The 57,213-nt window shown below is 70.0% G+C and carries 52 protein-coding genes (2 of these 52 running past the window's edge); 6 read left to right on the plus strand and 46 right to left on the minus strand.

Annotated features, from left to right (window positions below):
• From fmt to ACFC1J_RS02900, 31 genes are all read right to left on the minus strand, one after another.
• A protein-coding gene (gene fmt, locus ACFC1J_RS02750; RefSeq protein WP_375902240.1) for a methionyl-tRNA formyltransferase crosses the window boundary here: on the minus strand, positions 1-830 show its 5' portion. Its footprint begins 130 nt before the window's first position; the window shows 830 of its 960 coding nt (coding positions 1-830); its start codon is at positions 828-830; its stop codon lies beyond the left edge, outside the window.
• A 78-nt stretch (positions 831-908) separates the two neighbouring features.
• Complete coding sequence (locus tag ACFC1J_RS02755) at positions 909-2,963, minus strand: primosomal protein N' (RefSeq protein WP_375902242.1); 2,055 nt, start codon at positions 2,961-2,963, stop codon at positions 909-911.
• Positions 2,964-2,992: 29 nt separating this feature from the next.
• Positions 2,993-4,186 carry a methionine adenosyltransferase gene (gene metK / locus ACFC1J_RS02760; RefSeq protein ID WP_375902244.1) on the minus strand — a complete coding sequence of 398 codons (1,194 nt, stop codon included), beginning with the start codon at positions 4,184-4,186 and terminating at the stop codon, positions 2,993-2,995.
• A 134-nt stretch (positions 4,187-4,320) separates the two neighbouring features.
• Positions 4,321-4,575, minus strand: a complete 255-nt coding sequence (gene rpoZ / locus ACFC1J_RS02765) for a DNA-directed RNA polymerase subunit omega (protein ID WP_045273081.1) — start codon at positions 4,573-4,575, stop codon at positions 4,321-4,323.
• 97 nt (positions 4,576-4,672) lie between these two features.
• Complete coding sequence (gene gmk / locus ACFC1J_RS02770) at positions 4,673-5,587, minus strand: guanylate kinase (RefSeq protein ID WP_375902246.1); 915 nt, start codon at positions 5,585-5,587, stop codon at positions 4,673-4,675.
• Positions 5,580-6,434, minus strand: a complete 855-nt coding sequence (gene pyrF / locus ACFC1J_RS02775; protein ID WP_375902734.1) for an orotidine-5'-phosphate decarboxylase — start codon at positions 6,432-6,434, stop codon at positions 5,580-5,582. Before pyrF ends, gmk begins: the two co-directional genes overlap by 8 nt.
• Positions 6,435-6,436: 2 nt before the next feature.
• Positions 6,437-9,724: a carbamoyl-phosphate synthase large subunit gene (gene carB, locus ACFC1J_RS02780; RefSeq protein ID WP_375902248.1), complete on the minus strand. Its 3,288-nt coding sequence runs from the start codon at positions 9,722-9,724 to the stop codon at positions 6,437-6,439.
• Positions 9,724-10,932: a glutamine-hydrolyzing carbamoyl-phosphate synthase small subunit gene (gene carA, locus ACFC1J_RS02785; protein WP_375902249.1), complete on the minus strand. Its 1,209-nt coding sequence runs from the start codon at positions 10,930-10,932 to the stop codon at positions 9,724-9,726. Before carA ends, carB begins: the two co-directional genes overlap by 1 nt.
• On the minus strand, positions 10,929-11,468 hold the full coding sequence (locus ACFC1J_RS02790; protein WP_375902251.1) for a hypothetical protein: 540 nt from the start codon (positions 11,466-11,468) through the stop codon (positions 10,929-10,931). Before ACFC1J_RS02790 ends, carA begins: the two co-directional genes overlap by 4 nt.
• Positions 11,465-12,793 (minus strand): dihydroorotase, encoded by a 1,329-nt coding sequence (locus tag ACFC1J_RS02795; RefSeq protein ID WP_375902253.1) that lies wholly within the window; start codon positions 12,791-12,793, stop codon positions 11,465-11,467. The genes ACFC1J_RS02790 and ACFC1J_RS02795 overlap by 4 nt, the downstream gene beginning before the upstream one ends.
• A complete protein-coding gene (locus ACFC1J_RS02800) occupies positions 12,790-13,797 on the minus strand; it encodes an aspartate carbamoyltransferase catalytic subunit (RefSeq protein ID WP_375902255.1) in 1,008 nt (335 codons plus the stop codon). The genes ACFC1J_RS02795 and ACFC1J_RS02800 overlap by 4 nt, the downstream gene beginning before the upstream one ends.
• Positions 13,794-14,333, minus strand: a complete 540-nt coding sequence (gene pyrR / locus ACFC1J_RS02805; protein ID WP_375902257.1) for a bifunctional pyr operon transcriptional regulator/uracil phosphoribosyltransferase PyrR — start codon at positions 14,331-14,333, stop codon at positions 13,794-13,796. The genes ACFC1J_RS02800 and pyrR overlap by 4 nt, the downstream gene beginning before the upstream one ends.
• Before the next feature lie 158 nt (positions 14,334-14,491).
• Positions 14,492-16,072, minus strand: a complete 1,581-nt coding sequence (locus ACFC1J_RS02810) for a Rieske 2Fe-2S domain-containing protein (protein WP_375902259.1) — start codon at positions 16,070-16,072, stop codon at positions 14,492-14,494.
• A gap of 123 nt (positions 16,073-16,195) precedes the next feature.
• On the minus strand, positions 16,196-19,156 hold the full coding sequence (locus ACFC1J_RS02815; protein ID WP_375902261.1) for a DEAD/DEAH box helicase: 2,961 nt from the start codon (positions 19,154-19,156) through the stop codon (positions 16,196-16,198).
• A gap of 159 nt (positions 19,157-19,315) precedes the next feature.
• The gene (nusB, locus tag ACFC1J_RS02820) at positions 19,316-19,726 is read right to left on the minus strand and encodes a transcription antitermination factor NusB (protein WP_292716787.1); all 411 of its coding nucleotides are present in this window, start codon (positions 19,724-19,726) and stop codon (positions 19,316-19,318) included.
• Positions 19,727-19,729: 3 nt separating this feature from the next.
• Positions 19,730-20,293 (minus strand): elongation factor P, encoded by a 564-nt coding sequence (gene efp / locus ACFC1J_RS02825; protein WP_045273064.1) that lies wholly within the window; start codon positions 20,291-20,293, stop codon positions 19,730-19,732.
• 88 nt (positions 20,294-20,381) lie between these two features.
• Entirely contained in the window at positions 20,382-21,236 is an 855-nt protein-coding gene (locus tag ACFC1J_RS02830) for a 3-hydroxyacyl-CoA dehydrogenase (protein ID WP_375902264.1), read from the minus strand.
• On the minus strand, positions 21,233-21,868 hold the full coding sequence (locus ACFC1J_RS02835) for a TetR/AcrR family transcriptional regulator (RefSeq protein WP_375902266.1): 636 nt from the start codon (positions 21,866-21,868) through the stop codon (positions 21,233-21,235). The genes ACFC1J_RS02830 and ACFC1J_RS02835 overlap by 4 nt, the downstream gene beginning before the upstream one ends.
• A gap of 65 nt (positions 21,869-21,933) precedes the next feature.
• The gene (gene aroQ / locus ACFC1J_RS02840) at positions 21,934-22,392 is read right to left on the minus strand and encodes a type II 3-dehydroquinate dehydratase (RefSeq protein WP_375902268.1); all 459 of its coding nucleotides are present in this window, start codon (positions 22,390-22,392) and stop codon (positions 21,934-21,936) included.
• Between the two features lie 12 nt (positions 22,393-22,404).
• Positions 22,405-22,926 (minus strand): GNAT family N-acetyltransferase, encoded by a 522-nt coding sequence (locus ACFC1J_RS02845; RefSeq protein WP_375902270.1) that lies wholly within the window; start codon positions 22,924-22,926, stop codon positions 22,405-22,407.
• The gene (gene aroB, locus ACFC1J_RS02850) at positions 22,923-24,029 is read right to left on the minus strand and encodes a 3-dehydroquinate synthase (protein WP_375902272.1); all 1,107 of its coding nucleotides are present in this window, start codon (positions 24,027-24,029) and stop codon (positions 22,923-22,925) included. The genes ACFC1J_RS02845 and aroB overlap by 4 nt, the downstream gene beginning before the upstream one ends.
• Complete coding sequence (locus tag ACFC1J_RS02855; protein WP_375902274.1) at positions 24,026-24,553, minus strand: shikimate kinase; 528 nt, start codon at positions 24,551-24,553, stop codon at positions 24,026-24,028. The genes aroB and ACFC1J_RS02855 overlap by 4 nt, the downstream gene beginning before the upstream one ends.
• Positions 24,540-25,769, minus strand: a complete 1,230-nt coding sequence (gene aroC / locus ACFC1J_RS02860; RefSeq protein WP_375902276.1) for a chorismate synthase — start codon at positions 25,767-25,769, stop codon at positions 24,540-24,542. The genes ACFC1J_RS02855 and aroC overlap by 14 nt, the downstream gene beginning before the upstream one ends.
• A 64-nt stretch (positions 25,770-25,833) precedes the next feature.
• Entirely contained in the window at positions 25,834-26,670 is an 837-nt protein-coding gene (locus ACFC1J_RS02865) for a shikimate dehydrogenase family protein (protein ID WP_375902278.1), read from the minus strand.
• A gap of 1 nt (position 26,671) precedes the next feature.
• Entirely contained in the window at positions 26,672-28,027 is a 1,356-nt protein-coding gene (gene mltG / locus ACFC1J_RS02870) for an endolytic transglycosylase MltG (RefSeq protein WP_375902280.1), read from the minus strand.
• A gap of 1 nt (position 28,028) precedes the next feature.
• Positions 28,029-28,502: a Holliday junction resolvase RuvX gene (gene ruvX, locus ACFC1J_RS02875; protein WP_375902282.1), complete on the minus strand. Its 474-nt coding sequence runs from the start codon at positions 28,500-28,502 to the stop codon at positions 28,029-28,031.
• Positions 28,499-31,159 (minus strand): alanine--tRNA ligase, encoded by a 2,661-nt coding sequence (alaS, locus tag ACFC1J_RS02880; RefSeq protein WP_375902284.1) that lies wholly within the window; start codon positions 31,157-31,159, stop codon positions 28,499-28,501. Before alaS ends, ruvX begins: the two co-directional genes overlap by 4 nt.
• A 66-nt stretch (positions 31,160-31,225) precedes the next feature.
• Complete coding sequence (locus tag ACFC1J_RS02885) at positions 31,226-31,417, minus strand: hypothetical protein (RefSeq protein ID WP_045273054.1); 192 nt, start codon at positions 31,415-31,417, stop codon at positions 31,226-31,228.
• Between the two features lie 140 nt (positions 31,418-31,557).
• Positions 31,558-32,187, minus strand: coding sequence for a 30S ribosomal protein S4 (gene rpsD, locus ACFC1J_RS02890; RefSeq protein ID WP_052680324.1), 630 nt, complete (start codon positions 32,185-32,187; stop codon positions 31,558-31,560).
• 158 nt (positions 32,188-32,345) lie between these two features.
• On the minus strand, positions 32,346-33,647 hold the full coding sequence (locus ACFC1J_RS02895; protein WP_375902286.1) for an acyltransferase: 1,302 nt from the start codon (positions 33,645-33,647) through the stop codon (positions 32,346-32,348).
• 5 nt (positions 33,648-33,652) lie between these two features.
• Entirely contained in the window at positions 33,653-34,990 is a 1,338-nt protein-coding gene (locus ACFC1J_RS02900) for a replication-associated recombination protein A (RefSeq protein ID WP_375902287.1), read from the minus strand.
• A 121-nt stretch (positions 34,991-35,111) separates the two neighbouring features.
• On the opposite strand from ACFC1J_RS02900, the gene ACFC1J_RS02905 reads away from it, so the two are divergent.
• From ACFC1J_RS02905 to ACFC1J_RS02915, 3 genes are all read left to right on the plus strand, one after another.
• Positions 35,112-35,411, plus strand: coding sequence for a hypothetical protein (locus ACFC1J_RS02905; protein ID WP_375902289.1), 300 nt, complete (start codon positions 35,112-35,114; stop codon positions 35,409-35,411).
• Positions 35,412-35,498: 87 nt separating this feature from the next.
• Positions 35,499-37,103: a DUF349 domain-containing protein gene (locus tag ACFC1J_RS02910; RefSeq protein WP_375902290.1), complete on the plus strand. Its 1,605-nt coding sequence runs from the start codon at positions 35,499-35,501 to the stop codon at positions 37,101-37,103.
• Positions 37,104-37,193: 90 nt separating this feature from the next.
• The gene (locus tag ACFC1J_RS02915; RefSeq protein WP_375902292.1) at positions 37,194-37,757 is read left to right on the plus strand and encodes a type IV toxin-antitoxin system AbiEi family antitoxin; all 564 of its coding nucleotides are present in this window, start codon (positions 37,194-37,196) and stop codon (positions 37,755-37,757) included.
• A gap of 14 nt (positions 37,758-37,771) precedes the next feature.
• Here the strand turns inward: ACFC1J_RS02915 and ACFC1J_RS02920 are convergent, their stop codons facing one another.
• From ACFC1J_RS02920 to pdxS, 12 genes are all read right to left on the minus strand, one after another.
• Entirely contained in the window at positions 37,772-40,033 is a 2,262-nt protein-coding gene (locus ACFC1J_RS02920; RefSeq protein ID WP_375902294.1) for a RelA/SpoT family protein, read from the minus strand.
• 57 nt (positions 40,034-40,090) lie between these two features.
• Positions 40,091-41,092: a protein translocase subunit SecF gene (secF, locus tag ACFC1J_RS02925; RefSeq protein ID WP_375902295.1), complete on the minus strand. Its 1,002-nt coding sequence runs from the start codon at positions 41,090-41,092 to the stop codon at positions 40,091-40,093.
• Positions 41,092-42,819 (minus strand): protein translocase subunit SecD, encoded by a 1,728-nt coding sequence (gene secD / locus ACFC1J_RS02930; RefSeq protein WP_375902297.1) that lies wholly within the window; start codon positions 42,817-42,819, stop codon positions 41,092-41,094. Before secD ends, secF begins: the two co-directional genes overlap by 1 nt.
• Before the next feature lie 69 nt (positions 42,820-42,888).
• Entirely contained in the window at positions 42,889-43,338 is a 450-nt protein-coding gene (gene yajC / locus ACFC1J_RS02935; RefSeq protein ID WP_375902299.1) for a preprotein translocase subunit YajC, read from the minus strand.
• A 75-nt stretch (positions 43,339-43,413) separates the two neighbouring features.
• Complete coding sequence (ruvB, locus tag ACFC1J_RS02940; RefSeq protein ID WP_375902301.1) at positions 43,414-44,442, minus strand: Holliday junction branch migration DNA helicase RuvB; 1,029 nt, start codon at positions 44,440-44,442, stop codon at positions 43,414-43,416.
• Positions 44,435-45,052, minus strand: a complete 618-nt coding sequence (gene ruvA, locus ACFC1J_RS02945; RefSeq protein WP_375902303.1) for a Holliday junction branch migration protein RuvA — start codon at positions 45,050-45,052, stop codon at positions 44,435-44,437. Before ruvA ends, ruvB begins: the two co-directional genes overlap by 8 nt.
• A gap of 9 nt (positions 45,053-45,061) precedes the next feature.
• Complete coding sequence (ruvC, locus tag ACFC1J_RS02950; RefSeq protein ID WP_375902305.1) at positions 45,062-45,649, minus strand: crossover junction endodeoxyribonuclease RuvC; 588 nt, start codon at positions 45,647-45,649, stop codon at positions 45,062-45,064.
• The gene (locus tag ACFC1J_RS02955; protein WP_375902307.1) at positions 45,646-46,275 is read right to left on the minus strand and encodes a GrpB family protein; all 630 of its coding nucleotides are present in this window, start codon (positions 46,273-46,275) and stop codon (positions 45,646-45,648) included. The genes ruvC and ACFC1J_RS02955 overlap by 4 nt, the downstream gene beginning before the upstream one ends.
• 18 nt (positions 46,276-46,293) lie before the next feature.
• Positions 46,294-47,052: a YebC/PmpR family DNA-binding transcriptional regulator gene (locus ACFC1J_RS02960; RefSeq protein WP_045273045.1), complete on the minus strand. Its 759-nt coding sequence runs from the start codon at positions 47,050-47,052 to the stop codon at positions 46,294-46,296.
• A 54-nt stretch (positions 47,053-47,106) separates the two neighbouring features.
• Positions 47,107-47,868 carry a DUF402 domain-containing protein gene (locus ACFC1J_RS02965; protein ID WP_375902310.1) on the minus strand — a complete coding sequence of 254 codons (762 nt, stop codon included), beginning with the start codon at positions 47,866-47,868 and terminating at the stop codon, positions 47,107-47,109.
• A 196-nt stretch (positions 47,869-48,064) separates the two neighbouring features.
• Complete coding sequence (pdxT, locus tag ACFC1J_RS02970; protein ID WP_375902312.1) at positions 48,065-48,673, minus strand: pyridoxal 5'-phosphate synthase glutaminase subunit PdxT; 609 nt, start codon at positions 48,671-48,673, stop codon at positions 48,065-48,067.
• A complete protein-coding gene (gene pdxS / locus ACFC1J_RS02975; RefSeq protein WP_375902314.1) occupies positions 48,670-49,572 on the minus strand; it encodes a pyridoxal 5'-phosphate synthase lyase subunit PdxS in 903 nt (300 codons plus the stop codon). The genes pdxT and pdxS overlap by 4 nt, the downstream gene beginning before the upstream one ends.
• 90 nt (positions 49,573-49,662) lie before the next feature.
• On the opposite strand from pdxS, the gene pdxY reads away from it, so the two are divergent.
• Complete coding sequence (pdxY, locus tag ACFC1J_RS02980) at positions 49,663-50,514, plus strand: pyridoxal kinase PdxY (RefSeq protein WP_375902737.1); 852 nt, start codon at positions 49,663-49,665, stop codon at positions 50,512-50,514.
• Positions 50,515-50,604: 90 nt separating this feature from the next.
• Here pdxY and ACFC1J_RS02985 read toward each other — a convergent pair whose 3' ends face one another.
• Both ACFC1J_RS02985 and thrS read right to left on the minus strand, forming a co-directional pair.
• Positions 50,605-51,165: an HIT domain-containing protein gene (locus tag ACFC1J_RS02985; RefSeq protein ID WP_375902316.1), complete on the minus strand. Its 561-nt coding sequence runs from the start codon at positions 51,163-51,165 to the stop codon at positions 50,605-50,607.
• Positions 51,162-53,090: a threonine--tRNA ligase gene (thrS, locus tag ACFC1J_RS02990; protein ID WP_375902317.1), complete on the minus strand. Its 1,929-nt coding sequence runs from the start codon at positions 53,088-53,090 to the stop codon at positions 51,162-51,164. The genes ACFC1J_RS02985 and thrS overlap by 4 nt, the downstream gene beginning before the upstream one ends.
• A 113-nt stretch (positions 53,091-53,203) precedes the next feature.
• Here thrS and ACFC1J_RS02995 point away from each other — a divergent pair, with 113 nt between their 5' ends.
• Positions 53,204-54,478: a low temperature requirement protein A gene (locus ACFC1J_RS02995; RefSeq protein WP_375902319.1), complete on the plus strand. Its 1,275-nt coding sequence runs from the start codon at positions 53,204-53,206 to the stop codon at positions 54,476-54,478.
• Between the two features lie 187 nt (positions 54,479-54,665).
• Here the strand turns inward: ACFC1J_RS02995 and ACFC1J_RS03000 are convergent, their stop codons facing one another.
• Positions 54,666-56,024: an FAD-dependent oxidoreductase gene (locus ACFC1J_RS03000; RefSeq protein WP_375902321.1), complete on the minus strand. Its 1,359-nt coding sequence runs from the start codon at positions 56,022-56,024 to the stop codon at positions 54,666-54,668.
• Between the two features lie 50 nt (positions 56,025-56,074).
• Here ACFC1J_RS03000 and ACFC1J_RS03005 point away from each other — a divergent pair, with 50 nt between their 5' ends.
• Positions 56,075-57,213: the 5' portion of a PucR family transcriptional regulator gene (locus tag ACFC1J_RS03005; protein ID WP_375902322.1), read on the plus strand. 427 nt of this gene lie beyond the right edge of the window; only the first 1,139 of its 1,566 coding nucleotides appear in the window; it begins with the start codon at positions 56,075-56,077; its stop codon lies off the right edge, out of view.

Raw genomic sequence — 57,213 nt, forward strand, 5'->3', positions numbered from 1 at the left:
ACGAGGAGCAGCGGCACGGTGCCGGTGCCCACGAGCACGCCGCCCTTGATACCGCGCAGCACGCCCGGCGGAAGCGGATCCGCGTCCTCGGCGCGCGCGAGCTCGCGCACCTTGAGCGCCGCGCCGTCGATCGCGGTGTGCGCGCCCGGCTCGCTCGTGACTCCGCGATAGCGGGCGAACACGGCATCCGCGGACGCGGTCCAATCCAACCGCCCGTCGTCGAGGCCGAGCTTCGCCGCGTGCGTCGCGTCGCCCTGCTGGGGTACCGGCCTGGCCGTGCCATCCGCGATCGCGGCGACAGCCTCCGCCGTGAGCTGAGCACCGTCGACGGCGAGCGAGGCGAGCGCGTCGTCGGCAGTCGCGTCTTCCGCGACCGGATACACCCGCATCCCGTGCACGTCCCCCGCGTCGAGCGCGGGCACGAGCTGGAACACGGTGGCGCCCAGCTCCGCATCGCCCGCGATGAGCGCCCGCTGCACCGGGGCCGCGCCCCGCCAGGCGGGCAGCAGCGAGAAGTGCAGGTTGATCCAGCCGTGCTCCGGCGCGCTCAGCAGCGGTTCGCGCACGAGACCGCCGTAGGCGACGATCACGCCGAGCTCGGGGCGCAGCGCCGTGATCCGCCCCGTGGCCTCCTCGTCCAGTCGCGCGGCCTTGATCACCGGGATCCCGAGCGCCTCGGCCTCCTGGGCGACCGGTGACGGCGTGAGGATCCGCTTGCGCCCGAGCGGCGCGTCGGGGCGCGTCACGACGGCGACGATCTCGTGCTCGCCGGCGAGGCGACGGAGGGTGGGCACGGCGGCCGCCGGGGTTCCGGCGAAGACGAGACGCATGAAGGTCCTTCGAAGGTGCTGCGGAATGTTCGTGACGAACAGGGTGATTCAAGGTGGTTCGAGATGGCTCTGGGGGGTTCAGAGGTCGGGTTCTGTGACGTCGAGCCTCACCGAGAGCGTAGTCCGTGGGGTTTTGCCGCGCACCCGACGGCGTCCCATGGCCTCGGCCACCACGGCGGCGCGGAGCGTCGCGGCCACGCGCGCGCCGTCCGCGTACAGGAACCGCACGAGTGCGCGTTCCCGGCCGTCGTCGTCGCCCTCGATCGGCACGGGTCCGAGCACGGCGTCCGGCGGAAGCTGGAGTGCGGCGATGTCGTCGAGGGCGCGGCGGACTCCTGTCCCCGTGCCCTCGAGCTGCGCGACCCGCACGGACGGCGGCATGCGCAGCGGCGCGCGTTCGGCGAGCTCCGCACGGGCGTACGACGCCTGGGACCAGGTGGCCAGGGCGCGGGCGACGGCACCGTCGACGCCGACGAGATGCACCGGCGCTCCGGGGGCGGCCAGGGCCGCGGCGTTCGACCACCAGCGCAGGCAGGACTCGCCGATCCGCAGCTCGGGCGCCTGCAGCATGCGGGAGCCGTCGAGCAGCACGACCGCGCGATAGCCGCCCTCGGCCAGCGGTTCGGCCCCTCGCGTCGCGACGACCAGCGCCGGCTTCGCGTCGATGCGCTCGATCGGATGGTTGCCGTCGGCGACGATCACCCTGATGCCGGGGAACGCTCGCCCCAGCTCCTCCGCCGTCCGCTCGCTGCCCGAGGCGGCCAGGCGCACGGTCTCCCCGCCGCAGGAGCCGCACGCCCACAGCCGGGCGCCGCGCCCGCACCAGGCGCACACCGGCGTCGCCCCGCGGTGCGCGGCGCCGAGCGGTCCTCCGCAGGACGTGCAGCGCGCGGGGGCGCGGCAGGACGCGCACACCAGGGTCGGCGAGAAGCCCGGCCGAGCCACCTGCAGCAGCACGGGGCCGGTCGCCGCGGCCTCCCGCGCCGTCAGGAAGGCCCGGGACGGAAGGCGCTGACCGCGGCGGTCCAGATCCTCTGTGGTGTCCAGCACGACCCGCGGCAGCCGGCGTCGGGCGGCCGTGATCGCGCGGATCCATCCGGTCTCGACCAGGCGCTCGACATCCGTCGTGCGGGTGTGACCGGCGAACAGCAGCGCCGATCCTTCCTGCTCCTGCCGCAGCAGGGCCACGTCGCGCGCATGCACGCCGGGCGCGAGTGGCTCGGCGAGCAGGCTGTCGCCGTCGTCCCAGAGCGCCACCAGCCCCGCCCGCACGGGAGCGTACGCGGCGGAGCGGTTGCCGACGACGATGCAGGGCGCGTCCTCGAGAGTGCGGAGGTACGCGCGGTAGCGGTCGGGGTTGCTCTGGCGGGTGTCCAGCCGTGCGATCGGGGCTTCCGGCGCGAGCATCTCGAGCGCGGCGAGGAGCAGGTCGAGGTCGCGGTAGTCCGGCACGACCAGGATCGCCGAAGCGCCGTCGGCGATCGTGCGCGCGGCCGCGGCCGCCAGCAGCCGGGTCCACTCCGGCAGGCCGTCCTGGTGCAGTCGCGGGATCGCCTCCACGGCCGCCCGCGCGGAATCCGCGAGCGCCTCGGCGAGGCCCTCGTACTGGGCGATCGTCTCCGAGACGGCCGGGAGCACCACGTCGGCCGGGAGCACCGCGTCGGTCGACGAGGCGACGCCGCCCGCCGGAGCCTGCGTCGCGTCTTCCGCCACGTCTGTCGTGTCCGCCGCGTCCGGCTCGGCGACGGCCGTGTCGGTTCGTCCGCCGCCTGCCGCGAGCCATGCCTTCTCCACGCGCACCTGGCGCTTGGGCACGATCAGCCGGAGCACGTCCGAGGCGCTGCCCGCGGCGCGATCCGCCACGCGCCGGGCGAGCGTGCAGAGCTGCTCCGGCAGAACCCGTGCGCGCGACACCACGGCGTCCACCTCGGCGAGGGTCCTGGCGTCGTCGTCCTCGGTGTCGAGCTCGACCAGGTAGGCGTCGATGAGTCGTCCGGCCGAGCGCAGCGGCACCCGCACCCGCACCCCCCGCAGCGCGTCATCGATCAGCTCCGACGGGATGGCGTAGTCGAACAGCCGATCCAGCTGCGGGACCGGCGAGTCCAGCAGTACGCGGGCGATCGGCCGTGGCACGAGCGGAGCTTGCGGGTGAGCGGGGTCGATCAGAGGCCGGCGGCGCGGCGCAGGTCGTCGGCGCGCGTCGTCTGCTCCCAGGTGAACGTCGGCAGCTCACGGCCGAAGTGCCCGTAGGCCGCGGTAGCGGCGTAGATCGGTCGCAGCAGATCCAGCTCCTCGATGATCGCCTGCGGGCGCAGGTCGAAGACCGAGCGGATGGCGCGGGTGATCGTCTCGTCGTCGACCTTGCCGGTGCCGAACGTCTCCACGTACAGTCCCACGGGCTGCGCGACGCCGATCGCGTAGGCGACCTGCACCTCGAGCCGGTCGGCGAGTCCCGCCGCGACCGCGTTCTTGGCGACCCAGCGCATCGCGTAGGCGCCGGAGCGGTCGACCTTGGACGGGTCCTTCCCGCTGAAGGCCCCGCCGCCGTGCCGTGCGGCTCCGCCGTAGGTGTCGATGATGATCTTGCGACCGGTGAGGCCCGCATCGCCCTTCGGTCCGCCGGTCACGAACGGGCCGGCGGGGTTGATGTAGTGCGTGACGCCGTCGAGGTCGAGCCCCGTCGTGGCGAGCACGGGATCGATCACGTGCTCGCGGACGAGCGCCTTGAGCTCTTCCTGCGAGATCTCCGGGTTGTGCTGGGTGGACAGCACCACCGCGTCGACCGTCTTCGGGGTGAAGCCGTCGTAGCCGAGGGTCACCTGGGTCTTGCCGTCGGGGCGCAGGAACGGCAGCGTGCCGTCGCGGCGCACCTCGGTCAGGCGCTCCGCGAGGCGATGCGCGGTCCACGCCGCCATCGGCATGAGCTGCGGCGTCTCGGTCGTGGCGAAGCCGAACATGATGCCCTGGTCGCCGGCGCCCAGGAGGTCCCTGGGGTCCGAGGAACCGCCCTCGCGGTGCTCGCGCGCCTGGTCCACACCGCTCGCGATGTCGGCCGACTGCTCCCCCACCGACACGCTCACGCCACAGGAAGAGCCGTCGAACCCGGTGTCGCTCGAGGTGTAGCCGATGCCGTTGACGACGTCGCGGACGATCGTCGGGATGTCGACGTAGCCGGAGGTGCGGATCTCCCCCGCGACGTGCACGAGACCGGTCGTCACGAGCGTCTCCACAGCGACGCGGGCGCCGGTGTCCACCGAGAGCAGGCCGTCCAGGATCGAGTCGGAGATCTGGTCGCAGATCTTGTCGGGGTGCCCCTCGGTGACGGACTCGGAGGTGAACAGACGCAACGCGCTCATCGGTGCTCCTTGGTGTGGAGGGCGGTCGGATGGGGCGGGATGCGCCCCTGGCAGCGGGCCGGTGCGCCCGAGCCCAGTATGGACGGAGCCGCCGACATCCACGGACGGGATGACGGCGGCTCCGGAGGGTCGGCTCACTCCGCGTGGCGGATGCGGAGCTTGTCCTCGTTGATCTCGTGCAGCGCGATGGTCAGCGGCTTGTCCTCGACCGAGGAGTCGACCAGCGGGCCCACGTTGTCGAACAGGTTGCCCTCGTGCAGGTCGGAGTAGTAGTCGTTGATCTGACGCGCGCGCTTGGACGCGTAGATGACGAGCTCGTACTTGGACTCGACGCGGTCGAGCAGGTTGTCGATGGGCGGGTCGATGATGCCGTTGTTGTGTCCGGCCATGGTGGACCTCCTGTTGGTGGGATGTTCGGCGACGCGTGTCGCGAAGAATTCGGGCGTGCGCACCGGCCCCGGACGAGTTCAGGACCGGAGAGAGCGGTCAGCGCGCAGACGCCGAGGACAATTCTACGACCTCTCGGGCGGCGGTGGCGACGTCCTCGTTCACGACCCGGTGATCGAACTCCGACTGAGAGGCCAGTTCGACCTTCGCCGTGCGCAGGCGCCTGGCACGTTCCTCCGCGTCCTCGGTGCCCCGGCCGACCAGTCTCTGCACGAGCTCGTCCCAGGACGGGGGCAGCAGGAACACGAGGTTCGCAGACGGATCCGCGGCCCGCACCTGCCTGGCGCCCTGCAGGTCGATCTCCAGCAGCACGGTCTTGCCCTCGCCCAGCGCCGCCTCGATCGGCTTACGCGGAGTGCCGTAGCGGAACCGGTTGTGCACGGTCGCGTGCTCGAGCAGTTCGCCGGCCGCGACCATGCGATCGAACTCGGCGTCGTCGACGAAGAAGTAGTGCACGCCGTCCTGTTCCCCCGGACGCGGCGCGCGCGTGGTCGCGGAGACGGACAGGTGGATCTCGGGATGGTTCTCGCGGATGTGCGCCGCGACCGTGCCCTTGCCGACCGCGGTCGGCCCCGCCAGCACGAGCAGCCTGCTGCGTCCGTCGCGGGGCGCGGGCTGCGGGAACCGGGCGTCGACCCACTGGCGCAGCGCCAGCTGCTGGCGGGATCCGAGGCCCCCGAGCCGCTTGACCGGTGAGATCTGCAGCTCGGCGAGGATGCGATCGCGCTTGCCTGCGCCGATCGCGGGCAGGGCGGTGAGGAAGTCCGGCACGCGCAGCGTTCCCGCCGTCGATAGCGGGTCGGCCGCGGCTGCGGTCAGGACATCCTGCGGAGCGATCACTCGCATGGTCAGATCGCGCTTCAGAGACGCCCGCGCGCGGCGGCGCTCGACCGCTCGGCGCGCAGCGGCGACGCGATCGACCTCGGGGACTGCGCGTCCTGCCGGTTCAACCACCCATGACCTCCTGGTAGCGCGCGGCGCGCTCTTCGATCGTCGCTGCGATCCGGTCCGGACCAGCGGACAGGATGCTCCGGCTTTCGGAAGCCAGGACGTTACCAGCCAGCGTACCGAATCTCGAACGCAGATCCGCGGGCGTCGCTCCCTGTGCGCCGAATCCGGGGGCGAGCAGCGGCACCGTCCGCAGCGTGTCGTCGTCCAGCGCGAACTCCGCCCGGTCGATGGTCGCGCCGATCACCAGGCCGACGGATCCGAGTCCGCCTTCAAGCGCGTCGTAGGCCGTGACGTCGCGGGTGATGCGCAGCGCGGTGGTCTCCCCTTGCGTCGTGGCGAGCGCCGCGGGGACGAGCGCCTGCTGCACGGGCGCCCCCTCGGGGTTGCTCGTCGCGGCGAGCACGAACACGCCCTTGCCCGCGGGAAGCGCGCGGGTGATCGCCTCCGCGAGCGACCCGCCACCGAGGTAGGGGCTGATCGTGAGCGCATCGGCTTCGAGCGGCGCGCCCGGCTCGAGCCACGCCTGCGCGTAGCCGGCCATGGTCGTGCCGATGTCGCCGCGCTTCGCGTCGGCGACGACCAGGAGCCCCGCCGCGCGCGCCGCCGACATCACGTCCTCCAGCGCGGCGAAGCCACGGGATCCGAAGCGCTCGAAGAACGACACCTGCGGCTTGACCATGCCCACGCGCCCTGCGGCGGCCTCGACCGTGGTGAGCCCGAACGCACGCACGCCGTCGGCCGTCTGGGGCAGGCCCCAGACGTCCAGCAGTGCCTCGTGCGGGTCGATGCCCACGCACAGCGGACCGTGCGCGTCGAGCGCCCGGCGCAGCCGCGCTCCGAAAGACGTCACGGTCACGCGCGCGCCAGCCGGTCCTGGGCGTACTCCTGGAGGCTGCGGACCTCGAAGCCCTTGTCGGCCGCGTCCATCCCGCTCACGGCGGCGCCGAGCGTCGCGATCGTGGTGAACAGCGCCTTGTCCGCGGCGACGGCGGCTGCGCGGATCTCGTAGCCGTCGGCGCGTGCGGCGCCGCCGGACGGCGTGTTCACGATGATGTCGATCGCGCCCTGGTCGATCAGGTCGACGATGTTCGTCTCGCCGCTCGCCTGGGTCTCGCTGTACTTCTCCACGACGGTCACCGGGATGCCGTTGCGCGAGAGGATCTCCGCGGTGCCCGTGGTCGCCACGATCGTGAACCCGAGCTGGTGCAGCCGGTGCGCGGGCAGGATGACGGCGCGCTTGTCGGCGTCGGCGACGGAGATGAACACGGTGCCGGAGGTCGGCGTCCCCCCGTAGGCCGCGGCCTGGCTCTTCGCGAACGCGGTCGGGAAGTCGCGGTCGATGCCCATGACCTCACCGGTCGAGCGCATCTCCGGGCCGAGCACGGAGTCGACGACGCGGCCGTCGGCGGTGCGGAACCGCTTGAACGGCAGCACGGCCTCCTTGACCGAGACCGGCGAGCCCAGCGGCACGCGCGATCCGTCGTTCTCGGGCAGCAGGCCCTCGTCCTTGAGCGCGGCGATCGTGGTTCCCGACAGGATGCGGCTCGCCGCCTTCGCGAGCGGGATGCCCAGCGCCTTCGACACGAACGGCACGGTGCGGCTCGCACGCGGGTTCGCCTCGATGACGTAGAGCACGCCGGCGCTGATCGCGAACTGCACGTTGAGCAGGCCCCGCACGCCCACGCCCTCGGCGATCGCGAGCGTCGCCTCGCGCACCCGGTCGATGTCGGTGCGTCCGAGCGAGACCGGCGGCAGGGTGCAGCTCGAGTCGCCGGAGTGGATGCCGGCCTCCTCGAGGTGCTCCATGACGCCGCCGATGTAGAGCTCGTCGCCGTCGTACAGCGCGTCCACGTCGATCTCGATCGCGTCGTCGAGGAAGCGGTCGACCAGCAGGGGCTTGCCCTCCTCGATGATGACCTCACCCGCCGTGCGCACGAAGTAGTCGCGCAGCGCAGGGGTGTCGTAGACGATCTCCATGCCGCGCCCGCCGAGCACGAAGCTCGGGCGCACCAGCACCGGGTAGCCGATCTCCTCGGCCACCGCGACCGCGCCGTCCACGTCGATCGCCGTGCCGTTGCGCGGGGCGACGAGGCCGGCGTCGTCGAGCAGCCGCGAGAACAGTTCGCGCTCCTCGGCGAGATCGATGGCCTCCGGGCTCGTGCCGAGCACCGTGTAGCCGGCCGCCTCGATGCCCTTCGCGAGCCCCAGCGGGGTCTGTCCGCCGAGCTGGCAGACGACGCCGAGGATCGTGCCGCTCTGCGCCTCCGCGTGCAGCACCTCGAGCACGTCCTCCAGCGTGAGCGGCTCGAAGTAGAGCCGGTCGGAGGTGTCGTAGTCGGTGGACACGGTCTCCGGGTTGCAGTTGACCATCACGGTCTCGAAACCGGCGTCCGAGAGCGCGAAGGAGGCGTGCACGCACGAGTAGTCGAACTCGACGCCCTGGCCGATGCGGTTCGGGCCGGAGCCGATGATGACGACCTTGGTGCGCTCGGACGGCGTGACCTCGGTCTCGCTGTCGTAGCTGGAGTAGTGATACGGCGTGAGCGCGGGGAACTCCCCCGCGCAGGTGTCGACCGTCTTGTAGACCGGACGGATGCCGAGCCCGTGCCGGACGCCCCGCACCTCGGCCTCGCTCACGCCACGGAGCTCTGCGAACTGCGCGTCGGAGAAGCCGTGGTCCTTGCCGAGCCGGATCGTGTCGGCGTCGAGCTCCGGGGCCGTGCGGATCTGCTCGGCGACCTCGTTGATCAGCACCATCTGGTCGATGAACCAGGGGTCGATCGCGGTGGCCTCGAACGCCTGCTCGATCGTCGCGCCCTTGCGCAGCGCCTGCTGCAGCACCACGATCCGGCCGTCGGTCGGCGTCTTCGAGATCTCCAGGAGCTCCTCCACGCTGCGGCTCTCCGCGCCCCAGTGGAACGAGGATCCGCGCTTCTCCAGCGAACGGAGCGCCTTCTGCAGCGCCGTCGTGTAGTTGCGCCCGATCGCCATGGCCTCGCCGACCGACTTCATGGTCGTGGTGAGCGTGGCGTCGGCGGCAGGGAACTTCTCGAACGCGAACCGCGGCGCCTTGACGACGACGTAGTCGAGCGTGGGCTCGAAGCTCGCCGGGGTCACGCCGGTGATGTCGTTCGGGATCTCGTCCAGGCGGTAGCCGAGCGCGAGCTTGGCCGCGAGCTTGGCGATCGGGAAGCCGGTCGCCTTCGATGCGAGCGCCGAGGAGCGGGACACGCGGGGGTTCATCTCGATGACGATGACGCGGCCGTTCTCGGGGTTCACCGCGAACTGGATGTTGCAGCCGCCGGTGTCCACGCCGACGGCGCGGATGATGTCGATCCCGATGTCGCGCAGGTTCTGGTACTCGCGGTCGGTGAGCGTGAGCGCCGGGGCGACCGTGATCGAGTCGCCGGTGTGCACGCCGACCGGGTCGACGTTCTCGATCGAGCAGACCACGACCGTGTTGTCGGCGGTGTCGCGCATGAGCTCGAGCTCGTACTCCTTCCAGCCGAGGATCGACTCCTCCAGGAGCACCTCGGTCGTGGGCGAGTCGTGCAGACCTGCGCCGCCGATCCGGCGCAAGTCCTTCTCGTCGTAGGCGAAACCGGATCCGAGTCCGCCCATCGTGAAGGAGGGGCGCACGACCAGCGGGTAGCCGAGCTTCTCGGCGCCTTCGAGCAGCTCGTCCATCGTGTGGCAGATCACCGACGCGGCGACGTCGGCGCCCGCGTCGAGCACGAGCTGCTTGAAGATCTGGCGGTCCTCGCCCTTCTGGATCGCGTCGACCTTCGCGCCGATGAGCTCGACGCCGTACTTCTCCAGGATTCCGCGCTCGTGCAGCGCCATGGCCGCGTTCAGCGCCGTCTGGCCGCCCAGGGTGGGCAGGATCGCGTCCGGCTTCTCCTTGGCGATGATGGTCTCGATGACCTCGGGGGTGATCGGCTCGATGTACGTCGCGTCTGCGAAGTCCGGGTCGGTCATGATCGTGGCCGGGTTCGAGTTCACGAGGATGACGCGGACGCCCTCCTCGCGCAGGACGCGGCAGGCCTGGGTGCCGGAGTAGTCGAACTCGCAGGCCTGACCGATGACGATCGGGCCGGATCCGATGACGAGGACGGAGTGGATGTCGTCGCGCTTGGGCATTACTTGCTGTCCTTCGTGGAAGTCGGTGTCGCGTGCTTCGTCTCGTCGCTGCGCTCCTCGCTCAGCAACCGGTCGGTCTGGTCCTGGCGGACCAGCTCTGCGAACCTGTCGAAGAGGTAGTTGGCGTCGTGCGGGCCGGCGGCGGCCTCGGGGTGGTACTGCACCGAGAAGGCCGGGATGTCGAGGGCGCGGAGTCCCTCGACCACCTGGTCGTTGAGGCCGACGTGGCTGACCTCGACCTTGCCGTAGCCGTGCGGGCTGTCGAAGGATCCCTCGATGGGCGCCTCGACCGCGAAGCCGTGGTTGTGCGCGGTGATCTCGACCCGGCCGGTGGCCTTGTCCAGCACCGGCTGGTTGATGCCACGGTGCCCGAACGTGAGCTTGTAGGTACCGAGCCCGAGGGCGCGGCCGAACAGCTGATTGCCGAAGCAGATCCCGAAGTACGGCAGACCCGCGTCCAGCACCTCGCGGAGCACCGCGACCTGCGCGTCCGACGCGGAGGGGTCGCCGGGGCCGTTCGAGTAGAACACGGCGACCGGCTCGATGGCCGCGATGTCCGCGAACGTGGAGGACTGCGGCAGCACGTGCACGTCGAACCCGCGCGCGGCGAGGTTGTCGAGCGTGGACTGCTTGACGCCGAGGTCGAGCACGGCGAGGTTCCCGATCCGCTCCCCCGTCGCCGGCGTGATCTCCGCGTATTCGACGGAGACCGCGGCGGAGAGGTTCTGACCGGCCATCTCCGGCGCGGCGGTCACGCGGCGCAGCTGCTCGTCGGCGTCCAGCGCGGCGTCCGCACCGGAGAAGATGCCGCCGCGCATGGATCCGGCCGAGCGGATGTGGCGGGTGACGGCGCGGGTGTCGATGCCGCTGATGCCGACGATGCCGTCGCGCACGAGGGTGTCGTCGAGCGAGGCGTTCGCACGCCAGTTCGACACGACGCGCGAGGGGTCGCGCACGATGTACCCGGCGACCCAGATGCGTCGGGACTCGGGGTCCTCGTCGTTCATCCCGGTGTTGCCGATATGCGGCGCCGTCTGCATCACGATCTGGCCCGCGTAGGACGGATCGGTGAGGGTCTCCTGGTAGCCGGACATCCCGGTCGCGAAGACGACCTCGCCCAGCGTGGTGCCGTGGGCGCCGTAGGCGCGCCCGACGTGGCGCGTGCCGTCCTCGAGGACGAGCACGGCGGAGTCGTGGGGAAGGGTCATGCGGATTCTCCTGTCGCGGAGGCAGCGTCGGGGCGCTGCGAGCTGATGAGTCGCTGGAGGTCGGTGAGCGCGGCGCCGGAGGCATCGGTGTTGCCGATGTCGCCGGTGACGCGGAGATAGCTGTCGACGACGCTGCCCTCGTCCGTGCGCCAGGCGAGGCGGATGAGGCCGCCCGGCTCGACGACCCGGTCGATCGTGACGGTGGCACGATCCGCCTCGATCAGCCGCGTCGACGCGAGGAACACGGTCGGCGAGCCGTCGAGGCTGAGCGCCGCGCCGCGGTCCGTGATGGTGAGCTCGCCGCGGGCGCGGTAGACGAGCGGGCGGACGGCGAGGCGCTCGAGGGAGTGGTCGTGCTTGGTCGTCGCGACGTACAGGGTCTCGTAGCGGGCCTGCACCTCCGCGTGCTCCGGCACGCCGATCGGCGCGGTGAGGCCGGAGTCCCGGCGCAACCGTGCGCGCCACGCGAGCACGCCGCCGAGGATCAGCAGCAGGGCGACCGCGAGGACGACGGATCCGGCGATCTGCTGGTTCACGAGCGTGCTCCCGCGGGTCGCCGGGACTCCCCGAGGTCGGCCAGCACGCCGTCCTCGAGCGTCACGTACCCGTGGTGCACCGTCCAGAGGACCTTGCCCGGAAGGTCGCGGCCGAGATACGGCGAGTTCGTGCTCTGCCCGTGCAGGTCCGATTCGGCGAAGACGCCGACCGCGTCGGCGTCGTAGAGCGCGAACTCCGCCGGCTGCCCGGCGGCGATCGGCGTCCCGTGACCGGCCAGGGATCCGATCCGCGCGGGAGCGGAGCTCATCACGCGCGCGACGTCGGTCCAGTCCAGCAGCCCGGTCTGCACCATCGCCTGGTGCACGACGCGCAGTGCGGACTCGAGGCCCACCATGCCGTTGGCGGCGGCCTGCCACTCGCAGGCCTTCGCCTCGCTGGGGTGCGGGGCGTGGTCCGTCGCGACGATGTCGATCGTGCCGTCGGCGAGGCCCTCGCGCACCGCGAGCATGTCCTCCTGGGTGCGCAGCGGCGGGTTGACCTTGAATCGCGCGTCATAGCCGCGGGCGAGCTCGTCGGTCAGCAGCAGGTGGTGCGGGGTGACCTCTGCGGTCACGGCGACACCGCGCTTCTTCGCCCAGCGGATGAGCTCGACCGAGCCGGCCGTGGAGAGATGGCAGACGTGCAGCCGGGAGCCGACGTGCTCGGCGAGCAGGATGTCGCGCGCGATGATCGACTCCTCGGCGACCGCGGGCCAGCCGGTGAGGCCGAGCTCCGCGGAGACGGCCCCCTCGTTCAGCTGGGCGCCCTCGGTGAGCCGGGGATCCTGCGCGTGCTGCGCGATCACGCCGTCGAAGGCCTTCACATATTCGAGGGCCCGGCGCATGATGAGCGGATCCCACACGCAGAAGCCGTCGTCGCTGAAGACGCGGACGTTCGCTCGCGAGGAGGCCATCGCGCCGAGCTCGGCGAGCCGCTCGCCCTTCTGCCCGACAGTGACGGCGCCGATGGGCTGCACCGTGGCGTAGCCGGCGGCCTCGCCGAGGGCGAGCTCCTGCTCCACCACGCCGGCCGAGTCGGCGACGGGCGAGGTGTTGGGCATGGCGAACACGGCGGTGAAGCCGCCGGCGGCCGCCGCGCGGGTTCCGGACAGGACGGTCTCGCTGGCTTCGTAGCCGGGCTCGCGCAGGTGCGTGTGCAGGTCGACCAGGCCGGGCAGCGCGACCAGGCCCTCGGCGTCGATCACGCGCGCGCCGGCGGCGGAGAGGCCGGATCCGACCTCGGCGATCCGCCCGTCCTGGACGAGGATGTCCGCGGAATCAGCGCCGAGGATCTTCGCGCCTCGGAAAAGCAGGCTCTCGGTCATCGGTCTCCTCGATTCATCTCGAACTCCTCGGTCGCAGCGCTCGTCCCTGTCCTGTCCGGCTCGGGGCGCTCCCCCGCCAGCAGCAGATACAGCGCCGCCATCCGCACGGACACGCCGTTCGTGACCTGCTCCAGCACGGTGGAGCGGGCGGAGTCGGCGGCGTCGGAGGAGATCTCCAGTCCGCGGTTCATCGGACCGGGGTGCATCACGATCGTATCGTCGGGCAGCCGCCGCAGCCGCGCCGCGTCCAGCCCCCACCGGCGGGTGTACTCGCGCTCGGAGGGGAAGAAGGCCGCATGCATGCGCTCGAGCTGGATCCGCAGCATCATCACGGCGTCCGGCTCCTCGACCAGCGCCGCATCCAGGTCGTACAGGACGCGTGCCGGCCAGGCCGTGACGTCCTGAGGGATCAGCGTCGGCGGGGTGACCAGCGTGACCTCCGCGCCGAGCGTCGAGAGCAGCCAGACGTTGGAGCGCGCCACGCGGGAGTGGAGAACGTCTCCGACGATCACGACGCGCACTCCGCTGAGGTCGCGGCCGCGGCTGTCCGTCCCGAAGCGGCGCTTGCGGATCGTGTAGGCGTCGAGCAGAGCCTGGGTGGGATGCTCGTGCGTGCCGTCGCCCGCGTTCACGACGCCGGCCGAGATCCAGCCGCTCGTGGCGAGCGTGCGCGGGGCGCCGGACGCGGGGTGCCGAACGACCACGGCGTCGGCGCCGATCGCCTCCAGTGTCTGGGCCGTGTCCTTGAGGCTCTCGCCCTTGGAGACGCTGGACCCCTTGGCGGCGAAGTTGATCACGTCGGCGGAGAGCCGCTTGGCGGCGGCCTCGAAAGAGATGCGCGTGCGGGTGGAGTCTTCGAAGAAGAGGTTCACCACGGTCTTGCCGCGGAGGGTCGGCAGCTTCTTGACCTCGCGGGACTGCGTGTCCGCCATGTCCTCGGCGATGTCGAGGATGCGCATCGCATCCTCGCGCGCGAGCGTCCTGGTGTCGAGCAAGTGCCTCATTCGTCGCCTCCCTCGATCGAGACGTATTCCTCGCCGTCGTCCTCGCGCAGGCGCACGTTGACGCGCTCGGCGCGGGAGGAGGGGATGTTCTTGCCGACGAAGTCGGGACGGATCGGCAGCTCGCGGTGTCCGCGGTCGACGAGGATCGCGAGGCGCACCACGGCGGGGCGGCCGACGGACTGCAGCGCGTCGAGGGCGGCGCGGATGCTGCGGCCGGAGAAGAGCACGTCGTCGACCAGGACGACGGTCTTCCCGTCGATGCCGCCGGCCGGGATCTGCGTGCGGTGCGGCGATCGCGTCGGGTGCTTCGCGAGGTCGTCGCGGAAGAGCGTGACGTCGAGCGATCCGACCGGGACCGCGGTCTGCGCGATCTCCGTGATCAGCAGCGCGAGGCGCTCGGCGAGCGGAACACCGCGGGTGGGGATGCCCAGGAGGATCAGATCCTCCGCTCCCCGGTTGGATTCGAGGATCTCGTGGGCGATGCGCGTCAAGGCGCGCCTGATGTCGGCTTCCTGCAGCACGGTACGTGCGCTCATCTGCCGGCTCCCTTCTCCGCCTCACGGGACGGTGTTAAAGGTTGCTTCTGAAGACGGGTCCAGTCTAGCGGAGACGATCAGAGCGCGAGACACCACACCGTGCACGAAACACCACGTCACACGCGACGTCTCGTGCAGGATGTGGTGTCTTGCGCGTGTCAGGACGCTTCGCTGAGCGCAGCCTCGGTGACCGGATCGATCTGCGTGGCCCGGATCGGGTGCCCGCTCGTGGACAGGCAGCGGCCCGTCTTCAGATCCCACTTCCAGTCGTGCATGCTGCAGGTGAGTACGCCCTCATCGTCGACGGATCCGGTGCGGGTCAGGTCGGCGCGCAGGTGCGGGCAGCGTCGCTGCACGATCCAGTCGCCGACCTCGGCGTCCTCGGTCTGATCGGTCTGCTCCTGGTACCAGTTCTCGACGTACTCGATCCGGTCGACGGACAGGCACTTGAGGAAGGTCGTGAGGAACTCGTTGAACTTCCCGCTGCGTCCGACGGAGAACTGCATGGACAGGAAGATCGAGTTCGACCAGTCGATCTCGTGGTCGGCGATGTTGGTGGAGACCAGATCGGCGGGGATCGTGTACCAGTAGATGCACTCCTCCCCCGCGTACTCGCGCACCTTGGCCTTGGGGAAGTCGACCACCATGTCGAGCTCGCCGATGCGGAAGCGGACGTTGCCGCCCACGCCGAGCCGGATGGTGCGGGACTTCTTGAGCAGCGGTTCCCACCACTCCTTGATCGCGGCGAGCATCTCCTCCGGAGGAAGGACCGGCGAGCGACGGGCCTCCTCGTCGCGGAGCTCCTGCTGCCGGGCGGCGCGCTGCTCCTCGAGGTAGTCCCACTTCTCGTCGAAGATGTGACGCAGCTCGTCCTCGGTGTAGAGGGTCTGCTCGACCGACGCGATCTCCCGGTTCTCGAGGGCCACCACGGTCCCCGGCACGAACAGGTGCCCGTCGTACTGCGGGGCGAGCTCGTTCATGTGCGCGAGGAACTGCTTCTGATCCGTGAAGATCGACTCGCCGTTGCGGCCGATGCCGTTGAAGTCGAAGAGCTCGTCGCGGAGGAACATCGGCGGGCCCGCCATCGGGAAGACGTGCGGGGCATCGACCTTCTCGATGTAGTACATCGCGCGCTTGTTCTGCGCCTCGCGCTTGAGGCGGGCGAAGTTCTGCTTGGCGTCGAGCGGCAGGTCGTAGACCATGGGCCACCAGATCGCACCGGACACCTGCGTGAAGTAGGCGTCGGGCTTGCCGAACGTGAGGAGCCGTTCGAGGTCGAGCGGGTGCGAGTCGTTCTGGTTCAGCACCGAACCGGAGCCGTCGTCGACGCTGAGCGAGGAGTCGCCGATCGGGCCGTCGCTGGGGGCGCGCAGCGGCGTGATCATGATCTTGAGCGCACCGCGCTCGATGATCTCACCGGCCGGCGCGTAGGTGATGTTCTCGTACCCGAGGGCACGGAGATCCTTCTCCAGGTCGTCGGTCGGGTACTCCGGCAGGAGAACCTCGATGTCCTTGCGGATGTAGCGCTCGAGCAGTCGCGGGTCGAAGTGGTCGCGGTGCCGGTGCGACACGTAGAGGAAGTCGGCCTCGCGTCCGAGACGCTCCCAGTCGAGGCCGCGGTTGTCGGGGAACGGGAACCAGGATCCGTAGAAGGACGGGCCGAGCACGGGGTCGCAGATGATGTTCCCGCCGACCGTTTCGATGAACATCCCGGCATGCCCGAGTCCCGTGATCCGCATGTTTCTCCTCCTGTGTGGACCTGTCGATCCTACCGGGGCCATCCTTGTCGGGCCTGGAGACGGCCCGTGCATAACCGGATCCGACAGCCGTGTCACGAGCGTGACGGCGCCCCGGGCCGCGGCTCAGCCGAGCAGTTCGCGGATGTCGGCGGCGGTCAGGGACTGCGCGAAGAGGTCCTCGTCATCGAGCACCGCAGAGAACAGTCGCGCCTTGCGCTGCTGCAGGGCGAGCACCTTCTCCTCGATCGTGCCCTCGGAGATCATGCGGTAGACGAAGACGCGATTCTGCTGCCCGATCCGGTGCGCGCGATCGGCGGCCTGCGCCTCGGCCGCAGGGTTCCACCAGGGATCCAGCAGGAACACGTAGTCGGCCTCGGTGAGGGTGAGGCCGGTTCCGCCGGCCTTGAGGCTGAGGAGGAAGGCGTCCTGATCCCCCTCCCTGAAGTCCTGCACCACCCGGTCCCGGTCCCTGGTCGATCCGTCCAGGTACGAGACCCGGAGCCCTGCCCGGCGGAGCCGTTCGGCAGCGAGACCGAGGAACGAGGTGAACTGGCTGAACACGAGCGCTCTGTGGCCCTCGGAGCGCAGCTCGATCAGCCGCTCGACGAGCTCCTCGAGCTTCCGGGAGGCGATGCCCGCGTCGTCGGGCTCGATCAGCCCCGGCGCCAGGCTCAGCATGCGCAGCATCGTGAGCGAGCGGAACACGATGAAGCGCTGCCGGTCGAGGTCGGGCAGCAGCCCGAGGATCTTCTGCCGCTCGCGCTGCAGCACCGTGTCGTAGCGGTGCTGGTGCGCGGGGGCGAGCTCGACGCGGAGCACCTGCTCCTGGCGCTCGGGGAGATCGCGTGCGACGAGCTCCTTGGTGCGGCGGATGAGGAACGGGCGGATCCGCCGTCGCAGCAGCTCGATGCGGGAGCGCCGGAACGGGGCGCCCTCGGCGTTCTCCGGCACCTTGCCCTGCTCGATCGGCTGGATGAAGTCCTCCCGGAACCTCCGCGCCGAGGCGAACAGGCCGGGAGACGTGAGGCTCAGGAGCGCCCACAGCTCCCCCAGCCCGTTCTCCAGCGGCGTGCCGGTCGCGGCATAGACCGCCCCGGCATCGAGCGCCGCGACCGCCTGATGCTGCTTGGTCGCCGGGTTCTTCACGTTCTGCGCCTCGTCGAGCACGACGCCCGACCACGGCCGGCGCGCGAACTCCTCCGAGTCCAGGCGCAGGACGGTGTACGACGTGATCACGAGGTCCGCACCGTCGATGTGGGCGGCGAGGTCGACGCCGTGCGCGTCACGGGTACGACCGGCCACCGCGACGCGGAGCCCCGGCGCGAAGCGCTCGGCCTCGCGCTGCCACACCGGCAGCACCGAGGTGGGCGCCACGACCAGCCACGGTGCGGCGCCGCCTGCGGTCGGCTCGCTCTGCCCCTCCCGTGCGTGAGCGATGAGCGCGAGCAGCTGCAGGGTCTTGCCCAGGCCCATGTCGTCGGCGAGGATGCCGCCGAGGCGGTGCTGCCAGAGCCGTGCGAGCCGCGTGAACCCCTCGCGCTGGTAGGGGCGCAGCTCGGCGGTGATGACGGACGGGACCGGAACCGGATCCTCACCCGGATCAGCGCGGAGCCCCTCGACGGCGGCCCGCCAGGTCCGCGCGGGGAGCGTCTCGTCGGCGAGATCCTCGAAGTCCTCCCACAGCGTCAAATGGGTGCGCGCGATCCTCGGCCCGGTCTCCCACTCGGCGAGCTCCGCCGCCTCGTCCAGAAGCTCCTTGAGCCGGTCGAAAGCGGGGTGGCGCAGCGAGAACCAGGTGTTGTCGACGAGCTTGAGCTTGCCCTGGCGGAGGGCGAGTGCCCGGAACAGCGGCTCGAACGGGATCGTGCGGCCGTCGATCCGCACCAGGACGCCGAGCTCGAACCAGTCCGGATCCGTGCTCTCCACCGTGCTGACGGTGATCGACGGATCGCCCGTGAGCTGCGCGTACGTCCGCGGCGTGCCGGTGGTCTCCGTGGCGATGCCGCGCGCTTCGAGGGCCGGCGCCAGCTGCGAGACGAACTCGGCCGCATCGGCATCGCGCAGCGCGCCGGCGAGCATGAAGGGCAGCCCCGTGACCTCGGTCCAGGTCGCGAGCACGGAAGGACGCAGCTGCCCCTCCGCGGCGCCGTCGCGGACCCCCGACTCGGCGGCGCGCACGTCGAGGGGGAAGCGTGCGTAGCCCGGGTAGTCCCAATGCAGCCGGTACCCCACGACGTCGTCGGGGCGGAAGTCGATCACGAGGAGCGGCACGGGCTTCGGCGCCGCGGGGAGCGTGACGCCGTGCCCCGCGCGGACCTGTCCCCCGCGCAGGAGCGTCGGATACCCGTCCCGGAAGAAGGCCTTCCTGTCCACCGGCGCGACCGTCAGCCCGGCCGGCGCCGACAGGAGCGCCCGCACACCGTCGGTCAGCGGCACCCGTCCGAGCACGAGGTCGATCCTCTTGCCGACGACGCGGTGCGCGTACACGCCGCCCGAACCCACCGCGTGCGTCGCCGCGGCGGGGAACGACTCTCCCTCGCCGTCGGCCGAGGCGGAGAGGACGAGCCCGCCGTCACCGTCCGCGGCGATGTCCACCGCGATCCGCAGCTCCTCCGCCCACCGCAGGCGGGTGCTGCGCTCGGTCGCGACGAGGGCGATCCCGGTCGCGGACGCCGACTGCAGATGCGGCCACAGCAACGGGGAGGCGACCGGATCCAGCAGCAGCCAGTCCCCGGCCGTGCCGGACAGCAGCGAGTCGCGCGAGATGCTCAGCAGGTCGGCGAACCAGCGCGAGTGCGCCTCGTCGTAACGCGTGCCGGGACGGCGGACGGCGTCCCAGTCGGCCTCCGACTGCACCCACGCGGATCCGGCATCGTTGCGCCGCAGCGGACGGACGGCGAGGAACAGCTCGCCCGGATCCTTGGCCAGATCCCGCGCGGTCGCCGTGCGAAGCGGCCGCGACGCCCAGTGCCTCGCATCGGCGCGGTCGCGACGGCGCAACTCGACCCCGAGGGCCAGCGGAGCCCCGCTCGCCCGGGTGGACGGCAGCAGTACGCGCCAGTCGTCGGCGTCAGCGGAGGTCATGATGATCCATCCTCCCGCAGGCCACGGACACCACCGGTCGCGCTACGGGCGCCCTGCTCCGTCTCGGGGCGCAGGATCCCGGGAGAAACCGTGATCCTGCGCCCCCGGAACGCCCCCGGAACGGACACGCCCCGGGCAGCAGACCGTGGTGCGATCGGATCAGGCCGAGCGCGCGACCCGGGCGAGCACGCCGTGCACGAATGCGCCGGACTCGTCGGTGGAGAACTCCTTGGCGAGTTCCACGGCCTCGTCGATCGCGACGGCCGTCGGCACCTCGTCGTTGCGGAGGATCTCCCACACACCGATGCGCAGCAGCGCCCTGTCCACGGCCGGCATCCGGTCGAGCTTCCAGTCACGGCTGTGCGTGGTGATCTGCTCGTCGATCTCGTCGCGGTGATCGATGATCCCGTCGACGATCTCGCGCGCATAGAGCCAGGAGGCCTCGCGGGCGGGCTCGGCGGACGCGCGCTTGGCCTCGGCGGCGAGCGTCACGGCGAGGTCGTCACCGCGCACGTCCGCGGAGAAGAGGATGTCGAGGGCGCGCTTGCGCGCCTTGGTCCGGGCGCCCACGCGTCAGTCGTTGATGCGGCCGAGGTAGCCGCCGGTGCGCGTGTCGACCTTGACCTTGGTGCCGGTCTCCAGGAACAGCGGGACCTGGATCTCGTAGCCGGTCTCGAGGGTGGCGGGCTTGGTGCCGGCCGACGAGCGGTCGCCCTGCAGGCCGGGCTCGGTGTAGGTGACCTCGAGCACGACGGAGGCGGGCAGCTCGATGTAGAGCGGGTTGCCGTTGTTCAGCGCGATCTGGACCTGCTGGTTCTCCAGCATGAAGTTCTTCGCGTCGCCGACCGTGGCGGCGGCCACGTTGATCTGGTCGTAGTCCTCCTGGTCCATGAAGACGTAGTTGTCGCCATCGGTGTAGAGGTAGGTGAAGTCGCGGCGGTCGACGTTCTCGATGTCGATCTTGGCGCCCGCGTTGTAGGTGCGGTCGACGACCTTGCCGCTCACGACGTTCTTGAGCTTCGTGCGGACGAAAGCGCCGCCCTTGCCGGGCTTGACGTGCTGGAACTCGATGACGTTCCAGAGCTGTCCGTCGATGGAGAGGACGACGCCGTTCTTGATGTCTGCGGTCGATGCCATGGGTCTGAGAAGTCCGTTCCTGAGGTTCGCGGCCGAGCGGCCGACGTTCAATCTTACGGGATGCCCGCCGCTCGGCCTGTGAGCGAAGTCAGCCGTACCGGTAGAAGCCCTCACCGGTCGCGACGCCGAGCTTGCCCTGATCGATGTAGTTCTCCTTGAGCCAGGCCGCGAGACGCTGGTCGGACTCCGAGCCGTGCACGAGGATGTTGTAGGGCGTGGTGAGCCCGATCACGTCGTAGATCTGGAACGGCCCCATCGGCGCTCCGGTGCCGATGCGCCAGGTCTTGTCCACGTCCTCGGGCTCGGCATAGCCACCCGCCGCGAGGGCGAGGCCCGCGTTCAGGAAGGGGACGAGCAGCGAGTTCAGCACATAGCCGGCCTTCTCCTTGTGGATGCGGATCGGCACCATGCCGATGCGCTCGGCGAAGGCCGCCACCGCCTCGAACACGGCCGGGTCGGTGTCGGCGGTTCCCATGACCTCGGCGGTGTTGAAGGTCCAGACGCGATTCGCGAAATGCAGGGCGAGGAAGCGGTCGGGCCGGCCGGTGAAGGGCGCGATGTCACTCGGCAGCAGGGTCGAGGAGTTCGTCGCGAAGATCGTGCGGGCCGGCGCTGCGGCCGCGAGCTTCTCGAAGGTCGCACGCTTGATCTCGAGGACCTCTGGAATCGCCTCGATCACAAGGTCCGCATCCTTCACGGCGTCCGCGAGGTCCGAAGACAACGAGAGACGGGCGAGCGCCTCCTCGGCCTTGCCGTCCGCGGCGCCGTCCACCTCTGCGCGGTACGTCGCGGCGAGGCCCTCGAATCGCTCCTTCGCCGCCGCGAGAGCCTTCTCGTCGATGTCATAGGCGACCACGGGGAATCCGCGAAACGCCGTCTGGAAGGCGATCTGGGAGCCCAGCACGCCCGTGCCGAGCACGACCACGCGTGTGATGTCGTTCATTGTCCTTCTCCTCTGCGGGCCCCGCCCGCTCTCGATTCCGTCACGGCGCGATGCCCCGCGACGATCTGCCGCACCTGGGACACGAGGTCCGGTGCGGACGCTCCCACGATGCCCGCACGGACGATCGCGAGATGGACGACGGCGAACACCGCGCCCGCCGCGTCCCTGCCCTCCTGGTCGACGGGCGCCGGACGCGAGAGGATCGCGGCGAGCCCCTCCTCGAGCTCCATCACGGTCGCGAGCCCCTCGGCCCGGTACGGCTCATCCACCGGCCCGAACATGAGCTCGCGCTGATACAGGGCGACGTCTCTGCTCGTGCGCGACGCGGACACCACCGGCTCGATCGCGGCCAGCACTGCGCGCTCGACGTCCTCGATCCGGTCCGCCGCGGCCAGCCCGTCCAGCACCGCGCGAGCGAACTCGGCGTTGCGCACCATCAGCAGCAGCTCGGCCTTCGTCGTGGCGTAGCGAAACACCGTGCCGATCGAGACGTCCGCGAGATCGGCGATCTGCTGGGTCGTCGTGGGCTCGTACCCCTGCACCGCGAACAGTTCGGAGGCGGCGGCGGAGATGCGCTCCCGCTTCTCGATCATGTTCCGTTCGCGGCGCCCGGGGGCGCTCTCCGTGGTCATGAAATTGAGTCTACTCCTTAATGAGTCGACTCAGTCATTTCAAAACGTCGATGCGGTGCCGCGGATCAGCCGTCCGCCTGACCCTCGAGCAACAGGATCAGACGACGTGTCGCTGTCGCATACCCCTGCACGCCCTCCCCCACGACATGCACCGCAGCGACGTCCGTGAGGTACGAATGATGCCGGAACTCCTCGCGTGCATAGACGTCGGAGATGTGGATCTCGGCGAACGGCAGAGCGACACCGGTGAGGGCATCACGCAGGGCGACCGAGGTGTGCGTATAGGCTCCGGCGTTGATCACGATGCCGCCGCAGTCCTCGCGGGCGTCGTGGATCGCATCCAGGAGCACGCCCTCGTGGTTGCTCTGCACCGCGCGGACCTCGTAGCCGTACGCGCCGGCCGCCTCCGCCGTGATCCGCTCCACATCGGCGAGCGTCGCGGATCCGTAGATCCCCGGCTCGCGCTGTCCGAGCAGGTTGAGGTTCGGTCCGTTGACGAGGAGCAGGCGGCGCGGCGTTGTCACGTGCTCACGGTATCAGCGCGCGTCGGGCACGAGCGGGCGCACCATCACGTACTCGCGCCCGTTCTCGAGCTCGGTGATCTGCCCCGTGCGCGTGAAGCCGCAACGCTCGTAGGCAGCCTGCGCGCGGTGGTTGTCCACGTGGACCTCGAGGGTGAGCGCGTAGGCGCCTTGTTCGGCGGACCATGTCGCGCACTCGTCGAGGAGACTCTCGATGGCTCCGGCGCCCCGGTGCCCCTCTGCCACGTACACGCCGACTACGAGCGCGGTCGATTCGGGGCCCTCGAGCCCCGAAGGCAGCACTGTGGCGGACCCGAACCATCCGCCGTCATCGCCGATCGCCACGAACTGCGCGTTGGCACCGCCCTCCGCAGCATTGGCGGTGCGATGCTGCCAGAACTCGTCGGGCTGCGCGGAGGCGTTCTCGAAGGTGTCCAGGAACGCGAGCGCGGCGACCGGATCCTGCAGGGCGCGCAGGCGCAGATCGCGGACGTCGGCCCACTCCGTGGCCAGGACCCGGCGCACCTCGATGCTCACTCGCCCACCTCCTGGTACGCGGCGAAGAGCAGCGACTCGTCGGGGGCCTGCAGCACGGTGGGCTTGGCGATGCCGTCCAGCACGATGAAGCGCAGCATCCCGCCGCGGCTCTTCTTGTCGCGCTGCATCGTGGAGAGCAGAGTCTGCCACGCCCCGGCGCGGTACGAGGTCGGAAGCCCGAGGGACTCGAGGATCGCGCGGTGCCGATTGGCGTCGTCGTCGGAGAGCCGCCCTGCCAGCCGGGAGAGCTCGGCCGCGAACAGCATGCCCACGGAGATCGCGGCGCCGTGGCGCCAGCGGTAGCGCTCGGCGTGCTCGATCGCGTGACCGAGCGTGTGGCCGTAGTTGAGGATCTCGCGCTGACCGGCCTCGCGGAAGTCCTCCGAGACGACGGTGGCCTTCATGCCGATCGCGAGCTCGACCGCGCGCCGGAACTCCGCGGTGAGCGGATCCACGGCACGGGCCGGATCCGCCTCGATGATGTCGAGGATCTCGGGCGCCCAGATGAATCCGGCCTTGACGACCTCGGCGAAGCCCGCGGTCGCCTCGTTCGGCGTCAGACTGGTCAGCTCGTCGAGGTCGCCGATCACCGCGCGGGGGGCCCAGAAGGCGCCGACGAGGTTCTTGCCCTCGTTCGTGTTGATGCCGGTCTTCCCGCCCACCGCGGCGTCGACGAGACCGAGCACGGTCGTCGGCACCTGGACGATCTGCACGCCGCGCAGCCAGGTCGCCGCGACGAAGCCGGCGAGGTCGGTGACCGCCCCGCCGCCGTAGCCGACGACCGCATCGGTGCGCGTGAAGTCGGCCTGGCCCATGATCTGCCACAGGAACTGCGCGACCTCGATGCGCTTGCCCTGCTCCGCATCCGGGATCTCGGCGAGCAGCACCTCGCGCGGGCCGTTCGCGGTGTCGGCGACGATGCGATCGCGAAGCAGCGCAGCGCGATCCGCGAGGGTGGGCGGGTGCACGACGAGCACCTTGCGGACGCTCGGCGCCAGAGCCGCGGAGACGCGATCGAGGATGTCCCGCCCCACGCTGATGTCGTACGGGGTGCTCCCCGTCACCGCGATCGTCGTGACCCCGTCGTTCTGCTCCGCGCTCATGCTCGTCCTCTCATCCATTCCACGACCTGATCTGCGACCCGCGACATCGGCACTCTCGAGGTGTCGAAGCACGTGTCGGCGACTTCTTCGTACAGCGCCCGCCGCTCGGCGTAGATCCGGGACCAGCGCTGGACCGGATCCTCCTCGCCGTGCAGCAGCGGGCGCCCCTCGCCGGCGATCCGCACCGCGACCGCCTCGGGCGACACGGTGAGCAGCACGACCGGGGCGATGCGCAGCAGCGCCCTGGTCTCCGGGGCGAGCACCGCTCCCCCGCCCAGCGAGATCACCCCGCCGCCGGCGACCGCTTCGGCGACGGCCTCGCGCTCCCACACCCGGAACTGCGCTTCACCGTGCTCGGCGAAGATCGCCGGGATCGGTCCGTGCTCCTGCGCGATCGCCTTGTCGGTGTCGACGAAGCGGAGCCCCGTGGCCCTGGCCACTCTGCGGCCGATGCTGGTCTTGCCGGCCCCCATGGGACCCACGAGGACCAGCAGCTCCGGCGCCTGAGCCTCAGCCGAGCTCATCGTGCAGGATCAGCGCCGCCTCGGAGGCGGGCGTCGTCCGCAGCTCCTCCGGGATCGCGGCGAGGTACGCCTCGAGGTTGCGCCGGGTCTCCGCGACGTTGTCGCCGCCGAACTTCTCCAGCACCGAGTTCGCGAGCTCGATCGCGACCATGGCCTCGGCCACGACGCCCGCCGCGGGCACGGCGCAGACGTCGGAACGCTGGTGGTGGGCGGTGGCCTGCTCGCCCGAGGCGACGTCGACGGTGCGCAGCGCGTGCGGGATGGTGGCGATCGGCTTCATGCCGGCGCGCACGCGCAGGACGGTGCCGGTGGACATGCCGCCCTCGGTGCCGCCCGCGCGGTCGGAGCCGCGGCTGATGCCGGCACCCGTCACGAAGAGCTCGTCGTGCGCGGCGGATCCGCGCCGGCGGGTGGTCTCGAACCCGTCCCCCACCTCGACGCCCTTGATCGCCTGGATGCCCATGAGCGCGTAGGCGAGCCGCGCGTCCAGCCTGCGGTCCCAGTGCACGTGGGAGCCGAGCCCCGGCGGCAGGCCGTAGGCCAGCACCTCGACGATGCCGCCGAGGGTGTCACCGTCCTTGCGGGCCGCGTCGACCTCGTCCACCATGCGCGCGGAGGTCGCGGGGTCGAAGCAGCGCAGCGGATCCGCGTCGAGGGCTTCGACGTCGTCCGGCGTCGGCAGGGCGGATCCCTCCGGCACCTGGACCGGACCGATCGACAGGGTGTGGCTGACCAGGCGGATGCCGAGCTCGCCCAGGAAGGCGCGGGCCACGGCACCGAGGGCGACCCGGGCGGCGGTCTCCCGGGCGCTCGCACGCTCCAGTATCGGACGCGCCTCATCGAAGCCGTACTTCTGCATGCCGACGAGGTCGGCGTGGCCGGGGCGCGGGCGGGTCAGTGCCGCGCTGCGTCCGCGGGACTTGTCGGTGAGCTCGACCGGGTCCGCGCTCATCACCTCGACCCACTTGGGCCACTCGGTGTTGCCGATCCGCATTGCGATCGGGCTGCCGAGCGAGAAGCCATGCCGCACACCGCCGGAGATCGAGAGCTCGTCCTGCTCGAACTTCATCCTCGACCCGCGCCCATAGCCGAGCTTGCGGCGCTGCAGGTCGGACTGGATCGCCTCACGCGACAGCGGGACGCCCGCAGGCAGACCCTCCATGACGGCAATGAGTTCGGGGCCGTGCGATTCGCCGGCCGTGAGCACGCGGAGCATTCACCTAGTCTCCCATGCGTTCAGAGCACCCCCGCCCGCATGACTTCGCGCACCGGAGGATTCCTCAGCGCAGGGCCGCCCGCATGGCCTCGAGCACGCCGGGTTCGTCGGGAAGCTCCTGCTCCGGGCTCCCGTGCAGGAAGATCCGGATCTGCCGGACCGCCTGGTGCAGCAGCATCTCGAGGCCGCTCAGGACGGGAGCATCGCCCCACGCGCGGACGAGCGGGGTGGGCCAGGGTGCGTAGGCGGCGGAGAACAGCGCTCCGCCGCGGTTCGCGAGCGCGGTCATGACGGCATCGGGCAGCACCGCGGTGCCGGGGAGCGTCGAGATCGTCAGGTCGACGGCCGACGGGATGGCCTCCGACGCGAGCTCCGCCGTGGTCGCCCGCAGCCCGATCCGCTCCGCGAATCCGGCCAGCTCGGCCGCCTGCTCGGCGCGACGCGTCCTGAGCTCGACGGTGCCGGCGCCGAGGCGCAGCAGCGACACCAGGGCCGACCGGGCCGTCGCTCCGCCGCCGAGGACGCGGGCCGTGCGCGCCGAGCCGAGCCCGCCCGCGACGAGCGCGGAGGTGAGTCCGCCGACATCCGTGTTGAAGCCGCGGACCTCCTCGCCCAGCAGCAGCGTGTTCACCGCCCCGGTGAGGAGTGCGTCCTCATCCAGCAGGTCGGCGCGCGCGTGGGCGCGCTCCTTCAACGGCATCGTGAGCGAGAGTCCGCGCCAGGTGTCGTCGAGTCCGTCCAGCGTGTCGTCGAATCCGGCCTCGTCGACCCGGCGGCGGCCGTACTCCCAGTCCAGTCCGAGCACCCGGTAGGCGGCGCCGTGCAGGTCGGGTGAGCGACTGTGATCGATCGGATCACCCCAGACCGCCAGTCGCGAGGGCGCGGCCTCGATCGCGGACACGTCAGCAGCCCGAGTCAGGGTTCGCCTTGCACCAGTCCTGCCACTGCTTCACGGAGGCCTCGTGCTCGGCGTAGGTCGTCGAGAACACGGTCTCGCCGGTGTCGAGGTTGACCGTCACGAAATACAGCCAGGGTCCGTCGGCCGGATGCATGGCCGCGTCGATCGCCTTGTCACCCGGGTTCGAGATGGGCGTCTTCGGCAGCCCGTCGATCACGTACGTGTTCCAGGGGTTGTCATCGGTCTGCGCCGCGTCCGAGGTGCTGGCCGAACCGCTGTGGAGCTCGCCGTAGCCGTACTGCGCGGTCGAGTCCATCTGCAGCTTCATGCCCTGATCCAGACGGTTCTGGATCACCCGGGAGACCTTGTAGAAGTCGCCTTCCGCACGCGCCTCTCGCTGGACGATCGACGCGATCGTGAGAACCCGCTGCTCGTCCGCGGACGGCACTCCGGCGGCGCTGAGCGAGTCCCTGGTGCGCTGCACGAGCGTCGACACCACATCCTTCGCGGTCGCCCCTGGCGCGAACTCGTAGAGCGCCGGGAACAGCCATCCCTCGAGCGACGGCGCGTTCACGCCGTAGTCCGCCGGGTTCTTCACCGCGGCCTGGAGGTCTGCGAGCGGCACGTCCACGCTCTGCGAGATGCGAGAGATCGTCTCCGCGACCGAGAGGCCCTCGGGGAGCACCGCCGAGTTCTGCATCTTGTTCTTCGGGTCGTTCAGCGCCTTGAGCGCAGCCGCGGCCGTCATCTTCAGCTCGAGCTTGTACACGCCGGGGTAGAACGTGTTGACGATGTTCTCCTTGACCATCATGTCGTAGAAGACGCTGGAGGTCTTCGTCACGCCGGCGTCGTACAGCGCCTCGGAGACCTGCTGCCCGCCATCGCCCTTCTTGATGGTCACGAGCGCGTTGCCCGTGGCCTGACCCGCCTCGAAGTCCTTCGACGGCCCCCAGCCCATGACCTCGCTGATCTTGCCGCCGTAGGTGTTCCACACCCACAGTCCGCCGGTGGCGACACCTGCGATGAGCACGAACACCACGAGCAGCGCGACCAGGCAGCCGCGGCGCCTCTTCCGCTTCGGCACCGCCGGCGGTTCGGCCTCGTGGTGGAACAGCGCCTCGAGCGTCGAGTGCACCGGGTCATGGTGCTCCGCGGGGGCGCCGGCCCCCTCGGCCGATCCTGAAGACGGCGTCGCGGAGGATGACGAGGCGGCCTCGCGGACCGCGCGGCGAGAACCCGGGACGGCGGGCTGCTCGGCGGGGCGGGGAGCCCGCACCTGCGGATCGGGCAGCGCGCCGAAGAGGTCGTGGGAGACGGGCTCGTTCTCCGGCGTGGCGGCCGACGGCGATCGGTCGGACATGTCAGATGCTCTCCTCATCGAGAATCAGGGCCGCACCGGCCGGGTTGCCGGTGTTCTTCTCCGTGTCGATCGCGTGCTGCAGCAGCACGACGGCGGCAGCCTGGTCCACCACACCGCGAGAATTGCGCTGCGTGCGTCCGGAGGCGCGAAGGGCCTGGTGTGCGGTGACGGTGCTCAGCCGCTCGTCGATGAGGCGCACGGCGATCCCGCACGCCCGCCCGAGAGCCGCCGCGAAGTCGCGAGCGTCGACGGTCGACGCGGTGTCCTCGCCGCGGAGGTTGATCGGCAGGCCCACGACGAGCTCGAGCGGCGCGTACTCGGCCGCGAGCTCGGCGATCCGCGCGACCGCCGCGTCACCGCGCGGGACGGTCTCCACCGGAACGGCGAGCAGTCCGTCCGGATCGCACCGCGCCACGCCGATCCTGGCACGGCCCACATCGATGCCGAGCCGCACGCCCCGTCGGAACCCGGTCACGCTCGACGCAGCTCCTGCTCGATCGCGGAGAACGCCGCAGGCAGCGCCGCCGCATCGGATCCGCCGCCCTGCGCGACATCGTCACGACCGCCGCCGCCGCCGCCCAGCACGCCCGCGGCGATCTTGGCCAGAGCACCGGCCTTCGCGCCCTGGGCACGGGCGGTGTCGTTGGTCGCGATGACCACCATCGGCCGGCCGTTCGCGACCCCGGAGATCGCCACGACCGCAGCCGCGGAACCGAAGGTGTCGCGCACGCCGGTCGCGATCTCGCGCACCTCGTCCGCCCCGCCGACCTCGCCGAGGTCGTGCGCGACGAACTGCAGCGCGCCCTGAGAGGTCGCGGTCTGCGCAATCGCAGGAATGCGCCCTGCACGCTCAGCGGCCTCGAACTGGGCGATCCGCTTCTCGGCGGCCTTGAGCTGCGCGGCGAGGTCGGTCACGCGCTCGGTGAGCTGGTCGCGCGGCGTCTTGAGCGCAGAGGTGAGCTGGGACACGAGGGCGCGCTCGGCGGCGAACTCACGGAACGCGTTCGCGCCGACGAGGGCCTCCACGCGGCGGTTCGATGCGCCGACGGAGGACTCCCCGACGAGGTTGATGAGGCCGATCTCGGCGCTCGAAGCCACGTGCGTGCCGGCGCAGAGCTCGCGCGACCAGGGGCCGCCGATGTCCACCATGCGCACGGTCGAGCCGTACTTCTCGCCGAACAGCGCCATGGCGCCCGCGGCCTTCGCGTCGTCGAGCGACATGATCCGCGTCGTGACCTCGAGCCCGTCCTGCACGGCGCGGTTCGCGATCTCCTCGATCTCGGTCTTCGTGTCGCCGGACAGCGCCTGACCCCAGGAGAAGTCGAAGCGCAGGTAGCCGGCGCGGTTCAGGGATCCGGCCTGGGTCGCGGTCTTGCCGAGCGTGTCGCGCAGGGCCGCGTGCACGAGGTGCGTGGCGGAGTGCGCCTGACGCGCGGCGCGGCGGTTGGCCGCGTCCACGGTCGTGGTCGCCGGGGCGTCGATCGAGACCACGCCCGTGGTCACCTCGACGGTGTGGCTGATCAGCCCGGGGACGGGACGCTGCACGTCCAGCACCTCGAGTGCGTAGCCGGGACCGGTGATGACGCCCTTGTCGGCGACCTGGCCGCCCGACTCGGCGTAGAGCGTGGTCTCGGCGAGGACCACCTCCGCCACCTGCCCCTCTGCGGCGCTGCGGACGGGCTGGCCGTCGACGAGGATTCCGAGGACGGTCGAGCTCGTCTCGAGCTCGTCGTAGCCCAGGAACGCCGTCTCGCCCTTCGCGCGCAGGTCGCCGTACACCGACACATCCGCGATCTGGCGCTTGCGGTTGCGCGCATCGGCCTTGGCGCGGGAGCGCTGCTCCTGCATGAGCGCGTCGAACGCGACGCGGTCGACGTTGAGCCCCGCCTCCTCTGCGATCTCGAGCGTGAGGTCGATCGGGAAGCCGTAGGTGTCGTGCAGCAGGAATGCCTCGGACCCCTGGAGCGTCTCCGAGCCCGACTTCTTCGTGTCGGCGAGTGCGAGGTCGAGGATCGTGGATCCGGCGTCCAGCGTGCGGCGGAAGGTCTCCTCTTCCGCGTTCGCGGCGGCGGAGAGCTGCGCCCAGTCCTGCTCGAGGATCGGATAGGCGCTCTTCATCGCCTCCTTGGAGGCGGAGAACAGCTCGGGGAACACGGGCTCGTCGACGCCGAGAAGCCGCATCGATCGCACGGTGCGCCGCATCAGCCGGCGCAGGATGTAGCCGCGGCCCTCGTTCGACGGGCGCACGCCGTCCGAGAGCAGCATGAGCGAGGAGCGCACGTGGTCGGCGACCACGCGGAAGCGGACGTCGTCGGCGTGCTCGGCGCCATACCGGAGTCCGGACAGCTCGACCGCCCGGTCCAGCACGGGGCGCACCTGATCGGTCTCGTACATGTTCTCGACGCCCTGCTTGAGGAAGGCGACGCGCTCGAGGCCCATGCCGGTGTCGATGTTCTTCATGGGCAGCTCGCCCACGATGTCGAACTCCGTCTTGCCGCGGATGTTGTCGATGAAGTCCTGCATGAACACGAGGTTCCAGATCTCCAGGAACCGGTTGTCATCGACCGCCGGTCCCCCGTCCCGGCCGTACGCGGGTCCGCGGTCGAAGAAGATCTCGCTGTCGGGGCCGCCGGGGCCCGGCTGGCCGGTGTTCCAGTAGTTGTCCGCGCGGCCGAGCCGCTGGATGCGCTCCGGCTTCAGGCCGATCACATCGCGCCAGATGGCCTCGGCCTCGTCGTCCGTCTCGAAGACCGTGACCCAGAGGTCCTTCTCGTCGAAGCCGAGTCCGCCGTCGCTCTCGGAGCCGGTCAGCAGCTCCCAGGCGTAGCGGATCGCGCCTTCCTTGAAGTAGTCCCCGAAGGACCAGTTGCCGAGCATCTGGAAGAAGGTGCCGTGCCGCGCCGTGCGCCCGACCTCTTCGATGTCGTTGGTGCGGATGCACTTCTGCAGGTCGGCGATGCGCGGATGCGGAGCGGGGACCACGCCCGTGAGATACGGGATCATCGGCACCATGCCGGCCACGGTGAACAGCAGCGAGGGGTCGTCGCTGACCAGCGACGCCGAGGGAACGATGAGGTGATCGTTCTTCTCGAAGTAGCTCAGGTAGCGCTGCGCGATCTCCGCGGTCTTCATGCTCGTCGAGGGGTCCTTGCTGTCAGGGCGCGCCGAAGCGCGGAATCGGGAGAGGGCGGATCCGCGTCAGTCCGCGGGGCCGTCCTGAGTGAGGCGGGCCTCCTGCGCGTGGAACGCGTCGGCGAGGATCCCGGTGAATTCGTTGATCCGGTCGTCGACGGCCGCCAGCACGTCGTGTCCGCGCGGATCCTTGTTCAGGAAGTGCGCGGCGACGAAGCCGCCGATCACGCCGATGAGGAACCACAGCAGGGTCTTCATGTCATCACCTCCGGTTCGGGTCGCACGTCACAACGGTCTCCATCGTATGCGCAAACGCGAAGGAGGCGCCGGGGATGCCCCCGACGCCTCCTCGGCGTGTTCTCGGAGTTCGCTGAACTCCGAGGGCAGAGTCGCTGGACTCAGCGCGCGGCGTAGTACTCGACGACCAGCTGCACGTCACAGGTCACGGGGACCTCGGCGCGCTTCGGACGACGGACCAGACGGGCCTCCAGCTTGTCGAGCTCGACCTCGAGGTAACCCGGAACCGGGGGCAGCACCTCGGCGTGACCGCCGGCAGCCGCCACCTGGAAGGGCTCGAGGCCCTCGCTCTTGGGCTTGACGTGGATGAGCTGACCCGGCTTCACGCGGAAGGACGGGCGGTCGACGAGCTGGCCGTCGACGAGGATGTGACGGTGCACGACGAGCTGACGCGCCTGCGCGGTGGTACGCGCGAAACCGGCGCGGACGACGAGCGCGTCCAGACGCATCTCGAGCTGCTCGACGAGGTTCTCACCGGTCAGGCCGTCCTTGCGACGGGCCTCGTTGAACTGGATGACCAGCTGCTTCTCGCGGATGCCGTACTGCTCGCGAAGACGCTGCTTCTCGCGCAGGCGGACGGCGTAGTCGCTGTCCTGCTTGCGCTTGGTGCGGCCGTGCTCACCCGGAGCGTAGGGACGCTTCTCGAGGTACTTGGCAGCCTTCGGGGTGAGGGGGATGCCGAGGGCACGGGACAGACGGACCTTACGGCGGTCCTGGGACTTCGTAACCACGAAGTGTTCCTTTCGATACGCGGCCGTGTCGTTCACGGCTCGCGGACGTATCGTCTCGATTCCGCCCCTCACGAGCGCACGCCGGGGCGGACGAGAGGGTGGTGCAGGAGTGGAGAGATGCCCGAAAACACGGTTTCGAGCCGGTCCATGCTATCAGATCAGGCCTGAGCGCCCGTCGCGGTGCGGTCGGACAGCGCCGGCGCCGCGTCGAACGGAGCACGGCGTGCGGGGCCTCCGGCGGTGAGCCACGCGATCGCCGCGGCGAGCAGGACGATCGCCACGCCCGTACCGGGAGTGAGATAGCCCTGCGTGAGCACCCAGCCCACGCTCACCACGAGTGCCACAGCGCAGACCAGCGCCGCCCACAGGGGCATCCGCCGGGCGCGCTCCTCGGGCCAGAGCCGTTCCAGACGCGGCACGACGAGGCAGAGCAGGGCGATCACCGCGACGATGGCGAGCACCCAGGGGATCCGCGTGATCCACCACGCCGTGGTGAGCACAGGCGGGAAGGGCAGCCCGAGCGCCAGCTGCACCCCGACCACGACGGCCATCGCCACGGTGTGCCACAGGTAGATCACCATCCCGAACATGCCGAGCGCCCCGATCCCGATGAGCACCGGCCGCTGTCGCATGGCCGCGCGGATCGCGGGCTGCAGCAGTGTGAACAGATACACCTGTGCCAGACCGAGCAGCAGAAGCAGCACGGTCGGCGGGTTCAGGTTCGCGATCATGTCCGGGTCGTAACCCATGCCGAGCACAGCGACCGCCATGAGGGCGTATGCCGTCAGGGCGAGCACGAGCAGCAGCCAGCGCGGACGGCGCGAGTACCACTGATCCCTGACTCCGAATCCGAGCTGCTGCACGAAGAGCCACACGAAAAGCCAGTTCAGCGCGCCGACAGGCACGTGCAGGTACCGGTCCACCAGATCGACCGCGACCGCGAGACCCGCGAGCGTGAAGTACGTCGCCCACGCGGCACGGCGGTGCAGTGCCGCCATCAGCGGAACGAACGAGGTGCAGATCGCGTACACCGCGATGAACCAGAGCGGTTCGGCCAGGCGGAACGCGAACGTGCGCAGGAACTCCGGATCCGCTCCGCACAGCGCGAGGATGCCCATCGCGGCCAGCACGCCGAGCATCGCGAAGAGCACGGGGCGCGCAAGCCGCAGCATCCTGGCGCGGATGTACTCGGCGGCCGTTCCCCCCGCTCCGTGCACGCGCCGCCACGTGGTGATCCCCGCGAAGCCGCCGGCGATGAAGAACGTGGGCATGATCATGCCCACCCAGGTGATGGCCGTCAGCGGCTTCCATTCCGCGAGGGCGTTGAAGGCGCGCAACGGGTCACCGGCGATGCCCATCTGCAGCGCGTGCAGCAGCACCACGACCGGCAGGCAGATCGCGCGCACGAAGTCGATCGAGAGGTCGCGGTCGGGTGGGATCCGCGGGATCGCTCGTGACATGGTGTCTATCCCTCCCCCAGGATCCTCCTGATGCGATCCAGACGCGCCTGGACCTCGCGCTCTCCGCCGAGCGCCTTGGGCAGATAGTAGCGTCGCCCCTGCAATTCATCGGGGAGGTACTGCTGCGGCACGATCCCCGCGTCGTTGTCATGCGGGTAGCGGTAGCCCTTGCCGTGTCCGAGGCGCTTGGCCCCCGGGTAGTGCGCGTCGCGCAGATGCACCGGCACCCGGCCGAACCCGCCCGCGCGGACGTCGGCGATGGCCGCGTCGATCGCCAGATACGCCGCGTTGGACTTCGCCGTGGTCGCGAGATACACGGTCGCCTCGGCGAGCGGGATCCGCCCCTCCGGCATCCCGATGAAGGCGACGGCGTCGGCCGCGGCGACGGCGATCACGAGCGCCTGAGGATCGGCGAGGCCGATGTCCTCCGACGCGGAGATCACGAGGCGCCGTGCGATGAAGCGCGGGTCCTCTCCCGCCTCGATCATGCGGGCGAGGTAGTGCACGGCCGCGTCGACGTCGGATCCTCGGATCGACTTGATGAACGCGCTGATGACGTCGTAGTGCTCGTCGCCCTGGCGGTCGTACCGCAGCAGCGCACGATCCACCGCCTGCGCGACGTCGTCGTCCGTGACGGTCGGCGTCTCGTCCTCGGTCAGGCGGTCCGGCGAGGCCACGACCGCCGCGGCGGCCTCGAGGCCGGTGAGCGCCCGGCGCGCGTCGCCCGACGCGAGCCGGATCAACGCCGTGCGGGCGGGGTCGTCCAGGGCGACGCGCCCGTTGAGCCCCCGCGGGTCCGCCACTGCTCGGTCGATCAGGACACCGATGTCCTCATCGGTGAGGGTCTTCAGGGTGAGCAGAAGCGACCGGGACAGCAGCGGGGAGATCACCGAGAAGGACGGGTTCTCCGTGGTGGCGGCGATCAGGATGACCCAGCCGTTCTCGACCCCCGGCAGCAGCGCGTCCTGCTGCGCCTTGGTGAAGCGGTGGATCTCGTCGAGGAACAGGATCGTCGATTGGCCGTAGAGGTCGCGCTGGTTCAGCGCCTCCTGCATGACCTCGCGCACGTCCTTCACGCCGGCCGTGATCGCGGACAGCTCCACGAAGCGCCGCCCCGACGAGCGGGCGATCGCCTGCGCGAGGGTGGTCTTGCCCGTCCCAGGAGGCCCCCAGAGGATCATCGACACGCTCGACGCGGTCTTCGCCGCCGGGTCCGCGAGGGTCACGATCGGCGATCCGGGGCGGAGCAGATGCTGCTGCCCCGCGACCTCGTCGAGAGAGATCGGACGCATCCGCACGGCGAGCGGCGTCTGGCCGCTCATCAGCGGAGCTGCAGGAGTCATGCGGTCAAGGCTAACGGCGCGCGCCGACAGTGCGACGCGCGGTGCGCACTCGACCTCCCGCATTGCGCGGGGAGCCGAGGCTCTCGCGATAGGCTCGGTCCTCGACATCCAGGGAGGATCCATGGCCGCTCGCCGCCCGTCGAACGCCCGCGACCAGCGCGCCCGTGTCCAGCAGGAACGCGCCCGCCTGCATGCCGCTCGCCAGGATCTGCACGCCGGGAGCGTCCGGCGCAGGGTGCGCGACAACACCATCGCGGTCGTCGCCGGAGCCGTCATCGTGATCGGTGCGATCGTGAGTCAGGTCGTGCATGCGGAAGCCACCGCACCTGCCCCGTCCCCCTCTCCGACGATCAGCCCGGCCGACGTGCCGAGCTCCGCACCCACCCCTGCGCCGACGGCGACGGAGACCCCGGCCGGCTGACCCCCGTCCCTCTCGTGCGCCGGTCCGGCGTACTAGGCTGGCCCTGTCCTTTCCGCCTCCCGCGGCACGCCGCGCAAGGAGTTCACCGTGTCTACCGAAGAGCACACCCCCGATAACCCGACCGACGCCTCGCAGCCCGACATCGAGAACGCCACGACGCCCGTCGCCGACGCGCCCGAGATCGTCGCAGCGGAGGCCGTCGAGTCCGCCGCAGCCGAGGTCGCACCTGCGGAGCAGCCCGACTCCCCCGCCGAGGAAGCGGCTGCGTCTGCTGACGTCGCGGCCGCGCCTGCCGAGGTCACCGCGCCCGAGTCGGCACCGGTTGCCGAGGAGAAGCCGGCCGCCGCCCCTGCGCCGCGTCCGTCTGTGATGCCCCGGCCGCCGGCCATGCCGCGTCCGCCGGCATCCGCGATCCGCCCCGCTGTGCCTGCCGCGCCCGTCGCTCCCGCTCCGGTGAGCACGAGCGACGCCGCCGAGTGGGGACGCGTCACCGAGGACGGAACCGTGTCGGTGCGCGAGGGCGGGGAATGGCGTGAGGTCGGGCAGTACCCCGATGGCACCCCTGCCGAGGCGCTCGCCTACTTCGTCCGCAAGTTCGAGGACATCGCCTTCAAGGTGAACACTCTCGAGCAGCGCGTGCAGGCCGGTGGTTCCGGCGCCACGGATCTCGCCAAGCAGGCGCAGCACCTGGTGGAAGAGATCACCGGCGCCGCGGCGGTCGGCGACCTCGCGAACCTGCGCACACGCCTCGACGCGCTGACCGCCTCGCTCGCCGACGCCTCTGCTGCGGAGGCCGTCGAGGCCAAGGCCGCCGTCGACGCCGCGATCGCCGAGCGCACCGCCCTGGTGGAGCGCTCCGAAGCCATCGCCGCGCAAGACCTCTCCTCCGTGCAGTGGAAGCAGATCACCGAAGAGATGGGCGCGTTGTTCGACGCGTGGCAGAGCCACCAGCAGAACGGCCCCCGTCTGCCGAAGGGCGCAGCGAACCAGCTCTGGAAGCGATTCCGCGACGCGCGCGCCACGGTGGATCGCCAGCGCCGCGCGTTCTATGCCGAGCTCGACGAGACCCACAAGGCGGCCCGCGATCGCAAGTCGCGTCTGGTCGAGCGCGCGGAGGCTCTGGCGCCCAAGGGCGTGGACGGGATCCCCGCCTACCGCGGTCTGCTCGACGAGTGGAAGGCCGCCGGCCGTGCAGGACGCAAGGCCGATGACGCGTTGTGGGCCCGGTTCAAGGCTGCGGGCGATGCACTCTACTCGGCGCGTGCCGAGCAGGCGGCGGCGACCGAGGCGGAGTCCGCTCCCCGCATCGAGGAGCGCACCGCGCTGCTCGCGGAGGCCAAGGCCGTCGCCGACGAGGCCAACCTCACCAAGGCCCGCGCGCTGCTCACCCGCATCCAGCGCCAGTGGGATGACGTCGGACGGATCTTCCCGCGCGAGAAGGAGCGCGCGCTGGACGACCGTCTGCGCGTCATCGAGCAGGAGCTCAAGTCGCGCGAGGACGTCGACTGGAAGCGCAACAACCCCGAGACGAAGGCCCGCGCCGGCGCGATGAGCGAGCAGCTCCAGCAGGCCATCGCCAAGCTCGAGGCGGAGCGCGACGCGGCAGAGAAGTCCGGGAACGCCAAGGCCCTCAAGGAGGCGACCGAAGCCCTCGAGGCCCGTCGCGCCTGGCTGAACGCGCTCGACGGCTGAGCACGCACGCACGCCGACGGACGTCGGAGTTGTCCACAGGGCGGGGATCTTCGGATCCCCGCCCTGCGGCGTCTGCCCCACACTGAAAGGATGCGCAACGCCTTCCTGCACGTCCCCGGGGATCGGCTGTCCCTCGCGGAGCTCACGGCGGCGCGCCTGGACGGTGACGTCGTCGGGCTCGGCGAGGCCTTCGCCCCGGCGGATCTCGTGGAGACCGCCGTGCTGCGCGCCTCTTCGCTGACCTCGCTCATCGCCGGGATGCGCGATGCCGCGTTCGCCGGGATGAGCGCCGCCTGGATCCACGGCGCCGGCGACGCCGCGCCGGAGCCGCATGAGCTGCAGAGCGCCTCAGGCCGACGACTGCGTGCTCCCGCGACGCGCCGGATCATCGTGCACGATCCGATCCTGGATCCTGCGGACATGCAGCGCCTCGGCGGCGTCGCCGTGACGACCCCGGAGCGCACCCTCATCGACCTGCTGCGCTGGCCGGTGACGCTGCCGGAGCGGCATGACTGGGCGCGGCTGCTGGTGGAGGCGGATCCGCCTCTCATCGGGCGCGCTGCCGCGCGCGTGGCCGACATGCGACATGGACCCGGCTATCGCCGCATCGCACGGTTCCTCGCCGCCCATGGGGCGGATCCGTCGGCCTCCTGACCGGCGATCGCTGCTCAGGAGGACGTGACGCGGTAGACGTCGTAGACGGCGTCGATCCTGCGCACCGCGTTCAGCACGCGGTCCAGGTGCACCGTGTCGCCCATCTCGAAGACGAACCGGCTCAGTGCCAGACGGTCGTTGGTGGTCTGCACGGTCGCGGACAGGATGTTCACGTGGTGCTCGCTGAGCACCCGCGTGACGTCCGACAGCAGGCCGGAACGGTCCAGCGCCTCGACCTGGATCTGCACGAGGAAGATGCTGCGCGCGGTCGGCGCCCACTCCACGTCCACCATGCGTTCCTTCTCGACCGACAGGGCCTTGACGTTCACACAGTCCGAGCGGTGCACGGACACGCCGCTCCCCCGGGTCACGAAGCCGACGATCTCGTCGCCCGGCACCGGTGTGCAGCACTTCGCGAGCTTCACGAGGATGTCTGCGGCGCCGCGGACCAGCACACCGGAGTCGCCCTCGCGCGGGGCGCGGCTGCGCCCGTGGGCGGGGAGGTCGATCGCGCCGGTCGACGTGTCCTCCGTCGTGGAGATGAGTGCGGTGACCTTCTCCAGCACGGACTGCGTGGACACGTGTCCCTCGCCGACCGCCGCGTACAGCGCCGAGACGTCCTCGTAGCGCAGCTGCTGCGCGACTTCGGCGAAGGAGTCCTGGTTCATCAGGCGCTGCAGCGGGAGGTTCTGCCGGCGCATGGCGCGCGCGATGGCCTCCTTGCCCTGCTCGATCGCCTCCTCGCGGCGCTCCTTCGTGAACCACCCGCGGATCTTGTTGCGCGCCCGGGTGCTCTTGACGAACGTCAGCCAGTCCTGGCTGGGGCCGGCATCGGGGTTCTTCGAGGTGAACACCTCGACCACGTCGCCGCTGTTCAGGGCGGTCTCCAGCGGCACGAGCCGACCGTTGACCTTGGCGCCCATCGTCCTGTGACCGATCTCCGTGTGCACCGCATAGGCGAAGTCCACAGGCGTCGCGCCGGACGGCAACCCGATCACCCGGCCCTTGGGCGTGAAGACGTAGACCTCCTTCGCGCCGATCTCGAAGCGCAGCGAGTCGAGGAACTCGCTGGGGTCGGCGGTCTCCGCCTGCCAGTCCGAGATGTGCGCGAGCCAGGTCATGTCGGCGTCGGCCGTGGAGCCCTTGCCCCCGCCGTTCATCCGCTCCTTGTACATCCAGTGCGCGGCCACGCCGAACTCGGCCTGCTGGTGCATCTCGTGCGTGCGGATCTGGATCTCGACGGTGCGGCCGCCGGGACCGATCACGGTGGTGTGCAGCGACTGGTAGAGGTTGAACTTCGGGGTCGCGATGTAGTCCTTGAACCTGCCGGGCAGCGGCGTCCAGCGCGCGTGGATGGCGCCCAGCACCGCGTAGCAGTCGCGGACCGTGCCGACCAGCACGCGGATCCCGATGAGGTCGTAGATGTCGTCGAACTCGCGTCCGCGCACGACCATCTTCTGGTAGACGGAGTACAGCTGCTTCGGTCGACCCGCGACCTTGCCGCGCACGCGCAGGTCGCGCAGGTCGCTCTCGACCGCGTCCACCACCTCGCGGATGTACTTCTCCCGCTGCGGCGTGCGCTGCTTGATGAGGCTGTCGATCTCGGCGTAGATCTTCGGGTGCAGCACCGCGAAGGACAGATCCTCGAGCTCCGACTTGATGGCCTGGATTCCGAGGCGATGCGCGAGCGGTGCGTAGATCTCGAGGGTCTCGGTGGCCTTCTTCGCGGCCTTCTCGGGCGGAACGAAGCCCCAGGTGCGGGCGTTGTGCAGGCGGTCCGCGAGCTTGATGATCAGCACGCGGATGTCCTTCGACATCGCGACGATCATCTTGCGGACGGTCTCGGCCTGGGCGCTGTCGCCGTACTTGACCTTGTCGAGCTTGGTGACGCCGTCCACGAGCATGGCGACCTCGTCGCCGAACGTCGCGGTCAGCTCGGTCAGCGCGTAGCCGGTGTCCTCGACCGTGTCGTGCAGCAGCGCGGCCGCGATCGCGCGCGGCCCGAGCCCGAGATCGGCCAGGATCTGCGCGACCGCGAGCGGGTGCGTGATGTACGGCTCGCCGCTCTGGCGCTTCTGCCCCTCGTGCTTCTCCGCTGCGACCGCATAGGCGCGCTCGATGATCGCGAGGTCGCCGCGCGGGTGATTCTGCCGAACCGTGCGGATGAGGTTGTCGAGATCGTTGATCCGAGGAGCGCGCGAGAAGATCCGGGGCACGAGCCTGCGCAGGCTCGATCCCTGTGCCGGCGCCCCAGGCGTCGTCCCGACCTCGCTCATCCGACCTCCCGGCAGATCATCCTACAAGCGCCCGGAACGGCAGGACGCATCGGCGGGTCAGACCTCCACCGCGCTGACGGTGGCGCGGTCCCGCGCTGCGAGAACGCGCTTGTCGTGCTCGCGGATCCCCGACTCGTTCTCCCGGAAGAGGGAGTACAGCGGCGCGGCGACGAACAGCGTGGAGTACGCGGCGACGATGATGCCCACGAAGATCGACAGGGAGATGTCGGTCAGCGTCTGCGCCCCGAGCCAGAAGGCGCCGATGAACAGGATCGCGCCGACCGGCAGCGCCGCGATGACGGCGGTGTTGATCGACCGGATCAGGGTCTGGTTGACCGCGAGGTTCACGGCTTCGCCGAACGTGCGGGAGGACTTGGTGCCCTCCTCGCTCGTGTTCTCCCGGATCTTGTCGAACACGACCGTCGTGTCGTAGAGCGAGTAGGCGAGGATCGTCAGGAAGCCGATGACGGCCGCCGGGGAGATCTCGAAGCCCGCCAGGGCGTACACGCCGACCGTGATCACGAGCACGTCGAGGAGGCCGAGGATCGAGGCCGCCGACATCTTCCAGGTGCGGAAGTAGATGGCGAGGATGAGGAAGGTCAGCGCGAGGAAGATCGCGAGGCCCCACAGCGACTGCCGGGTCACGCCCTCTCCCCAGCTCGGGCCGATGAACGACGTGTTCACCTTGTCGTCCGCCACGCCGTAGGCCTTCGCGAGAGCGGCGGCCACATCGTGGCTCTGCTGCTCGTCCTTGAGCTGGGCCGTCTGCACGCGGATGTCGCGGTTGTTGACGGTGGTCACCTTGGTGGTGACGTTGGGCAGCACCGAGCGCACGGCGGTCGTCGCCGTGTCCTGGTTGCGATCGGCTGGGGCCTCGACGGTGAACTGCGAGCCGCCGGTGAACTCGATCGAGAACTGCACCGGACGGAACAGCGGCACGAGGGCCGATCCCACCACGAGCAGGATCGCGATGATGAACCAGACCCGCCGCCTGCCGACGAAGGGGAAGGAGGTCTTGCCGGAGTAGAGGTCGTTGCCGAGCTCGTTCATGGAGCGCATCAGTCGTTCTCTCCGTTCCGGCTCGCGCCCTGGTCCGCGGAGGCGAGGGACTCCGCGCGCTTTCGTTCGGCGATGGTCTGGCGCCGCTCCGCCTCACCGCGGGAGCGGCCGGCGCGGGCCGCCTTGCCCTGGGATGCAGGGGCCACCGCACGGTACTCGGTGCGACCGCGGTAGACGGCGCCGAGCGCCTCGGGGTCCATGCCCGACAGCGGGTGGCCGCTGCCGAAGAAGCGCGTACGGGCGAGGATCTGCATCACCGGGTGCGTGAACACCACGAAGATCAGCACGTCGATGATGGTGGTCAGACCCAGCGTGAACGCGAAGCCCTTCACGGTCGCGTCGGCGAGGATGTACAGCACCACGGCGGCGAGGATGTTGATCGACTTGGAGATGTAGATCGTGCGCTTGGCACGGCTCCAGCCGTCCTCCACCGCCCCGGTGATGGACTTGCCGTCGCGCAGCTCGTCCCTTATTCGTTCGAAGTAGACGATGAACGAGTCGGCCGTGAATCCGATCGACACGATCAGGCCGGCGACGCCGGCGAGGGAGAGGCGGAAGCCCATCCGCCAGCCCAGGATGCAGATGAGCACGTAGGTGATGACGGCCATCACCGCGATCGACGCGATGATCACGAAACCGAGCGCGCGGTAGCTGAGCAGCGAGTAGACGGCGACGAGGCCGAGGCCGATGAGCCCGGCGATGAGGCCGATCTGCAGCTGCTGGGATCCGAGCGTCGCCGAGATGGTGTCAGAGCTCTGCACGGTGAAGCTCAGCGGCAGCGCACCGAACTTGAGCTGGTCGGCGAGGCTCTTGGCCGTCTCCTGCGTGAACGATCCGCTGATGGAGGGACGTCCGTCGAGGATCACGCCGTTCATGGTCGGCGCGGAGATGACGGACCCGTCCAGCACGAAGGCGAACTGGTTGCGCGGCGTCTGGTTCTGCTGGGTGAAGGCGTAGAGGCGCTGGCTGACCTTGCCGAACGCGTCGGTGCCCTTGCCGTCGAAGGTCAGGTTCACCTCCCACTGCGCGTTCTGCTGGTTCAGGCCGGCGGTCGCGTCCTTGATCGACGTGCCGTCCAGCTCCACGGGACCGAGCAGGTACTTGGCCTGGCCGCTGCTGTCGCAGGCGATGAGCGGCTGATCCGCCGGCAGCTTGGCGGCATCGCGCTTGGTCGTGCAGTCGTACGAGAGGAACTCCGCCTGCAGCTTCGGCGTCGCCCAGGACATGTCGCTGCCGTCGGTCGGCGACGGCGACGGCGTGGACGCGAGGTCCGGCGCCGGCGTGGGGTACGGCGTCGACTTGCCGTCGTCGCCCACGAAGGACGTCGACGGGGCCGTGGCCGCCAGGACGGCGCGCAGCTCCATCTTGGCGCTCGCCTGGATCCGGTTGCGCGTGGCCTCGTCCGCCTTGCCGGCGATCTGGACGACGATGTTGCGGCCGCCCTCGGTGGTGATGTCGGACTCCCCGACTCCCGACGCGTCCACGCGCTGACGGATGATCTGCGCCGCCTGAGTGAGCTGCTCGGCGTTCGGATCCTTGCCGTCAGCGGTCTGCGCGCTGAGGATGATCTGCGTGCCGCCCTGCAGGTCCAGAGCCAGCTGAGGCTCCCAGGAGCTCTTGCCGAAGCCGTACACGCCGAGCGCGTTCAGGCCGAACAGCACGCCGATGGCGATGAGCAGGCCGAGCAGGACCCGCCAGGCGTGCTTGACGGGAGAAGACGATGCCACGAAGGTTCTTCGCTTTCTGAGGGGGACGGTCTGTCCGGAGGGACGGTCGTGCGCCGAGCGCGGACCGCGTCAGTTCTTGTCGTCGGCTTCGCGCTCCAGGCGCGCGCGGGTCTCCTCGGCCGACTCGATGCGGATGTCCTTGGCGCGCTCATCGAGCGGCGTCTGCGCATCCAGCGGGGTCTGCTCGTCGAGCGGCGTGTGCGTGTCCTCGACGGCGGGCGCGTTCTGCTCGTCGTTGACGATGCGCAGGATCGCCTGCGAGTGCACCTCGATGACCACGCCGGGCGCGATCTCGACGCGCGCGGGACGGTCCAGGTTCTCGGGGTCGAACTCGACGATCGTGCCGTAGAGGCCGCCCTGGAGCAGCACCTTGGCGCCGGGGACGGTCTCGGTGGCCTTCTTCTCCTGCTCCTCCTTCATGCGCTTGTTGCGCCGACGGGTGGAGAACACCATGAAGACGAGCAGGATGGCCAGGACGAAGAACAGACCGTACTGCGAGAAGAAGGTCGCGAGATTCATGCGAAGAGGTGCCTTTCGGGGCGCGCGCCGGCGGTGGGAGCGCAGAAGGGTGGGGACAGTCGAAGTCTCCAGCGATTATAGGTCATCGAACAACGCGGCCCCCTCGGGGTGCGCGACACCGAGATGCGCGTACGCCTCGGGCATCGCGACGCGCCCCCGGGGCGTGCGGCCAAGGAAGCCGATCCGCACGAGATACGGCTCTACGACGCTTTCGATCGTGTCCGCCTCCTCGCCCACCGAGACGGCGAGGGTGCTGAGGCCCACAGGGCCCCCGCGGAAGCGGCGGACGATCGCATCCAGCACCGCGCGGTCCAGGCGATCCAGGCCGATCCGGTCGACGTCGTAGAGCTCCAGGGCCGCTTTCACGTCCTCGACGGAGGCCGAAGATCCTCCGCCGTGCACGAGCGCGTAGTCGCGCACGCGCCGGAGCAGGCGGTTGGCGATGCGAGGGGTGCCGCGCGAACGCCGCCCGATCTCCGCGCGCGCCACGGCCGGCACGCCGACCCCGAGGACGATGGCGGAGCGCTCGACGACCCGCTCGAGCTCGTCCGCTTCGTAGTACTCCAGATGCGCGGTGAAGCCGAAGCGGTCCCGCAGCGGATTCGGCAGCAGTCCCGAGCGCGTCGTGGCGCCCACGAGCGTGAAAGGGGCGAGCTCGAGCGGGATGCTCGTCGCCCCGGCGCCCTTGCCGACCATGATGTCGATGCGGAAGTCCTCCATCGCGAGGTACAGCATCTCTTCCGCAGAACGCGCCATCCGGTGGATCTCGTCGATGAACAGCACCTCCCCCGGGGTCAGGCTCGACAGTAGCGCGGCGAGGTCGCCGGCGTGCTGGATAGCGGGGCCGCTCGACATGCGCAGCGGCCGCCCGCTCTCGTGTGCGACGATCATCGCCAGCGTCGTCTTGCCGAGTCCCGGAGGGCCGGACAGCAGGATGTGGTCGGCAGGGCGGTCCTGGATCCTCGCCGCTTCGAGCAGCAGCTTCATCTGTCCGCGCACCTTGTGCTGACCGACGAACTCGCTCAGGCTCGTCGGACGCAGCGCCCCCTCGATCGCGAGCTCGACCTCATCGATGGCCTCGCCGGAATCGTGGAACTCAACCACGGGCGGCTCCGCCCTGGGCCGGTCCGAGAGTCGCGAGGGTGCGGCGCAGCAGGAGCGCGACGGATCCGCGTTCGGTCTCGCTCGCCTCGGTGGTGCTCCGCTCGGCGGCTTCGGCGGCGACGCGCTCGGACCAGCCGAGTCCGATGAGCGCCGCGATCAGCTGGGTGCTGATCTCGTCGGGGATCGATGCCGCCGAGGGCGCCGCAGCCGGAGCGTGCAGCTTGCCCGTGAGCTGGACCACGATGAGCTTGGCCGTCTTCGGCCCGATCCCGGAGACGCGGCGGAACGGCGCATCGTCGTCCGCCGCGACGGCGGTGGCGATCTGATCGACGGAGAGGTGCGAGAGCACGCCCAGTGCGGACTTCGGCCCCACCCCCGTGACGGAGATCAGGTGCCCGAAGACCTCGAGTTCGGCGGCATCAGCGAAACCGTAGAGCGACAGGGCGTCCTCGCGCACGATCAGCGACGTGTGCAGACGCAGTTCCTGCCCGACCCGGGCGGTGTGCGCGACGTCACCGGGCACGGCGACAGAGAAGCCGACTCCTCCGACCTCGACGATGACGGAATCCGTGGTCGCGGACAGCACGGTGCCACGCAGGGAGGAGATCATGAAAGCAGTCTACGCACGTGCTCGTATGTATGTTCGAGCGACACGCTCTGCGTCGGCCCAGGCCTTCTGCGCCGGAGTCTGCGCCTCGCTTCCGCCCGCTCCACCGGCCACTCCCGACCCGCGCCACGCGTGGCACAGCGCGATCGCGAGGGCGTCGGCCGCGTCGGCGGGCTGCGGCGGTGCGTCGAGCCGCAGGATGCGCGCGATCATCGCCTGCACCTGCTTCTTGTCCGCGGAGCCGTAGCCGGTCACCGCCGCCTTGACCTCGCTCGGCGTGTGCGTGGCTGCGGGGAGCCCGTGCTCGGCGGCGATGAGCAGCGCGACGCCACTGGCCTGCGCCGTCCCCATGACGGTGTGCGTGTTCTGCTGGGCGAAGACGCGCTCCACGGCCACCGCATCCGGTTCGTGCTCCGCGATCACCGCGCGGATCCCCGCCGCGACCGCCGCAAGCCGCTCCCCGATCGGAGCGTCCGGCGGCGTGCGGATCACACCGACGTGCACGAGCGTGCCGCGGCGCATCGGATCGACGTCGACGACGCCGACGCCGCAGCGCGTGAGGCCGGGGTCGATGCCCAGAACCCGCCGTACTCCCGTCATCCCTCCAGGCTAGGCGCGGTTGCGCCGCGCGGCGCCGAGGCGCGCGGCCAGCCCATCGCCGACTGCGCGCGATCCATGAACGCGCTCTTGGCCCTGGTGTAGTCGTCGTAGTCGGCCGCGCCGGCGTTCTCCTCCGCGAGGTGCCGCTTCAGTTCCTCGTACTCCGCTCTGGCCGCAGGAACCGCACGCAGCCAGTCACGGAAGGAGACCACGAAGTCGGCGAACGGCGAGTCGGCGCGGCGGATGTGCAGGATGAGCCCTCGCAAGGATCCGTTCCGGTCGAGCTCTCGGAAGTAGAGCAGCTTCTCGTGGTGGCGCGGATCGGAACCGGGGCGCGGAATGTCGACGTCGACTCCTGGAGAATCGGGCCGGGATCCGCGCGCCCTCTCGATCATGAGCGGACCGAGCGCCGAACCGACCACGCCTTCCTCGGGGATCGCGGGCACGAGGACCTGGAGGTCCAGATACGGCTTGGCCGCCAGCCCCGGTACCGCGGTCGAGCCGATGTGCGCGAACTCCGTCGCAGGGATTCCGGACTGCACGAAGGCGTCGCGGATCCGCAGGATCCAGCGGGAAGCGAACGATGGCCACGCCGGATCGTACGGGACGATCTCCGGCGCGGCCATCGAGGGTTCTCTTGCTGCTTACTCGTCGTTCTCGAGCTCGGCCTGGACCTCGGCCGTGAGATCGAAGTTGGCGTAGACGTTCTGCACGTCGTCGCTGTCCTCGAGCGCGTCGATCAGGCGGAAGATCTTGCGCGCCGCCTCGGCGTCGATCTCGACCTTGAGGTTCGGGACGAACTCGACATCAGCCGACTCGTACTCGATGCCCGCTTCCTGCAGCGCGGTGCGGACCGCCACCAGGTCGGAGGCGTCGGTGATGATCTCGAACCCCTGCGCGTGCGGCTCGATCTCCTCCGCGCCGGCCTCGAGCGCCGCCATCATGACGTCGTCCTCTGTGGTGTTCTCGCCCTCGACGACGATGACGCCCTTGCGGGTGAAGTTGTAGGCGACGCTGCCGGGATCGGCGAGCGTTCCGCCGTTGCGGCTGAGCGCCGTACGCACCTCGGCCGCAGCACGGTTCTTGTTGTCGGTCAGACACTCGATCATGAGCGCGACACCGTGGGCGCCGTAGCCCTCGTACATGATCGAGGAGTACTCGACCGACTCTCCACCGATGCCGGCGCCGCGCTTGATGGCGCGATCGATGTTGTCCTTCGGGACAGAGGTCTTCTTGGCCTTGAGCACAGCATCGAAGAGCGTCGGGTTGCCCGCGAGATCGGCACCGCCGAGCTTCGCGGCGACCTCGATGTTCTTGATGAGCTTGGCCCACGACTTCGCACGGCGCGAGTCGATGACGGCCTTCTTGTGCTTGGTCGTGGCCCACTTGGAATGCCCGGACATATGTCTCCCGCTCGTATCAGCCCCGCGGTCCATCCCGCCAGGGCATCGTCCATTCTAGAAGATCCGCGCTCGGGGCACCGACGAACCCGTTCCGGTCCAGCCGCGAAGCTCGTCGATGCCGGTGTGCGCGGGCAGATCGAGTGGCTCATCGAGGGCCGCGTCGGGACGCCAGTGGGCCCAGTCCTCATCGAGCGGCCAGGAACCTGCCACGACGAACTCCTGTGCCGCCGCGTCGGCGAGTGAGCGCACGGCGTCGGCCTGCTCGCTCGTGAACCGCCCTTGTTCCACCGCGGCCGCCAGTTCATCGGCGTCTTTGAGCCAAACATCCTCCGAGCCGGGATGTTCGGCGTCGAGCCACAGGTCGAGAATGAGATCTCGGGAGAAGACCGTGCTGGTTCCCCCCTCGCCTGACGCCCGTCGATGAGGAAGCTCGAGGTTCACGTACACGCCTGCAGGCGCGCCTTCGGTGGTGCGGAAGAACCAGACCGACCACGGCTTACCCCGCGGTGCCACACGGACGACGCCCGGCCCCGTCCACGTGGACTCGCGCATGATCCAAGGGGCGTTGAAGCGACGGGCGAGAGGGATTTCGCGGGTATGCCGCATTCCCACCGGCGCAGACTGCAGCCGCGCGGAACCGGACGGGATCCACGTAACCAGTCCACGGTCGTCATCGCGGACGACGCGAGCCGTCTCGACCTGACGGCTGTATCGCCAGAGGATGCACTCGCCGGCACGGAATCGCGGTGCATCCGGCGCGTCGGATCTCGTCGCGCCCTCAGGAAGCAATCCGCCAAGCTCGTCCTCGAGCACCACGAGCGCGTCCTCGAGCGATCGGCCTTCGGGGCCGACCGACGTCCACCCCTCGCCGCGTCGACCGACGAGAACGGCGTTCCCGCCGCTCTGGCTCATGGTGGCGGATCCGATGGGCATACGCATGCGCGCCACGATAGCAACGGAGGCGCGACCGTCGGCGGCGCGCCCCTGCACTCCGTGTGCGCGTCGAGTTCCTTCAGGCCGCGACGGCGGACCGCCGCGCTGCGACCAGCTCCAGGAATCGGGCGTGCAGCCGCGTCTCGCCGTTCATCTCCGGGTGGAAGCTCGTGCCGAGCAGGTTGCCCTGCTGCACGGCGACGACTCCGCCGTCGGGCAGCGCCGCGATCGGCGTCGCCCTGGGGCCGACCCGAGTGATGAGCGGCGCCCGGATGAACGTCGCGTCCACCGGTTCGTCGATCCCGGCGACCGTGAGCTCGGTCTCGAAAGACTCCACCTGCCCGCCGAACGCATTGCGGGCGACGGTGACGTCGAGCCCGCCGAAGGTGAGCTGGCCGTCGATCGCCCCTTCGATCTCGTCCGCGAGCAGGATCAGCCCCGCGCACGTGCCGTACACGGGCAGGCCGTTCGCGATGAGGGCGCGCAGCGGCTCGCGCACACCGAAGATCCGGGACAGCTTGTCGATCACGCTCGATTCCCCGCCGGGGATCACCAGCCCGTCCAGCCCGTCCAACTGCTCGGGGCGGCGGACGGGAACCGCCTCCGCCCCGAGCGAGGTGAGGATCGCGGCATGTTCGCGCACATCGCCCTGCAGCGCGAGCACGGCGATCCGCACGGGTGCTGTCACCAGCCGCGCTCCGCAAGACGGTGCGGTGCGGGCAGGTCGGACACGTTGATGCCGACCATGGCCTCGCCGAGCCCGCGGGAGACCTGGGCGATCACGGCGGCGTCGTCATAGGCGGCGGTCGCCTTGACGATCGCGGCGGCGCGCGCAGCCGGGTCGCCCGACTTGAAGATACCGGATCCGACGAACACGCCGTCGGCGCCGAGCTGCATCATCATGGCGGCGTCGGCGGGAGTCGCGACTCCCCCGGCCACGAACATGACGACCGGAAGTGCGCCCTTCGCGGCGACCTCGGCGACCAGCTCGTACGGCGCCTGCAGCTCCTTGGCGGCGACGTAGAGCTCGTCCTTGGGGAGCGTCGTCAGGCGTGCGATCTCGCCGCGGATCGTGCGGATGTGCTTCATCGCCTCGGAGACGTCGCCGGTGCCGGCCTCGCCCTTCGAACGGATCATCGCCGCGCCCTCGGTGATGCGGCGCAGTGCCTCACCCAGGTTGGTCGCGCCGCAGACGAAGGGCACGGTGAAGCCCCACTTGTCGATGTGGTTGACGTAGTCGGCGGGCGAGAGCACCTCGGACTCGTCGATGTAGTCGACACCGAGCTCCTGCAGGACCTGGGCCTCGACGAAATGGCCGATGCGCGCCTTGGCCATGACCGGGATCGACACGGCGGAGATGATGCCGTCGATCATGTCGGGATCGCTCATGCGCGACACACCGCCCTGTGCGCGGATGTCGGCGGGCACCCGCTCAAGTGCCATGACGGCGACGGCGCCGGCATCCTCGGCGATCTTCGCCTGCTCCGGAGTGACGACGTCCATGATGACGCCGCCCTTGAGCATCTCGGCGAGGCCGCGCTTGACGCGACCGGTTCCGGTGGTCGATTCGGGTACAAGTTCTGTCATAGGACAGATCATACGCTGTCTGCGACGCAATCCGTCACCGTGCAGACAGTGGCAACGGCGCCTCCTCTCCAATGAGAGGATCGAGGGATGCTGAAGGTGCTCTCCATCCAGTCCGCCGTCGCGTACGGCCATGTCGGCAACTCCGCGGCGGTGTTCCCGCTGCAGCGCATCGGCGTCGAGGTGCTCCCCGTCTACACGGTGAACTTCTCCAATCACACCGGTTACGGCGCCTGGCGCGGCCCGCTGATCGCCCCCGGCGATGTGCGGGAGGTCATCACGGGCATCGAGGAGCGCGGCGTGCTCGGCGAGGTCGACGCGGTGCTGAGCGGCTATCAGGGCGGCGAAGGCATCGGCGACGTGATCGTCGACGCCGTGGCCAGGGTCAAGGCCGCCAACCCGAACGCGGTGTACGCGTGCGACCCCGTGATGGGCAACGCCGCGTCGGGGTGCTTCGTCGCCCCCGCGATCCCCGTGCTGCTGCGCGACAAGGTCGTGCCCGTCGCGGACATCATCACCCCGAACCAGTTCGAGCTGGGCTTCCTCACGGACACAGAGCCTGACACGCTCGAGTCGACACTGGCCTCGGTCGACGTCGCGCGCGCGATGGGCCCGAACACGGTGCTCGTGACCAGCGTCGAGAGGCCCGACCGCGAAGAGGGCACGATCGAGATGCTCGCCGTGGACGACAAAGGCGCCTGGCTGGTCGCCACGCCGCACCTGCCGATGAAGGCGAACGGATCCGGAGACGTCACCGCCGCTCTCTTCACGGCGCACTACCTGCGCACGGGGGATGCGAAGGCGGCCCTGGAGCTGACCGTGTCGAGCGTGTTCGAGCTGCTCGCACTCACCCTCGAGTCTGGCGAACGCGAGCTGCAGCTCATCCCGGCGCAGGAGGCGTACGCCAACCCGCCGCGGCAGTTCGAGGCCCGACAGGTGCGCTGAGCTCCCCGACAGCCGAAAGCCCGGCCGACGCGGACGTCGGCCGGGCTTTCGCACGTCAGGGCCGCGTTGCGCGCGCCCTCCGGGAGCCGATCAGGCGGGCCAGGCCGCCGCGACGGTATTGCGCACGTCGCCGAGCAGCTGCGGCAGTGCCTTCGTCTTCGCGATGATCGGGAAGAAGTTCGCGTCGCTGTTCCAGCGCGGCACGACGTGCTGGTGCAGATGCGCATCCACCCCGGCGCCGGCGACGGCGCCCTGGTTCATGCCGATGTTGAATCCGTCGCACCGCGAGGTCGCCTTGAGCACGCGCATCGCAGTCTGCGTGAGCGCGCCGATCTCGGCGACCTCCTCCGCCGTCGCCTCGTCGTACGTCGCGACATGGCGGTACGGGCACACCAGCAGGTGGCCGGAGTTGTACGGGAACAGGTTCAGCAGGACGTACGCCGTGTGCCCCCGAGCGACGATCAGCCGCTCCTCGTCGGGATGCTTCGGCGCCTCGCAGAACGGGCACTCCTCGCGCAGCGGCTCCGGGCCCGCCTGGATGTACGTCATCCGGTGCGGCACCCAGAGGCGCTGGAACTCGTCGGGGACGCCGGCCAGATGCGCGGCGTCTTCCAGCCGCGCGTCCTGGCCGGCGCCCCCGTCGAGGGTCATGCCAGGTCGCCCGCCGTCTGGATCAGCACGTGGCTCTCGATCGCCCGACGCACGCGGTCCACGGCCTCCGCGAGGGGTACGCCGTTCTCCTGCGTGCCGTCGCGGAAGCGGAACGACACGGTGCCGGCGGCCCGGTCCTGCTCCCCCGCGATCAGGATGAGCGGGACCTTTCCCGTGGTGTGATTGCGGATCTTCTTCTGCATGCGCTCGTCGGAGTGGTCGACCTCCGCACGGACGCCGGCCTCGCGGAGCGCCGCGACGGCGTCATCGAGGTAGTCCGCGAACTCGTCCGCCACGGGGATCCCCATGACCTGAACCGGCGAGAGCCACAGCGGGAAGTCGCCCGCGTAGTGCTCGAGCAGGATCGCGAAGAACCGCTCGATCGAGCCGAAAAGCGCGCGATGGATCATGATCGGGCGCTTCTTCTGCCCGTCCTTGTCGGTGAACTCGAGTCCGAACCGCTCCGGCAGGTTCGGGTCGACCTGCACCGTGGACAGCTGCCACACGCGGCCGATCGCGTCGGTGGTCTTCAGGTCGATCTTCGGACCGTAGAAGGCCGCCTCGCCCGGAACCTCGGTGAGCTTGAGCCCGGAGGCCAGCGCGACGTTGCGGAGCGCATTCGTCGAGTAGTCCCAGAACTCGTCGGATCCGATCCACTTGTCCTTCTCGTCGTCGCGCATCGAGAGCTCGAGCTCGAAGTCGTTGAGCCCGAAGTCGCGCAGCATCGAGAGGATGAACTCCAGGACCTTGGTGACCTCGGTCTCCAGCTGCTCCGGCGTCACGAACAGGTGGGAGTCGTCCTGGGTGAAGCCCCGCACTCGGGTGAGCCCGTGCAGGGCGCCGGAGAGCTCGTTGCGGTAGACCGTGCCGTTCTCCGCGAAGCGCAAGGGCAGGTCGCGGTAGCTCCGTGCCCGCTCCTTGTAGATGAGGATGTGCATCGGGCAGTTCATGGGCTTCAGGTAGTAGTCCTGGCCCTGCTTCGTGACGTGTCCGTCCTCGTCGCGCTCCTCATCCATCCGGATCGGCGGGAACATGCCGTCGCGGTAGGTGACGAGGTGGTTGGACGTGAGGAACAGGTCCTCCTTGGAGATGTGCGGCGTGTACACGTAGTTGTACCCTGCGGCGATGTGCCGGCGGCGCGCGTGCTGCTCCATCTCGCCGCGGATGATACCGCCGCGGGGGTGCCAGACCGACAGACCGGATCCGATCTCATCGGGGAAGGAGAAGAGATCGAGTTCCTTGCCCAGGCGACGGTGGTCGCGCTTGGCGGCCTCTTCGAGGCGCTGCTGGTACGCGCGCAGCTCGTCCTTCGTCGGCCAGGCCGTGCCGTAGATGCGCTGCAGCTGGGGGTTCTTCTCGGATCCGCGCCAATAGGCCGCAGCGATGCGTGTCAGGTCCCAGCCGTTGCCGATCATGCGGGTACTGGGCAGGTGCGGACCGCGGCAGAGGTCCTTCCAGACGACCTCGCCGTCCTTGGCGACGTTGTCGTAGATGGTCAGCTCGCCCTCGCCGACCTCGACCGAGGCGCCCTCGGTCTTGTCCGCTCCCGGACCCTTGAGACCGATGAGCTCGAGCTTGAACGGCTCATCGGCGAGCTCGGCGCGCGCCTCCTCGTCGCTGACGACACGGCGCACGAAGCGCTGCCCCTCGCGCTGGATGCGCTGCATCTCCTTGGAGATCGCCTTGACGTCCTCCGGGGTGAACGGGGTGTCCACGCCGAAGTCGTAGTAGAAGCCGTCGGTGATCGGCGGGCCGATGCCGAGGTTGGCCTGCGGCTTGATGCGCTGCACGGCCTGTGCCAGCACGTGGGCCGTGGAGTGACGCAGGATCGCGAGGCCCTCGGGGCTGTCGATGGTGATCGCCTCGGCCTGGTCTGTCTCGGAAACCGGCGTCGCCAGATCCTTGAGCTCGCCGTTGACACGCATCGCGACAACGGAACGGTCGGGGAACAAGGCGAAACCGTCACGCGGTTCCGCGCTCACAGGCGCGTTCTCAGGCACAGAAACTCTCCATCCAGGGTCCCATCTAGGCTACTCGCATGACTACAACGGCACCGACCGGCCGCGAGCACCGCATCCGCCGCATGCTCGGGCGCGATCCGCATGAACCGCACCGGGCAGCCAGCCCCCTCGAGCTTCTGTACGACCTGACCCTCGTCGTCGCATTCAGCCAGGCCGGCTCGCAGATGGCGCATCTGCTGGAGCTCGGTCATTTCGGGGCCGCGATCGGCGCGTTCGCGTTCGCCATGTTCGCCATCTGCTGGGCGTGGATCAACTACACCTGGCTCGCGTCCGCATTCGACAACGACGACATCCTGTTCCGCATCGCCACCCTCGTGCAGATGATGGGCGTGCTGATCATGGCACTCGGGATGCCCGCGCTCTTCCACTCGGTCGATGCCGGCGCGCACATCGACAACGCTGTCGTGGTGGCGGGATATGTGGTGATGCGGGTCTCGACCATCAGTCTCTGGCTGCGCATCGCACACGACGATCCGCGATACCGGCGTTCTGCGCGGACGTATGCGGTGATGATCGCGATCGCCCAGATCTACTGGGTCGCGCTGATCTTCGTCGCTCCGCCCCTCCTCGTGACGGCGGTGCTCGTGCTGATCGCCGGAGCCTTCGAACTGCTCACTCCGATGATCGCCGAGCGCAGGGGCGAAGGCACCCCCTGGCACCCGCATCATGTCGCCGAGCGGTACAGCCTGCTGGTGATCATCGCCCTCGGCGAGGTCGTGCTCGGCACGGTCCTCGCGATCTCGGCCGTGGTGGAGAGCCAGGGCTGGTCCTGGGAGGCCGGCGTGGTCGCGTTCGGCGGCACAGCCCTCGCCTTCGCGCTCTGGTGGCTGTACTTCACGATGCCATCCGGCGAAGTGTTGGCGAGCCATCGCGAGCGCGGGTTCACCTGGGGCTACGGTCATATGGTCCATTTCGCCTCGATCGCCGCCGCCGGGGCAGGACTGCATGTTGCTGCGAGCGTGATCGCCGAGGGTTCTGGCGGTACCGGCAGCGAGCATACGATCGACCCGACCGCCGCATTGCTCACTCTGGTCATCCCGGTGGCGATCTTCACCGTGGGCCTGTTCGTGCTGTACTCGGTGCTGCTTCGGCAGATCGATCTCCTGCATTTCTGGTTGTTCGTGGGGGCTATGGCCGCGCTCGCCGCCGCGGTGGCAGTCGTCGCGTCCGGCGCGAGCCTCGCCGTCGGCATCGCTGTGACCGTGCTCTCGCCGGTGGTCGTGATCGTCGGATACGAAACGCTCGGACATCGGCACCAGGCCGCCGCGGTCGCGCGCGCGATCGGCGGCTGAGCGCATTCAGGATGCGCGTCGCCGGCGCGGGGACTCCCGAAGGCGCCTTCTTGAGCGGGCATCTCCTCAGGAGATTCCTCGTCGGGACACGTCTCCGTCACGCCCCCGAACGCTCTCGCCGTCGACCGCGCGTCTCTGCGTCATGGTTCTTCCTGGACGAATGGTCGGAGCCCGGTGCCGGGATCCGTCAGCGGCGCGGGTCGAAGGGGTCGAGTTCGGGAACAGGCCGTCCCGTTGCGATCCGTTCAGCGAGCAGCCTTCCGGTGACCGGCCCGAAGACCATGCCCCACATACCGTGCCCGCCGGCCGCGAACACCCTCGCGCTGCGGGTGCGACCGATGATCGGCAGCCCGTCGGCGGTGCACGGCCTCGAGCCCACCCATTGCTCGGTCGTCGCGTCGAGATCCGCAGCGCCAGGGCCGTCCGTGCGGAGAAGCGGACGGACCGCGTCGGAGATCGCTCGGATGCGACGGGGATCCAGCGGTGCATCCGCCGCGCGGAACTCCATCATGCCCGCGACGCGCAGGCCTCCCTCCCTCGGCGTGCAGGCGACCCGCTGAGCCGGGAAGTACAGCGGGGCGGACACCCCGGCGACCGCCGGGATCATGAAGCTGTATCCGCGACCGGCGACCACCTGGCGACGCACCCCCCACTCCCGGGCCCGTTCGCCGAGCCACGCCCCCGTGGCGAGAACGACGGCGTCGTACTGCTCGTCCAGGATCGAAATCCCGGACGCCCTCTCCTCGATGGCCGTCACCTCGGTGTTCTCCCTGATCCGTCCGCCGCGAGCGATGACGGCGTCACGCAACCTGGCGACGAACACCGTGGGGTCGATGAAGCGCTGCCCGTGAATCCGCACCGCAGCACCGACCTCGATGGAGAGCGCGGGAACGAGCTCGCGAGCACGATCGCCGTCGATCAGCTCGTACTCGGGTTCGCCGCGTCCGGTCACACGGCTGACCGCCTCGATCTCCGCGCGGAGCGGCGCCGCCTCGGCCTCGCTGCGGTACGCGGCGAGGAAGGGATCGGCCTCGTGCGTCCCGCTCGTGACCCCGCCCGCCTCCAGCAGGCCGAACGCCTCCAGCGCACCGGCGTTGAGACCTGCGAGCGCCGCCATCGACCGCTCCCAGCGCGCAGGGGTGCTGTTGCGGGCGAACCGCAACAGGAAGCCTGCGAGGTGCGGGATCGCGGTCGGCGGCACGTAGATCGGCGATGCGGGTCTGAGCGCAGTGCGCAACGCATAGCGCAGCACCGCCGGCTCCGGCAGCGGACCGGCCAGCGCCGGAGTGAGCCAGCCGGCATTGCCCCACGACGCAGCCGCGCCGGCCCTGCCGCGCTCGATCACCGTCACGTCGATGCCGCGCTCCTGCAGGAACCACGCGGTGGAGAGGCCGATCATGCCGGCGCCGACGACGGCGACACGGTCTGGCGTGGCTGAGATACCACCAGGAGGATTGCTCATGGAAGCAAGCTTGCTGCGATCTCGATAGCTGCGTACTGTTCGATCAGCACAGTGCGCATATCCAAGGCTGTTCGCATTGGCCACTGCCCACGAGTCGCGCTCGCGGCCTCCCTGTCCGCGCGGAAGGAGTCCTGATGAGAGAGGAACAGCCCGCGCTGACCTTGCGGGAGGTGCTCGCGAACGTGCACGGATCTGCGATCACGATGCTGGTACCCGGCCGTGACGCCGCCGTGCGCGGACTCTCGTTCTGGGACGGTGCGCCGATATCCCCCGGGCGGATCGTGCTCGCCCCCGGTGTCATCGGCGAGGCCGAACGGTGCGCGGCGCTGCGGACAGCCTCCCGCCAGGGCGCCGTGGGCCTTGTCCTCGATCCGCCGGCGCAGGATCGCGTTCGCGATGTCGCATCGGAATGCGGGCTGCTTCTCGCCGAGCGTGTGCCTTCGCTGGCCTGGGACGAGCTCGCCGCCGTGCTCCGAGAACGCATCGCCCTGCCGTCCTCGCGCAGCGATCGCGCTCCCGGCGAGAGCCTGTTCGCCCTTGCCGACGCGATCGCCGCGCTCCTGGGCGCTGCGGTGACCATCGAGGACATCGGATCCCGTGTGCTCGCCTTCTCCTCAGAGGGTGGAGAACTCGACGCGGTCCGCATGTCCACGATCCTGAGCCGCCGCGTACCGGACGACTTCATCAGCTTCTTCCGCACGAACGGCGCGCTCCGCCGGATCATGGCCGGCACCGGACCGTTCGTCACCGAGACCTCACTCGGAGAGACCCGGCCGCGTCTGGTCATCCCTCTGCGAGTCGGTGTGGAGACTCTCGGCTCGGTCTGGGTGATGCGGGACTCCCTTCCGGACGACGAGCTCTCGGCTGCGTTGAAGACGCTCACCCACGCGGCAGCCCTGACGCTTCTGCGATGGCGCATGCAGGAACAAGGCGCGCGGGAACATCACGCCGCGAGCGTCAAGGCGCTTCTTCGCGGGGATCCGCCTTCGGGTCGCGCTTCTCTTGCCGGGATGGCGCTTCCCGCGCTCCCGTGGCGCGCCGTAGCCCTCCGCAACGGCACCGGCCCCGCTGCGGACGTTCGCGAGGACGAGGAGACCCTCGGTGACGAGGTGGCGCTGTGGACCGCCCTCCTGCGCCGCAACGGCTGGGCCGAGCCTGTCATCGCGATTGCGGAAGGGGCCGCGATCGCCGTGCTGGGTGCGGGGTCGCACGCAGGAGGGTGGGACTGGCTCCGCGCGATCGTCTCCCGGACCCTGCCCGCGGATGGCGTCAC

Origin of the sequence: Microbacterium sp. NPDC056052, assembly GCF_042266785.1 — a bacterium.
GTDB lineage: Bacteria > Actinomycetota > Actinomycetes > Actinomycetales > Microbacteriaceae > Microbacterium.

What these genes read in the sequence shown, in the direction of transcription:
- metK (WP_375902244.1), bottom strand. Translation starts at nt 4,186, where the DNA reads ATGAGCGCGTTGCGTCTGTTCACCTCCGAGTCCGTCACCGAGGGGCAC.
- rpoZ (WP_045273081.1), bottom strand. Translation starts at nt 4,575, where the DNA reads ATGGCCGGACACAACAACGGCATCATCGACCCGCCCATCGACAACCTG.
- carB (WP_375902248.1), bottom strand. Translation starts at nt 9,724, where the DNA reads ATGCCCAAGCGCGACGACATCCACTCCGTCCTCGTCATCGGATCCGGC.
- carA (WP_375902249.1), bottom strand. Translation starts at nt 10,932, where the DNA reads ATGACCCTTCCCCACGACTCCGCCGTGCTCGTCCTCGAGGACGGCACG.
- ACFC1J_RS02795 (WP_375902253.1), bottom strand. Translation starts at nt 12,793, where the DNA reads ATGACCGAGAGCCTGCTTTTCCGAGGCGCGAAGATCCTCGGCGCTGAT.
- ACFC1J_RS02800 (WP_375902255.1), bottom strand. Translation starts at nt 13,797, where the DNA reads ATGAGGCACTTGCTCGACACCAGGACGCTCGCGCGCGAGGATGCGATG.
- pyrR (WP_375902257.1), bottom strand. Translation starts at nt 14,333, where the DNA reads ATGAGCGCACGTACCGTGCTGCAGGAAGCCGACATCAGGCGCGCCTTG.
- ACFC1J_RS02810 (WP_375902259.1), bottom strand. Translation starts at nt 16,072, where the DNA reads ATGCGGATCACGGGACTCGGGCATGCCGGGATGTTCATCGAAACGGTC.
- ACFC1J_RS02815 (WP_375902261.1), bottom strand. Translation starts at nt 19,156, where the DNA reads ATGACCTCCGCTGACGCCGACGACTGGCGCGTACTGCTGCCGTCCACC.
- efp (WP_045273064.1), bottom strand. Translation starts at nt 20,293, where the DNA reads ATGGCATCGACCGCAGACATCAAGAACGGCGTCGTCCTCTCCATCGAC.
- ACFC1J_RS02830 (WP_375902264.1), bottom strand. Translation starts at nt 21,236, where the DNA reads ATGAACGACATCACACGCGTGGTCGTGCTCGGCACGGGCGTGCTGGGC.
- ACFC1J_RS02835 (WP_375902266.1), bottom strand. Translation starts at nt 21,868, where the DNA reads ATGACCACGGAGAGCGCCCCCGGGCGCCGCGAACGGAACATGATCGAG.
- aroB (WP_375902272.1), bottom strand. Translation starts at nt 24,029, where the DNA reads ATGAGCGCGGAGCAGAACGACGGGGTCACGACGATCGCGGTGACGGGG.
- ACFC1J_RS02855 (WP_375902274.1), bottom strand. Translation starts at nt 24,553, where the DNA reads ATGAGCTCGGCTGAGGCTCAGGCGCCGGAGCTGCTGGTCCTCGTGGGT.
- aroC (WP_375902276.1), bottom strand. Translation starts at nt 25,769, where the DNA reads ATGCTCCGCGTGCTCACGGCCGGCGAATCGCACGGCCCCGAACTCATT.
- mltG (WP_375902280.1), bottom strand. Translation starts at nt 28,027, where the DNA reads ATGTCCGACCGATCGCCGTCGGCCGCCACGCCGGAGAACGAGCCCGTC.
- alaS (WP_375902284.1), bottom strand. Translation starts at nt 31,159, where the DNA reads ATGAAGACCGCGGAGATCGCGCAGCGCTACCTGAGCTACTTCGAGAAG.
- ACFC1J_RS02885 (WP_045273054.1), bottom strand. Translation starts at nt 31,417, where the DNA reads ATGAAGACCCTGCTGTGGTTCCTCATCGGCGTGATCGGCGGCTTCGTC.
- ACFC1J_RS02895 (WP_375902286.1), bottom strand. Translation starts at nt 33,647, where the DNA reads ATGTCACGAGCGATCCCGCGGATCCCACCCGACCGCGACCTCTCGATC.
- ACFC1J_RS02900 (WP_375902287.1), bottom strand. Translation starts at nt 34,990, where the DNA reads ATGACTCCTGCAGCTCCGCTGATGAGCGGCCAGACGCCGCTCGCCGTG.
- ACFC1J_RS02905 (WP_375902289.1), top strand. Translation starts at nt 35,112, where the DNA reads ATGGCCGCTCGCCGCCCGTCGAACGCCCGCGACCAGCGCGCCCGTGTC.
- ACFC1J_RS02915 (WP_375902292.1), top strand. Translation starts at nt 37,194, where the DNA reads ATGCGCAACGCCTTCCTGCACGTCCCCGGGGATCGGCTGTCCCTCGCG.
- ACFC1J_RS02920 (WP_375902294.1), bottom strand. Translation starts at nt 40,033, where the DNA reads ATGAGCGAGGTCGGGACGACGCCTGGGGCGCCGGCACAGGGATCGAGC.
- secF (WP_375902295.1), bottom strand. Translation starts at nt 41,092, where the DNA reads ATGCGCTCCATGAACGAGCTCGGCAACGACCTCTACTCCGGCAAGACC.
- yajC (WP_375902299.1), bottom strand. Translation starts at nt 43,338, where the DNA reads ATGAATCTCGCGACCTTCTTCTCGCAGTACGGTCTGTTCTTCGTCCTG.
- ruvA (WP_375902303.1), bottom strand. Translation starts at nt 45,052, where the DNA reads ATGATCTCCTCCCTGCGTGGCACCGTGCTGTCCGCGACCACGGATTCC.
- ruvC (WP_375902305.1), bottom strand. Translation starts at nt 45,649, where the DNA reads ATGACGGGAGTACGGCGGGTTCTGGGCATCGACCCCGGCCTCACGCGC.
- ACFC1J_RS02955 (WP_375902307.1), bottom strand. Translation starts at nt 46,275, where the DNA reads ATGGCCGCGCCGGAGATCGTCCCGTACGATCCGGCGTGGCCATCGTTC.
- ACFC1J_RS02960 (WP_045273045.1), bottom strand. Translation starts at nt 47,052, where the DNA reads ATGTCCGGGCATTCCAAGTGGGCCACGACCAAGCACAAGAAGGCCGTC.
- pdxS (WP_375902314.1), bottom strand. Translation starts at nt 49,572, where the DNA reads ATGACAGAACTTGTACCCGAATCGACCACCGGAACCGGTCGCGTCAAG.
- ACFC1J_RS02985 (WP_375902316.1), bottom strand. Translation starts at nt 51,165, where the DNA reads ATGACCCTCGACGGGGGCGCCGGCCAGGACGCGCGGCTGGAAGACGCC.
- thrS (WP_375902317.1), bottom strand. Translation starts at nt 53,090, where the DNA reads ATGCGTGTCAACGGCGAGCTCAAGGATCTGGCGACGCCGGTTTCCGAG.
- ACFC1J_RS02995 (WP_375902319.1), top strand. Translation starts at nt 53,204, where the DNA reads ATGACTACAACGGCACCGACCGGCCGCGAGCACCGCATCCGCCGCATG.